This window comes from Desertibaculum subflavum (assembly GCA_003576705.1).
GTDB classification, from domain to species: domain Bacteria; phylum Pseudomonadota; class Alphaproteobacteria; order Ferrovibrionales; family Ferrovibrionaceae; genus Desertibaculum; species Desertibaculum subflavum.
In genome coordinates this window covers 55,336-110,670 of sequence record QOZS01000012.1, presented here as the reverse complement: position 1 = coordinate 110,670, position 55,335 = coordinate 55,336, and the positions used below count along the sequence as shown (strand labels likewise).

General features: G+C 68.8%; 56 protein-coding genes and 1 pseudogene (2 of these 57 cut by a window edge). 24 read left to right on the top strand and 33 right to left on the bottom strand.

Annotated features, from left to right (window positions below; genetic code table 11):
* Both DT074_RS08520 and DT074_RS08515 read left to right on the top strand, forming a co-directional pair.
* Window positions 1-607, top strand: partial view of an ABC transporter ATP-binding protein gene (locus tag DT074_RS08520; protein WP_119419420.1) — the 3' portion only. It extends 368 nt beyond the left edge of the window; the window shows 607 of its 975 coding nt (coding positions 369-975); the start codon falls outside the window, past its left edge; it ends in the stop codon at window positions 605-607.
* A 3-nt stretch (window positions 608-610) separates the two neighbouring features.
* A complete protein-coding gene (locus tag DT074_RS08515; RefSeq protein ID WP_119419406.1) occupies window positions 611-1,621 on the top strand; it encodes an ABC transporter ATP-binding protein in 1,011 nt (336 codons plus the stop codon).
* A 49-nt stretch (window positions 1,622-1,670) separates the two neighbouring features.
* Here the strand turns inward: DT074_RS08515 and DT074_RS28465 are convergent, their stop codons facing one another.
* From DT074_RS28465 to DT074_RS08495, 5 genes are all read right to left on the bottom strand, one after another.
* Window positions 1,671-1,793, bottom strand: a complete 123-nt coding sequence (locus tag DT074_RS28465; protein ID WP_368744542.1) for a hypothetical protein — start codon at window positions 1,791-1,793, stop codon at window positions 1,671-1,673.
* A 95-nt stretch (window positions 1,794-1,888) separates the two neighbouring features.
* The gene (locus DT074_RS08510) at window positions 1,889-2,746 is read right to left on the bottom strand and encodes a hypothetical protein (RefSeq protein WP_162914733.1); all 858 of its coding nucleotides are present in this window, start codon (window positions 2,744-2,746) and stop codon (window positions 1,889-1,891) included.
* Between the two features lie 149 nt (window positions 2,747-2,895).
* Entirely contained in the window at window positions 2,896-3,855 is a 960-nt protein-coding gene (locus tag DT074_RS08505) for an ABC transporter permease (RefSeq protein ID WP_119419404.1), read from the bottom strand.
* A 12-nt stretch (window positions 3,856-3,867) separates the two neighbouring features.
* The gene (locus tag DT074_RS08500; RefSeq protein WP_119419403.1) at window positions 3,868-4,818 is read right to left on the bottom strand and encodes an ABC transporter permease; all 951 of its coding nucleotides are present in this window, start codon (window positions 4,816-4,818) and stop codon (window positions 3,868-3,870) included.
* Window positions 4,819-4,910: 92 nt separating this feature from the next.
* Window positions 4,911-6,533, bottom strand: coding sequence for an ABC transporter substrate-binding protein (locus tag DT074_RS08495; protein ID WP_119419402.1), 1,623 nt, complete (start codon window positions 6,531-6,533; stop codon window positions 4,911-4,913).
* Window positions 6,534-6,860: 327 nt separating this feature from the next.
* On the opposite strand from DT074_RS08495, the gene DT074_RS08490 reads away from it, so the two are divergent.
* Window positions 6,861-7,745: a DMT family transporter gene (locus tag DT074_RS08490; protein ID WP_162914732.1), complete on the top strand. Its 885-nt coding sequence runs from the start codon at window positions 6,861-6,863 to the stop codon at window positions 7,743-7,745.
* On the opposite strand, the gene DT074_RS08485 is transcribed toward DT074_RS08490, so the two are convergent.
* The 3 genes from DT074_RS08485 to DT074_RS08475 form a co-directional block, all read right to left on the bottom strand.
* A complete protein-coding gene (locus DT074_RS08485) occupies window positions 7,746-8,048 on the bottom strand; it encodes a HigA family addiction module antitoxin (RefSeq protein WP_119419400.1) in 303 nt (100 codons plus the stop codon).
* A gap of 11 nt (window positions 8,049-8,059) precedes the next feature.
* Window positions 8,060-8,338 (bottom strand): type II toxin-antitoxin system RelE/ParE family toxin, encoded by a 279-nt coding sequence (locus DT074_RS08480; protein WP_119419399.1) that lies wholly within the window; start codon window positions 8,336-8,338, stop codon window positions 8,060-8,062.
* A gap of 82 nt (window positions 8,339-8,420) precedes the next feature.
* Window positions 8,421-9,320, bottom strand: coding sequence for an SDR family oxidoreductase (locus DT074_RS08475; RefSeq protein ID WP_119419398.1), 900 nt, complete (start codon window positions 9,318-9,320; stop codon window positions 8,421-8,423).
* Window positions 9,321-9,481: 161 nt separating this feature from the next.
* On the opposite strand from DT074_RS08475, the gene DT074_RS08470 reads away from it, so the two are divergent.
* On the top strand, window positions 9,482-9,970 hold the full coding sequence (locus DT074_RS08470) for a PAS domain-containing protein (RefSeq protein ID WP_119419397.1): 489 nt from the start codon (window positions 9,482-9,484) through the stop codon (window positions 9,968-9,970).
* Here the strand turns inward: DT074_RS08470 and DT074_RS08465 are convergent.
* Window positions 9,948-10,439 carry a GNAT family N-acetyltransferase gene (locus DT074_RS08465; protein WP_119419396.1) on the bottom strand — a complete coding sequence of 164 codons (492 nt, stop codon included), beginning with the start codon at window positions 10,437-10,439 and terminating at the stop codon, window positions 9,948-9,950. The two genes, DT074_RS08470 and DT074_RS08465, sit on opposite strands and share 23 nt — an antisense overlap.
* Before the next feature lie 114 nt (window positions 10,440-10,553).
* Between DT074_RS08465 and DT074_RS08460 the strand changes: the two genes are divergently transcribed.
* Both DT074_RS08460 and DT074_RS08455 read left to right on the top strand, forming a co-directional pair.
* On the top strand, window positions 10,554-12,053 hold the full coding sequence (locus DT074_RS08460) for an AMP nucleosidase (protein WP_119419395.1): 1,500 nt from the start codon (window positions 10,554-10,556) through the stop codon (window positions 12,051-12,053).
* Between the two features lie 81 nt (window positions 12,054-12,134).
* The gene (locus DT074_RS08455; RefSeq protein WP_368744541.1) at window positions 12,135-13,883 is read left to right on the top strand and encodes an adenylate/guanylate cyclase domain-containing protein; all 1,749 of its coding nucleotides are present in this window, start codon (window positions 12,135-12,137) and stop codon (window positions 13,881-13,883) included.
* 64 nt (window positions 13,884-13,947) lie between these two features.
* Here DT074_RS08455 and DT074_RS28460 read toward each other — a convergent pair whose 3' ends face one another.
* Entirely contained in the window at window positions 13,948-14,781 is an 834-nt protein-coding gene (locus DT074_RS28460) for an MEDS domain-containing protein (protein ID WP_119419394.1), read from the bottom strand.
* A gap of 306 nt (window positions 14,782-15,087) precedes the next feature.
* Here DT074_RS28460 and DT074_RS08445 point away from each other — a divergent pair, with 306 nt between their 5' ends.
* The 4 genes and pseudogenes from DT074_RS08445 to DT074_RS08430 all read left to right on the top strand — a co-directional run bounded on the left by DT074_RS08445 (window position 15,088) and on the right by DT074_RS08430 (window position 21,068).
* Window positions 15,088-17,718, top strand: a complete 2,631-nt coding sequence (locus DT074_RS08445) for a CHASE domain-containing protein (RefSeq protein ID WP_119419393.1) — start codon at window positions 15,088-15,090, stop codon at window positions 17,716-17,718.
* A gap of 61 nt (window positions 17,719-17,779) precedes the next feature.
* Window positions 17,780-17,963 (top strand): annotated as a pseudogene (locus tag DT074_RS28675) (IS5/IS1182 family transposase); the annotation flags it as partial.
* Between the two features lie 192 nt (window positions 17,964-18,155).
* Window positions 18,156-19,442, top strand: a complete 1,287-nt coding sequence (locus DT074_RS08435) for a hypothetical protein (RefSeq protein ID WP_162914731.1) — start codon at window positions 18,156-18,158, stop codon at window positions 19,440-19,442.
* Window positions 19,443-19,451: 9 nt separating this feature from the next.
* Entirely contained in the window at window positions 19,452-21,068 is a 1,617-nt protein-coding gene (locus DT074_RS08430; protein ID WP_162914730.1) for a sensor histidine kinase, read from the top strand.
* Window positions 21,069-21,094: 26 nt separating this feature from the next.
* Here the strand turns inward: DT074_RS08430 and DT074_RS08425 are convergent, their stop codons facing one another.
* A complete protein-coding gene (locus DT074_RS08425) occupies window positions 21,095-21,580 on the bottom strand; it encodes a phosphate-starvation-inducible PsiE family protein (RefSeq protein WP_119419390.1) in 486 nt (161 codons plus the stop codon).
* Between the two features lie 145 nt (window positions 21,581-21,725).
* Between DT074_RS08425 and DT074_RS08420 the strand changes: the two genes are divergently transcribed.
* The 6 genes from DT074_RS08420 to DT074_RS08395 are packed head-to-tail and all read left to right on the top strand — an operon-like array spanning window position 21,726 to window position 26,072.
* A complete protein-coding gene (locus tag DT074_RS08420) occupies window positions 21,726-22,136 on the top strand; it encodes an ArsR/SmtB family transcription factor (RefSeq protein WP_119419389.1) in 411 nt (136 codons plus the stop codon).
* Window positions 22,120-22,602, top strand: coding sequence for an SRPBCC family protein (locus DT074_RS08415; RefSeq protein WP_119419388.1), 483 nt, complete (start codon window positions 22,120-22,122; stop codon window positions 22,600-22,602). The genes DT074_RS08420 and DT074_RS08415 overlap by 17 nt, the downstream gene beginning before the upstream one ends.
* 20 nt (window positions 22,603-22,622) lie before the next feature.
* On the top strand, window positions 22,623-22,892 hold the full coding sequence (locus DT074_RS08410; protein ID WP_119419387.1) for a MoaD/ThiS family protein: 270 nt from the start codon (window positions 22,623-22,625) through the stop codon (window positions 22,890-22,892).
* 14 nt (window positions 22,893-22,906) lie between these two features.
* The gene (locus tag DT074_RS08405) at window positions 22,907-23,992 is read left to right on the top strand and encodes a sialidase family protein (RefSeq protein ID WP_119419386.1); all 1,086 of its coding nucleotides are present in this window, start codon (window positions 22,907-22,909) and stop codon (window positions 23,990-23,992) included.
* 9 nt (window positions 23,993-24,001) lie between these two features.
* Entirely contained in the window at window positions 24,002-24,463 is a 462-nt protein-coding gene (locus DT074_RS08400; RefSeq protein ID WP_119419385.1) for an SRPBCC domain-containing protein, read from the top strand.
* 55 nt (window positions 24,464-24,518) lie between these two features.
* Window positions 24,519-26,072 carry an MFS transporter gene (locus tag DT074_RS08395; protein WP_119419384.1) on the top strand — a complete coding sequence of 518 codons (1,554 nt, stop codon included), beginning with the start codon at window positions 24,519-24,521 and terminating at the stop codon, window positions 26,070-26,072.
* Here the strand turns inward: DT074_RS08395 and DT074_RS08390 are convergent.
* Genes DT074_RS08390 through DT074_RS08380 form a run of 3 tightly spaced genes read right to left on the bottom strand, consistent with a single transcriptional unit; the run spans window position 26,069 to window position 27,419 of the window.
* On the bottom strand, window positions 26,069-26,662 hold the full coding sequence (locus tag DT074_RS08390; protein ID WP_119419383.1) for an ATP-dependent Clp protease proteolytic subunit: 594 nt from the start codon (window positions 26,660-26,662) through the stop codon (window positions 26,069-26,071). The genes DT074_RS08395 and DT074_RS08390 overlap by 4 nt on opposite strands.
* Window positions 26,659-27,108 (bottom strand): SRPBCC family protein, encoded by a 450-nt coding sequence (locus tag DT074_RS08385; protein WP_119419382.1) that lies wholly within the window; start codon window positions 27,106-27,108, stop codon window positions 26,659-26,661. Before DT074_RS08385 ends, DT074_RS08390 begins: the two co-directional genes overlap by 4 nt.
* Window positions 27,105-27,419: an ArsR/SmtB family transcription factor gene (locus DT074_RS08380; RefSeq protein WP_119419381.1), complete on the bottom strand. Its 315-nt coding sequence runs from the start codon at window positions 27,417-27,419 to the stop codon at window positions 27,105-27,107. Before DT074_RS08380 ends, DT074_RS08385 begins: the two co-directional genes overlap by 4 nt.
* Window positions 27,420-27,801: 382 nt before the next feature.
* On the opposite strand from DT074_RS08380, the gene DT074_RS08375 reads away from it, so the two are divergent.
* The gene (locus tag DT074_RS08375) at window positions 27,802-30,666 is read left to right on the top strand and encodes a PAS domain S-box protein (protein WP_162914729.1); all 2,865 of its coding nucleotides are present in this window, start codon (window positions 27,802-27,804) and stop codon (window positions 30,664-30,666) included.
* 98 nt (window positions 30,667-30,764) lie between these two features.
* Window positions 30,765-31,145 carry a response regulator transcription factor gene (locus tag DT074_RS08370; RefSeq protein WP_119419379.1) on the top strand — a complete coding sequence of 127 codons (381 nt, stop codon included), beginning with the start codon at window positions 30,765-30,767 and terminating at the stop codon, window positions 31,143-31,145.
* Between the two features lie 19 nt (window positions 31,146-31,164).
* On the opposite strand, the gene DT074_RS08365 is transcribed toward DT074_RS08370, so the two are convergent.
* Entirely contained in the window at window positions 31,165-31,395 is a 231-nt protein-coding gene (locus DT074_RS08365) for a hypothetical protein (RefSeq protein WP_162914728.1), read from the bottom strand.
* Window positions 31,396-31,560: 165 nt separating this feature from the next.
* Between DT074_RS08365 and DT074_RS08360 the strand changes: the two genes are divergently transcribed.
* Window positions 31,561-32,004 carry a hypothetical protein gene (locus tag DT074_RS08360; protein ID WP_119419377.1) on the top strand — a complete coding sequence of 148 codons (444 nt, stop codon included), beginning with the start codon at window positions 31,561-31,563 and terminating at the stop codon, window positions 32,002-32,004.
* On the opposite strand, the gene DT074_RS08355 is transcribed toward DT074_RS08360, so the two are convergent.
* From DT074_RS08355 to DT074_RS08275, 17 genes are all read right to left on the bottom strand, one after another.
* Window positions 31,979-35,230: an AAA family ATPase gene (locus DT074_RS08355; RefSeq protein WP_119419376.1), complete on the bottom strand. Its 3,252-nt coding sequence runs from the start codon at window positions 35,228-35,230 to the stop codon at window positions 31,979-31,981. The two genes, DT074_RS08360 and DT074_RS08355, sit on opposite strands and share 26 nt — an antisense overlap.
* Before the next feature lie 84 nt (window positions 35,231-35,314).
* On the bottom strand, window positions 35,315-36,109 hold the full coding sequence (locus DT074_RS08350) for a phosphodiesterase (protein ID WP_119419418.1): 795 nt from the start codon (window positions 36,107-36,109) through the stop codon (window positions 35,315-35,317).
* Between the two features lie 651 nt (window positions 36,110-36,760).
* Window positions 36,761-37,486: a tRNA (guanosine(46)-N7)-methyltransferase TrmB gene (trmB, locus tag DT074_RS08345; protein ID WP_368744539.1), complete on the bottom strand. Its 726-nt coding sequence runs from the start codon at window positions 37,484-37,486 to the stop codon at window positions 36,761-36,763.
* A 13-nt stretch (window positions 37,487-37,499) separates the two neighbouring features.
* Window positions 37,500-38,669: a methionine adenosyltransferase gene (gene metK, locus DT074_RS08340; protein ID WP_119419375.1), complete on the bottom strand. Its 1,170-nt coding sequence runs from the start codon at window positions 38,667-38,669 to the stop codon at window positions 37,500-37,502.
* 219 nt (window positions 38,670-38,888) lie between these two features.
* Window positions 38,889-39,377 (bottom strand): helix-turn-helix domain-containing protein, encoded by a 489-nt coding sequence (locus DT074_RS08335; protein WP_368744545.1) that lies wholly within the window; start codon window positions 39,375-39,377, stop codon window positions 38,889-38,891.
* Between the two features lie 216 nt (window positions 39,378-39,593).
* Entirely contained in the window at window positions 39,594-41,114 is a 1,521-nt protein-coding gene (gene lnt, locus DT074_RS08330) for an apolipoprotein N-acyltransferase (protein WP_119419373.1), read from the bottom strand.
* A gap of 20 nt (window positions 41,115-41,134) precedes the next feature.
* The gene (locus DT074_RS08325) at window positions 41,135-41,935 is read right to left on the bottom strand and encodes a hemolysin family protein (protein ID WP_162914727.1); all 801 of its coding nucleotides are present in this window, start codon (window positions 41,933-41,935) and stop codon (window positions 41,135-41,137) included.
* Between the two features lie 57 nt (window positions 41,936-41,992).
* A complete protein-coding gene (gene ybeY, locus DT074_RS08320) occupies window positions 41,993-42,523 on the bottom strand; it encodes an rRNA maturation RNase YbeY (RefSeq protein ID WP_368744538.1) in 531 nt (176 codons plus the stop codon).
* Window positions 42,524-42,530: 7 nt separating this feature from the next.
* Window positions 42,531-43,526 carry a PhoH family protein gene (locus DT074_RS08315; protein ID WP_438503674.1) on the bottom strand — a complete coding sequence of 332 codons (996 nt, stop codon included), beginning with the start codon at window positions 43,524-43,526 and terminating at the stop codon, window positions 42,531-42,533.
* Window positions 43,516-44,913: a tRNA (N6-isopentenyl adenosine(37)-C2)-methylthiotransferase MiaB gene (gene miaB / locus DT074_RS08310; RefSeq protein WP_119419371.1), complete on the bottom strand. Its 1,398-nt coding sequence runs from the start codon at window positions 44,911-44,913 to the stop codon at window positions 43,516-43,518. Before miaB ends, DT074_RS08315 begins: the two co-directional genes overlap by 11 nt.
* A gap of 37 nt (window positions 44,914-44,950) precedes the next feature.
* The gene (locus DT074_RS08305) at window positions 44,951-45,787 is read right to left on the bottom strand and encodes a lysophospholipid acyltransferase family protein (RefSeq protein ID WP_119419370.1); all 837 of its coding nucleotides are present in this window, start codon (window positions 45,785-45,787) and stop codon (window positions 44,951-44,953) included.
* A gap of 9 nt (window positions 45,788-45,796) precedes the next feature.
* Window positions 45,797-46,240, bottom strand: coding sequence for a Fur family transcriptional regulator (locus tag DT074_RS08300; RefSeq protein WP_368744544.1), 444 nt, complete (start codon window positions 46,238-46,240; stop codon window positions 45,797-45,799).
* Between the two features lie 58 nt (window positions 46,241-46,298).
* Window positions 46,299-46,712, bottom strand: coding sequence for a Ros/MucR family transcriptional regulator (locus DT074_RS08295; protein ID WP_119419369.1), 414 nt, complete (start codon window positions 46,710-46,712; stop codon window positions 46,299-46,301).
* A 125-nt stretch (window positions 46,713-46,837) separates the two neighbouring features.
* Window positions 46,838-47,401: a cob(I)yrinic acid a,c-diamide adenosyltransferase gene (locus tag DT074_RS08290; RefSeq protein WP_119419368.1), complete on the bottom strand. Its 564-nt coding sequence runs from the start codon at window positions 47,399-47,401 to the stop codon at window positions 46,838-46,840.
* 7 nt (window positions 47,402-47,408) lie between these two features.
* Complete coding sequence (locus DT074_RS08285) at window positions 47,409-47,603, bottom strand: twin transmembrane helix small protein (protein ID WP_119419367.1); 195 nt, start codon at window positions 47,601-47,603, stop codon at window positions 47,409-47,411.
* 63 nt (window positions 47,604-47,666) lie between these two features.
* Window positions 47,667-49,841: a primosomal protein N' gene (locus DT074_RS08280; protein WP_119419366.1), complete on the bottom strand. Its 2,175-nt coding sequence runs from the start codon at window positions 49,839-49,841 to the stop codon at window positions 47,667-47,669.
* 33 nt (window positions 49,842-49,874) lie between these two features.
* The gene (locus tag DT074_RS08275; protein WP_162914726.1) at window positions 49,875-50,318 is read right to left on the bottom strand and encodes a DUF6455 family protein; all 444 of its coding nucleotides are present in this window, start codon (window positions 50,316-50,318) and stop codon (window positions 49,875-49,877) included.
* Between the two features lie 164 nt (window positions 50,319-50,482).
* Here DT074_RS08275 and DT074_RS08270 point away from each other — a divergent pair, with 164 nt between their 5' ends.
* The 5 genes from DT074_RS08270 to DT074_RS08250 all read left to right on the top strand — a co-directional run bounded on the left by DT074_RS08270 (window position 50,483) and on the right by DT074_RS08250 (window position 55,030).
* Window positions 50,483-51,046: a hypothetical protein gene (locus DT074_RS08270; protein WP_119419364.1), complete on the top strand. Its 564-nt coding sequence runs from the start codon at window positions 50,483-50,485 to the stop codon at window positions 51,044-51,046.
* Between the two features lie 154 nt (window positions 51,047-51,200).
* Entirely contained in the window at window positions 51,201-52,589 is a 1,389-nt protein-coding gene (gene cysG, locus DT074_RS08265) for a siroheme synthase CysG (RefSeq protein WP_368744537.1), read from the top strand.
* Complete coding sequence (locus DT074_RS08260) at window positions 52,586-52,864, top strand: DUF2849 domain-containing protein (RefSeq protein ID WP_119419362.1); 279 nt, start codon at window positions 52,586-52,588, stop codon at window positions 52,862-52,864. Before cysG ends, DT074_RS08260 begins: the two co-directional genes overlap by 4 nt.
* Window positions 52,865-52,875: 11 nt before the next feature.
* Complete coding sequence (locus DT074_RS08255; protein ID WP_119419361.1) at window positions 52,876-54,531, top strand: nitrite/sulfite reductase; 1,656 nt, start codon at window positions 52,876-52,878, stop codon at window positions 54,529-54,531.
* The gene (locus DT074_RS08250) at window positions 54,518-55,030 is read left to right on the top strand and encodes a DUF934 domain-containing protein (RefSeq protein WP_119419360.1); all 513 of its coding nucleotides are present in this window, start codon (window positions 54,518-54,520) and stop codon (window positions 55,028-55,030) included. Before DT074_RS08255 ends, DT074_RS08250 begins: the two co-directional genes overlap by 14 nt.
* 116 nt (window positions 55,031-55,146) lie before the next feature.
* On the opposite strand, the gene DT074_RS08245 is transcribed toward DT074_RS08250, so the two are convergent.
* Window positions 55,147-55,335, bottom strand: partial view of a TIGR03617 family F420-dependent LLM class oxidoreductase gene (locus DT074_RS08245; RefSeq protein WP_119419359.1) — the 3' end only. It continues 888 nt past the right edge of the window; 189 of the gene's 1,077 nt are visible here — the last part of the coding sequence; the start codon falls outside the window, past its right edge; it ends in the stop codon at window positions 55,147-55,149.

The following is a 55,335-nucleotide window of genomic DNA, read 5'->3' as shown; positions in this document are numbered from 1 at the left end:
CGGCCTCGGCAAGGCGGAGGCGCGCGAGCGCACGATCGAGCTGCTGTCGCTGGTCGGCATCCCGGCGCCGCGCGACCGCATCGACAACTATGTGCACGAATTTTCCGGCGGCATGCGCCAGCGCGTCATGCTGGCCATGGCGCTCTCCTGCAATCCGAGCTTCCTGATCGCCGACGAGCCGACCACCGCGCTCGACGTCACCATCCAGGCGACCATCCTCGAGCTGATCACCCGCATGATCGAGAAATTCGACATGTCGCTGATCTTCATCACCCACAATCTCGGCGTCGTGGCGCATGCCTGCGACACGATCGGGGTGATGTATGCCTCACATCTGGTGGAGCTCGGTCCGCGCAAGGAGCTGTTCCGCAACCCGCAGCACCCCTACACGATCGGCCTGCTCAACTCGATCCCCAGGCTCGACACCCGCTCCAAGCACCTGACGCCGATCCAGGGCTCGGTCTGCAGCATGATGTCGCCGCCGGCGGGCTGCAAATTCCATCCGCGCTGCGCCCAGGCCATGGAGATCTGCCGGCGCGAGATGCCCGAGTTCCGCGAAGTGGCGCCGGGCCACTACGCCGCCTGCCACCTGCACGGACGGAACTGACGCATGGATGCCGCGGTCGATACCGCCAAGGACGCCACCGGGCCACTGCTCGAAGTGAGCGGGCTCGCCAAGCATTACCGGCTGCACGGCGACATCTATTCCAAGCTGGCCGGGCAGAAGACGCAGTACCTCAAGGCGGTCGACGGCATCGATTTCGCGATCCGCCGCGGCGAGACGCTGGGGCTCGTCGGCGAATCGGGCTGCGGCAAGTCCACCACCGCGCGGCTGATCACGCGGCTGGTCGAGCCGACCGCCGGCGAGGTGCGGCTGAAGGGCGAGAAGGTGCTCGGCTTCTCGGAAGCGCGCATGAAGCGCATGCGGTCCGAGGTTCAGCTCGTGTTCCAGGATCCCTACAGCTCGCTCAACCCGCGCAAGACGATCATGCACATCCTCGGCCGGCCGATGCAGCTGCACGGCATCGCGAGCTCCTATGCGGAGCGACGCGAGCGCGTGCTGGAGCTGCTCGCCCGCGTCGGCCTCGGCCTCGAGCATATCGACCGCTATCCGCATGAATTCTCCGGCGGCCAGCGCCAGCGCATCGCCATCGCCCGTGCGCTCGCGGTGAATCCGGAGCTCGTCATCGGCGACGAGCCGGTCTCCGCGCTCGACGTCTCGATCCAGGCGCAGATCCTCAACCTGTTCCGCGACCTGCAGGAGGAGTTCGGCCTCACCTATCTCTTCATCGCGCACGACCTCAGCGTGATCCGCCATATCAGCGACCGCGTCGCCGTCATGTATGTCGGCAAGATCGTCGAGATCGGCCCGGCCGATACGGTGTTCGCCAATCCGCTGCATCCCTACACCCAGGCCCTGCTCAAGGCGGTGCCGGAGGCCGATCCGGACAAGCCGCCGCCGGAACTCACGCTCAAGGGCGAGGTGACCAGCCCGGTCGACCCGCCGCCCGGCTGCCGCCTGTGCGGCCGCTGTCCGCTCGAAAGCAAGGTCTGCAGCGAGAGCGCACCGCCGCTGCGCGACACCGGCGACGGAAGACAGGTCGCCTGCCACAACATCTGAAGCCATCTCCCCCGACCCCTCTCCCGCGGTGCGGAAGAGGGGAGCACGATCACCGCTCCGCCAGCCGCGGATCGAGGATGTCGCGCAAGTCGTCGCCGAACAGGTTGAAGGCCAGCACCGTGGAGAAGATGGCGAGCCCCGGGAAGGCGGCGATCAGCGGCGCCGTCTCCATGAAGTCGCGCGCGCCGGTTCAACTAAACGATGCCATTCTTGCCGCCCGCGACGATGAATGAATGTCAGAACGCCCGCTATGCGACAGCCGGGTTCTTAGTCTTCGAATTCATAGTCGGGATCAGGCATATCTTCTCTAGCAAATCGGTTCGTGCCCCGAACGTTCACTCGTTCGAACTCTGTTTGCCGCTCTACCCCGTGCGCATCTTTGTAGCGGACGGCGCCGCGAATTGTCATTCCTTTGCGGGCGAACCGGGGCTCGGCCAGATAGGAGAGGCTCGTCGTGAAGGCGACTAGCAAATGGCCGCCAGCGCGAATTGTGCGCGGCTCGGCATAAGACCCGGCGCCCATGTAGGGCGCCTCTGGCATGGTTGGATAGAGTCCATGGGATGGAGATTTTTCAACCACGATGCTGATTTCCGCCCTTAGGAACATCGCTTCGGTATCGCCGACGTTTGCGATCTCGCATTGAATCTTGATCGGCTCGTTGATGGCGAGCGGATGCAAAATGACTTTGCGAACGCGGAGTTTGGGACGATGGGTGGAGACAAACTCCCGTCTCATTTCGATGACGGTATCCCGAAGCCGACGAGCCTGAATCCATCCCGTAGCGATCAGGCCAGCCGTCGCGACAAAAAGAAGGAGTGTGAAGAGAACTAAGAGGCTGTCCGTTATTTTTATGCGCATGCCCCAGACGGCGGGCCAGTACTCACTGCCCTCCGGGTCGCTCCCTCGTGCGCTTTGCGCGCCTGGCGGCTCCGTTTCTGGGACAGGATTGGCTAAATCATCGGGCAAGATAGCCCTTGAATTCGCTCCCTCTTGAATGGGGCGGTCGCTTGCTCGGGCCGGTTCGGTGTTCTTCTGAGAGATGATCGATGTCTGCGGGACCGTCTGCGAAATTGCTGATCCTCCGGAAAGCACAAGCAGCATGCTGGCCAGTCGGATCAGACGCATTCTTCGCCCCCCCTCGAACACCCTCGCGAAGAGGTTGAAGCTTCGAGTCAGAGTAGCCAACTACATTTTCTCGATCCGAAGGAGGGGCCTCCCATGAGGAATCCCTCACCCCCAACCCCTCTCCCGCGGTGCGGCAGAGGGGAACACGATCATCGCTCCGCAATGCGCGGATCGAGGATGTCGCGCAGGCCGTCGCCGAACAGGTTGAAGGCCAGCACCGTGTAGCAGATGGCGAGGCCGGGGAAGACGGCGATCAGCGGCGCCGTCTCCATGAAGTCGCGCGCGGCGGAGAGATCGGAGCCCCAGTCGGGCGTCGGCGGCGGCGTGCCGAGGCCGAGGAAGGAGAGCGCTGCGATGATCAGGATGACATAGCCGAGCCGGACCGTCGCATTGACGATCAGCGGCGAGACGATGTTGGGCAGGATCTGCTTCAGCGCGATGCTGAAATGGCCGTCGCCGATGGCGCGCGACGCCTCGACATATTCCTTCTGCTTCTCCGCCAGCACCGAGCCGCGGGCGAGCCGGGCCACTTCCGGCATGAAGGCGAAGCCGAGCGCGAAGATCAGGATCAGGTCGTTGTAGATGCCCTCTAGCTTCCATTCCCGGGCCAGCGTCACCACCAGCAGGTAGAGCAGCAGGCCCGGAAACGCCAGCAGGCCGTCGACGAAGCGCATGGCGACGGCATCGGTCTTGCCGCCGAAATAGCCCGACAGCACGCCGTAGGGAATGCCGATCGCGAGCCCGAAGGTGACGGCCAGAACGGCGATGGTGACGAGCCGCCGGCCGCCCCACAGAAGGCGCGAATAGATGTCGCGCCCGAGCCTGTCGGTGCCGAGATAGTGCTTCTCGCTGGGTGGTGCGAGGCGCTCGCGATAGCTCTGCTTGATCGGGTCGTGGGTTGCGATCACCGGCGTCGCGATACAGGCGCCGAACAGCAGCGCCAGCATGACGAGGCCGGCCAACGCTGTCTTGCTCTTGCGCAGCTCGTACCAGGCGTTGGCGATCAGCGCGCGCATCCGGCCCATGCGCGGCGGACGCGGCACGGCGCGTCCCGCGGGGATGCCGATGGCGCCGCCGACCGTGCCCTTGCCGATGTCGAGATCGGTCATCGCGTCTCTCCTTCAGGCCAGCGCGACGCGCGGGTTGAGCAGGCGGTAGGCCAGGTCGACCAGCAGGTTGGTCACCACCACGATGACGCCGAGCACCAGCACGCCGGCCTGCACCAGCGGATAGTCGCGCTGCAGGATCGCCTCGTAGATGGCGCGGCCGATGCCGGGCCAGGCGAAGATGGTCTCCAGCACCACGGTGCCGCCGAGCAGGTTGGCAAGCTGCAGACCGCTGATCGTCAAAGTCGGGATCATCGCGTTGCGCAAGGTGTACTTGAAGATCACCTTGCGCTCGCGGAAGCCGAGCGAGCGTGCGGTGTCGACATATTCCTTGTTCATCTCATCCAGCATGCTGGAGCGGGTGAGACGCGTGGTGAAGGCGGCTTGGCGGAAGCCGATCGCCACCGCCGGCAGGATCAGATAGGTCAGGCTCGCCTTGAGATCGACGAAGGGACTGACATAGCCGGACGAGGGCAGCCAGCCGAGATAGAGCGAGAACAGCAGCACGCAGAGGATGGCGAACCAGAATTCCGGGATCGAGATGCCGGCGAGCGAGGTGACCTGCGCGGTGTAGTCGACCGGAGTGTTGCGGCGCACGGCGGCGATAGTGCCGAGCGGCACGGCGATCAGCATGGAGACGCCGATGCCGACCGCCGCGAGGTAGACGGTCGCCGGGATTCCCGTCATCAGCTCGAGCGTCACCGGGCGCCGTGTCACCAGCGAGATGCCGAAATCGCCCTGCACGACGCGGCCGAGCCATTTCGCGTAGCGGATATGGACCGGCTGGTCGAGACCGTATTCCTGCTCCAGCGCCTTGCGGATTTCCGGATCGTCGTTGCCCTCGGTGCCGATCAGCGTGTCGACGATGTTCCCCGGCAGCATCTCGACGAAGACGAAAACCGACACCGTGAGCACGAACAGCACCGGCACCAGATGCGCGATGCGGCGGATGATGTAAGCCAGCATGGACGGCGACCCTTCGAGGAAGGAGTTCGCCCGCCGCGCCCTCGCTCATCGGGCACGGCGGGCTTGTCAGCTTTGCCTTCGGCGCGCTGCCTCTAGCCTTCCATCCACGCCGTTCGGAGCCCGCCGCCGGCATACTGGAACGGGCCGGTGAAGGCGGGGTGATAGCCATGCACCTTCTTGGTGCCGGCCTGCCGCAGCGGCACGAAATGCGTGTAGATCAGCGGCAGGTCGTGGTTCACCAGCGAATCGACATCGGCATACATCTGTCGCCGCTTCTTCTTGTCGCGCTCGACCTTGGCGGCGAGGATCAGCTGGTCAACCTTCTCGTTGACATAGCCGTGCCGGCGCTTGGTCTCCGGCGCGGTCGACAGGATAGAGCGGCCGTACCAGCCATCCGGATCGATGCGATAGCTGTTGGCCGAGGAATCGATGTCGAATGCGCCCTTGTTGTACTTGTCCTGGATCACCGGCGTCGGGTGGATCTCGAACACGACGTTGAAGCCGGCTTCCTGCAGCATGGCGTGCACCAGCTCGCCGGTCTGCTGCATGTAGGGGAAGCTGTCGTTGGCGATGATCAGCAGCTTGGCGTCGCCGCCATTCGCCTTCTTCAGCATCGACCGGGCCTTGTCGGGGTCGTATTGCGGCCAGGACTTGATGCTCTCGCCGTGCCAGGGGCTCGACTTGCTGTAGAAGCCCTTGGCGATCTGGCCCTGGCCGTGGAACACGGCCTGGTGGATGCCCTCATGGTCGATCGCATGCGCCGCCGCGGTGCGGAGCATGTGGGCGTCCTTGTTGTCCTTGTGCGAGAACGGTCCGTTCTTCAGGTTGAAGGCGACGAAGGCGGTGCCGACCTGCGGCACTTCCCAGGTGTTGTAGTTGGCGCCGTTCTCCTTGATGAAGTTGTCCACATCGGCATAGGCGATGTTGTCGATCAGGTCGACCTCGCCGGTGCGCAGCGCGGTCAGCCGCACCCGGTCTTCCTTGCGCGGCTTGCCGATCAGCGCGTCGAGATAGGGCAGCGAATTGCCTTCCGCGTCGGTGCCCCAGAAGTTCTCGAACCGGACCAGCTCGGTCGTGTCGTTCCGCTTCCACGACTTGAACTTGAACGGCCCGCAGCCCATCGGATGTGTGTCCACCTTGTCCACCGCGCCCGGCGCCAGCAGGTTGACCGGGTAGTAGACGACATTGGTGTCGAAGGCGGCGCTCGGCGATTTCAGGTGGATGCGCACGGTGTGCTTGTCGTCCACCGTGATGCGTTCCACGTCGCTCAGCGCCGAGCGGGTGAAGGAATGGCCGATCTTCGGGTCGAGGATCCGCTCGTAATTCCATTTCACCGCGGCGGCGTCGATCGTCTCGCCGTTATGGAATTCCAGGCCTTTGCGCAGCTTGAAGGTCCAGGTCTTCATGTCCTGCGAGGCATCCCATTCGCTGGCGACCGCCGGCACCGGCTCCATCTCGCCGTCGAAGTCGAGCAGGCCGCCGGTCATGCCGGCGAGCGGATGCGAGACGAAGTAGATGAAGTTGCGATGGGTATCGAGGCCGACGGAATCGTCGCGGGTGCCGAACCGCAGGGTGCCACCGCGCTTCGGATGGCGCTTGGCCGCGCCGGCGGATGAGGGAATCCCAACGGCGCCCGACACGGCGAGCGCGGTACTGGCAGCCAGAATCTCACGTCGGGTGAGCCGGCGGCCGTTGTCTCCAGCATGATCGGACATCTGAGAAGCCTCCCGTTTTTTGGTTCGGTCCGAATGCGGCTATGTCGAATTGCCGTTACTCGATACTGCCCTCCATGGGTGGTTACGCGGGTGATGAAGACGGCCTGTCCAGGCGGAATGCACGCCGCCCTGGCCGCTGCGGGCGACTGTGCCATGACGCGGCGCGATTGTTCAACCGGGCTGGCGCGAAATCAGCGCGCGGATGGAATGTGTCAGCATTCTTGTCGCACTTGCGCGCCATTTGAATACCGGTTCTGCGTCGCGCGCCCTGCCGCGCCGTCGGCGCGGCGCTATGCTCGCCTCGGTTCGGGCAGGGGGCGCCGCGTCGTGCACAGGTTCAAGCTTCTCCGCGGCTGGCTCGCCCGCCAGCCCGGCAACCTGCGCGGCATCTTCTGGGTCGGATTCTCCGGCATCCTGTTCGCCGGGCTGAACGTCGCGACGCTCTACCCGGCGCAGCACCTCAATCCCTGGGTGATGGCCTTTCTGCGCTACGGATTCGGGCTGGTGCTGGTGATCGCGCTCCGGCCGATGGGGCGGAGCTATCCGGTGGCGACGCAGCAGCTCGGCCTGCACGCGCTGCGCGGCTTCCTGCATGCCGGCGGCATCGTGCTCTGGTTCGTCGCCCTGCCGCACGTGACCCTGGCCGACATCACCGCGCTCGGCTTCACCGGCCCGATCTTCGTGACGCTCGGCGCTGCCCTCTTCCTCGGCGAGCGGGTTGGCCTCACCCGCTGGCTCGGCGTGGCGGCGGGCTTCACCGGCGCCATGATCATCGTGCGGCCGGGCTTCCAGGAACTCTCGGTCCACACCTTGGCGATCCTGGCCTCCGTGCCGGTCTTCGCCACCTCGAACCTGATCGCCAAGCAGCTCGCCCGGCGCGACGGCGCCGGCACCATCGTGTTCTGGCAGAACGTGTGGATCACCCTGTTCTGCCTGCCGGCCGCGGCGCTGAACTGGATGCAGCCGAGCCTCCTGGACCTCGCCTGGTTCGTCGCCGCCGGCCTGCTCGGCACGCTCGGCCATCTCGCCATGCAGCGCGGCTACCAGATCGCCGACATCACCGCGCTGCAGCCGGTCGGTTTCCTGACCCTGATCTGGAACACCATCTTCGGCTATTTCCTGTTCGCCCAGCGCCCCGACATCTGGACCTTCATCGGCGCCACGGTGATATTTGTCAGCGTGGCGTGGTTCTCGCGGCGGGAGGCGCGGTGATCAGGCGGCCCGCTTCGCCGTGATACGGGCGATTTCGGCAGGCTTCAGCCCGCGTCGGGCGACTTTCAGATCGTAGTTGGTCTGCAAGTTCATCCAGAATTCAGGGCTGTTGCCGAAGAACAGGCTCAGGCGCAACGCCGTATCCGCGGTGATGCGCCGCCGGTTATGCACGATATCCGAGATGCGATTGGGCGAGGTTCCGATCGCATGCGCCAGTGCATTCTGGCTGATATCGAACCCAGCCAGGAACTCTTCCTTCAGCATCTCCCCCGGGGTCACGGGGGCAAACTCATTGCGGGCCATCACTGTGTCCCTCAGTGGTAGTCGACAATTCGGACGCCATGGGCGTCGCCATCCTGCCAGCGAAAGATCACGCGCCATTGATCGTTGACGCGGATCGAATGGTACTCCTTCAAGTCGCCGCGCAGCTTCTCCAAACGGTTCGCGGGCGGCACGCGCAGGTCCTCCAGGCGATGAGCGGCGTGGACAGCCTCGAGCTTGCGCTTCGCCGCTCGGGCTATTCCCTGAAAGTCGCGCACGATCTCGTCGCGAAACAAAGCTTCAGTTCGCCTATCGCCGAAAGATCTTATCATCCGGACGGCTATTATACCGGATCCCGGTACTCGGGAAAGTCGTATTCGTGCCGCCCGGACGGGCTGGAGCGAGCGGCTCCCATCAATCCAGATCCAGTCCGTTCATCCCCGCATTCTTCCGCGCCTTGGCGACCATGTCGGTGACGATGGGGCCGAGCTTGGTCGGGTCGGCGATCTGGTCGACGGTCGGGCCTTTGTGCCAGCCCTCGGCGACCGCGATGATGCCGCTGCCGGCCTGGAACACGCGGCCGGTGATGTCCTTCGATTCCTCGCTCGCCAGCCACACGCCGATCGGCGCCACCCATTTGGGATCGCGCCGCGCGATCTCCTCCTCGGTATAGCTGCGCAGGTCGGCGGTCATCCGCGTATAGGCCGAGGGCGAGATGGCGTTGACGGTGATGCCGTAGCGGCGTAGCTCGCGCGCCGCGATCACCGTAAACGAGGCGATGCCGGCCTTGGCCGCGCCGTAATTGGACTGCCCGACATTGCCGTAGATGCCGGAGACCGAGGTGGTGTTAATCAGCCGCGCGTCGACCCGGCCGCCATTCTGCTTCGCCTGGTCGCGCCAATAGGCGGCGGCGTGGCGGGCCGGCGCGAAGGTGCCCTTCAGATGCACCTTGATCACCGCGTCCCATTCCTCTTCCGACATGTTGACCAGCATGCGGTCGCGCAGGATGCCGGCATTGTTGATCAGCACGTCGAGCCGGCCGAAGGCCGAGATGGCGCGGTCGATCATCGCCTTGGCGCCGTTCCAGTCGCTGACATCGTTGCCGTCGACCACCGCTTCGCCGCCGGCGGCCTTGATCTCGGCCACCACCTGCTCGGCGGCGGAGGGGTCCTTGCCGGTGCCGTCGGTATTGCCGCCGAGATCGTTCACCACCACCTTGGCGCCGTGCTCGGCGAGCAGCTTGGCATGTTCGCGGCCCACGCCGCGGCCGGCGCCGGTGACGATGCAGACCCGGCCTTCGCACAATCTCAGCATACGACTTCTCCCCAGGATTCGGACTTTCTGACCGCCGCATCAGAGCGGCGCCGGCGCCGACTCGTCAACTCGTCCGCGCATGCGCGATTGACGCCGATCAAGGTTCTGTCGGCCAAGGGGTCGAGGATGGCCCGGACCCGAAGCCTGCGGAACCTACCCTCATGGACGAGAGCGAGCCGAGGCCCCGCCACGCGGCCCTGCACCGGCTCTATGCCTATTGGCAGGCGAAGCGCGGCGGCGCCTTCGCGCCGTCGCGCACCGCCATCGACCCGGCGGAGATCCGCGACCTGCTGCCCTTTGTCGTGCTGGCCGATGTGGTCGGCACGCCGCCGCGCTTCCGCATCCGGCTGGCCGGCACGCATGTGGTCGAGGCCTATGGCGAGGAGGTCACCGGCCGCTATGCCGACGAGCTCGATTTCAACGGCATCGGCCCCGAGGTGCTGGCGGCGCTGCAGGCCGTGGTGCGGAGCGGCCGCCCCGGCCTGGTGCGGCGCGACTTCGTCAAGCAGGACGGCCGGCCGCTGCGCTACGAGCGTCTGGTCCTGCCGCTCTCGAGCGATGGCGTCACGGTCGACAAGCTATTCGGCGGCGCCGTGCTGGAACAGCTGACCGAACCGCCCGCCGGCGTCACGCCAGCCATTTCTCCATGAACAGGCTGAGCGGGTCCGGCCGATAGGGCGGGAAGGCGGGGCGGCGGCGGAAGCCGGCGCTCTCGTAGAGCGCGATCGCCGCCGGCTGGCGGATGCCGGTCTCGAGGCGAAGCACGCGTACGCCGATGCCGCGGGCATGCGCCTCCATGGCCTGCAGCAGCTCGCGCCCGACCTTCAGGCCGCGCGCCAAGGGGTCGACGAACATGCGCTTCAGCTCGCCCTCGCGGCCGCTTTCGTCGAGCAGCAGCGCGCCGCAGCCGACCACCTGCCCATCGCGCCGGGCGACGAAGAAGCGGACATGCGGCTGCACCAGGGCGGCGAAGTCGACCAGGTGGTTGCTCTCGGCCGGATAGAGGCTCTGCGCATAGGCGTCCGACATCGAGATCAGCCGCTCGACCGGCGCCTGCAGCGGCGTCTCGACCGTAACATTGGCGGCGGCCCGCCGCGGTGCTTCGCGTACTTCGCTCATCGGCAGCCTGATCCGGGCACGATTCGGGTCTCGCCGCCATCATGCCGCGATCGCCCGGCGGCGCGAACCCCGGCGGCCGCTTGACTATCCCGGCCGCGGGTGAAAGCTGGAGCGATGCCCGCAGGCCCCGACGCCCAGACCCCGCCGCCGGTCGCGTCCGAAAGCTTCCGCGACGCCGCGGCGGCGGTCGACCGCATCGCCGAGCTCTACGAGCGCAACACCGCCTTCCTCCGCACCCATTTCGAGGCCTGGCGCCGCGGCGCGCCGCTCGCCGCCCGGGTGCGCGCCTTCTATCCGGAGATCCGCATCGCCACCGCGACCCACGCGCCGCTCGATTCCCGGCTTTCGTACGGCTTCGTCTCCGGCCCGGGCCTGCATGCCACCACGGTGACGCGGCCCGATCTCTACCGCCGCTACCTGCTGGAGCAGATCGGCCTCCTGATCCAGAACCACGGCGTGCCGGTGGAGATCGGCGAATCGCGGGAGCCGATCCCGGTGCATTTCGCCTACAAGCGCGACATCAACCTGGAGACCGAGCAGCTCGGCCAGGACTGGCCGTCCGACCGGCCGCTGCGCGACCTGTTCGACGTGCCGGACCTCGCGGCGATGGACGATGCCATCGCCAACGGCACGCACCGCTCAGCCCCGGGCGAGCCGGCGCCGCTCGCGCTGTTTCGTGCCGCCCGCACCGACTACTCGCTGCATCGGCTGGCGCATTACACCGGCACGCGGCCGGAGCGGTTCCAGAATTTCATCGTCTTCACCAACTACCAGTTCTATGTCGACGCCTTCGCCCGCATGGCGCGCGAGCGCATGGCGGCCGGCGATCCGGATTACGAAGCCTTCGTCGAGCCGAACGAGGTGGTGACGCAGAACGCCCGGCTCGGCCCGCTCGGGCCGGTCGGCACCGCCCCGCTGCGCCAGCCGCCGATGCCGGCCTTCCATCTCGTCGGCGGCGACCATGGCGGCATCACCATGATCAATATCGGCACCGGCCCGTCCAATGCGCGCAACATGACCGACCATGTCGCGGTGCTCCGCCCGCATGCCTGGATGATGCTCGGCCATTGCGCCGGGCTCGGCGCCGCGCAGCGGCTCGGCGACTACGTGCTGGCGCATGGCTATGTTCGCGAGGACCATGTGCTGGACGCCGAGCTGCCGCTCTGGGTGCCGATCCCGGCGCTGGCCGAGATGCAGGTGGCGCTGGAGCAATCGGTGGCGGAGGTGACGGGTCTTGCGGGCTACGAGCTGAAGCGCGTCATGCGCACCGGCACCGTGGTCAGCGTCGACAACCGCAACTGGGAGCTGGCCGGCGAGGGCGACGTGTTCCGCCGCCTGTCGCAGTCGCGCGCCATCGCGCTCGACATGGAGAGCGCGACCATCGCCGCCAACGGCTTCCGCTTCCGCGTGCCCTACGGCACCTTGCTCTGCGTCTCCGACAAGCCGCTGCACGGCGAGATCAAGCTCGCCGGCATGGCCGGCGAGTTCTACCGCCAGCGCGTCGGCCAGCACCTCGAGATCGGCCTCAAGGCGGTGGAGAAGCTGCGCGCCCACGACCGCGAGCGCCTGCATTCCCGCAAGCTGCGCAGCTTCGCCGAGGTGGCGTTCCAGTAGCGGCGGTCACGCCGACGCCAGTTTCGCCTACAGCCGTCCCTGCCGGCGTCTAATATGGTCCCGTCGACTGAGGAACCATCCTTGACCGAAGAGCGCCTGGAACGACGGCTCTCCGCCATTCTGGCGGCCGATGTGGCCGGCTACAGCCGGCTCATGGGCGTCGACGAGGAAGGCACGCATCGCCGCCTGACCGAGCACCGGCGCGCGCTGGTCGACCCGGCGATCGCCGCGCATCACGGCCGCATCGTGAAGAATATCGGCGACGGCCTGCTCGCCGAGTTCGCCAGCGTGGTGGATGCGCTCCGCTGCGCGGTGGAGATCCAGCGCGGCATGGCGGGACGCAATGCCGACCTGCCGGCGGAGCGGCGGATCGAGTTCCGCATCGGCCTCAATGTCGGCGACGTCATCATCGAGCAGGACGACATCCTCGGCGAGGGCGTGAACATCGCGGCCAGGCTGCAGGCGCTGGCGCAGCCCGGCGGCATCTGCGTCGCCGCCCGCGTGCAGGAGGATGCGCGCGGCAAGCTCGATATCGGCTTCGACGATGCGGGCGAGGTGCGGCTGAAGAACATCGCCTGGCCGGTGCGCGTCTATCACGTCGCGCTCGACGGCTCCCCGGCCGAAGCCCCGCCGGCCCCGGCGCTGCCCGACCAGCCCGCCATCGTGGTGCTGCCCTTCGCCAATCTCAGCGACCATCCGAACTACGCCTTCGTCGCCGACGGCGTGACCGAGGATCTGACCACCGCGCTCTCGCGCCTGCGCTGGCTGTTCGTCATCGCGCCCAACTCCGCCTCGGTCTACAAGCAGAAGGCGGTCGATACGGGCAAGGTCGCCCGCGAGCTCGGCGTCGGGTACATCCTGGAAGGCAGCGTGCGCACCGCCGGCCAGCGCATCCGCATCACGGCTCAGCTGATCGATGCCGAGGGCAAGCACGTCTGGGCCGAGAAATACGACCGCGACCTCAACGACATCTTCGCGGTGCAGGACGAGATCGTCGAATGCATCGTCGCCGCGATCGAGCCGCAGATTTACGCGCGCGAGGGCTTCCGCGCGGCGACGCGGCCGCCGGAAAGCATCGGCGCCTGGGGCCGCGTGGTGCGCGCCATCGACCTGATCAACCGGTTCGGCCGCAAGGAGAACGAGAAGGCGCAGCGCCTGCTCCGGCGCGCCATCGAGGCCGATCCCGATTATGCCCGGGCGCACGCGACCTTGAGCTGGGCGATCTGGTGGGCCACGCTCTATCACTATGCGGAGGACCGGCCGGCCGGCTTCGCCGAAAGCGCCCGGCATGCCGAAGCGGCCTTGCGGCTCGACCAGAACGAGCCCTGGGCCCATATGATGGTCGGCCTCAATCTCAGCACCGCCGGCCAGCACCAGCGCGCCCTCGCGGAGATGGAAGCCGCGCTGCAGCTCAATCCCAGCTTCGCCCTCGGGCATACGACCTATGGCTGGACGCTGCTCCGCGCCGGCCGCTTCGAGGCGGCGGTGGCCGAGACGGCGAAGGCGATGCGCATGAGCCCGATGGATTCCTTCGCCGGCCTCTACACGACGACGCATGGCCTCGCGCTGCTCGGCATGCGGCGCTTCGCCGAGGCGCTGCCGCATCTGCGCGCCTCGGTCGCCGCAGGCGCCGAATTCGCCGGCCACTACAACGTGCTGATCAGCTGTTGCGGGCATCTCGGCCTCGCGGACGAGGCGGCCGAGTTCATCGCCCGGCGCAACCAGGTCGGCCCGCCGCTCCATGCCGGCATCGTCCGCTACAACCTGCGCGCCTTCGCCCATTGCGACGTGTTCGTCGAGGGCCTGCTCAAGGCCGGCGTGCCGGAATAGGCGGCTGCGGGCCGGCAAGAACGCCGCGATGCCGGCGGCATTTTTCGACGGCCGATAGCTCGCCTCAGCCGTCGAGCGCCCGGCGCACCAGGTCGGCGGTGTTCCTGCTGCCCAGCTTGCGCATCACGTTGGCCCTGTGAAACTCGACGGTGCGCGGGCTGATGCCGAGCATGCGCGCCGCCTCCTTGCTGGTGGCGCCGCGCACGATCTGCGCCAGGGCGACGCGCTCGCGCTCCGTCAGTAGCGCATGGCCCGGGAACGGCTTGGACAATACGCCGAGAGCGCCGTGCAGCCGTTTGATCTCCTGTCTGGCCTGCCGCAACTCCGGCGTCGCCAGGAACTCCCAATCACCGTTGCGTCGGGCGGTGCAGCACTGATGCGCACGCGCGACATCCAGCAGGTCGACCGCCCGGCTCGCCTGCAGCGAGTAGGTGCAGAGCACCACCATCCGCTGTCCCGCAAGCGAGCGGTCGAGCTCGCGCTCGTACTCGCAGAATGCCTGCCAATGATTGGACTCGATCCAGAACGCGTTGCCGCTCACCCGCATGCCGTCGAAGCCTTTGGCCAGCGCAGCACTCAGCTTCTGGCTCCAGCCGCCGGTGATCCGTTGCAGATCGAACTGGCTGCCGCGCAAATACCAGTCGGTGCCCGAGATGATCTCGATCCGTCCGGCCGCGAGCTGCGCCTCGAGGTCGGGGACGGCACGGCGCAACGCGGCCTTGGCATCAACCTCGGTAGCCGGCTCCGAAATCGCCCAGACGCAGAATTCGTTGCTCGCCAGCCCGGCCTTGAAATACGCCGCCGCCGTATCGAGCAGGTCGTCCTTGGTCTCGTAGAAGACGCAGATATGGGTTCCCCACGGCATCTCGCCCACCACGCGGATGCCGCTCTGCCGCAAGGGCTGATCCTCTGCGGAAGCGCCGCGCCTGGGCCTGCCCGGCCGGCGCCCGGTGGTTCCGCCGTCGCGAACCGCGGTCGTGTTGGTTGGGGACACCTTGCCCCTCCGGTGTCAGAAATCTGCCGCTTCCGCGGCGGCGAATACCAACATGTCTGGACGCGTGTTCCGACCCCAAGGCCCTAGCTCGACAAGAGCAAGCCGGGTGACCTCGAATGAATACGAGTATCGGCGCTTCCTCGTAGTCTTACAAGGTTTCCCGACGGCGCCCGCCCCCCAGGTTTGCGGACCTTAGTGGAGGCTATCTTGATGCCGAGGGTTCTCTCCAATTGGCGGTCGCGCCTTGGTCCGGGCGCGGCCTCGGCGGCGCTGGTTCTCGCCATCTGCCTCGGCCTCACCGCGGTGGCCTGGCGGGTGAGCCAGCATGCCGTCGAGGCGGAGGCAAAGGCCCAGTTCCGCCTCGCCGTCACCGAAGCCGCGATCGCCGTCACCGACCGGATCGAGAACAACGAGAACGTGCTGCGGGGCGGCGTCGGACTGCTCGCCGCCGCGCCCGATGCCAGCCGCGCGCAATGGCATGCCTTTGTCGACACGGTGAAGGCGACCGAGCAGCTTCGCGGCGTGCTGGGCATCGGGTTCGCGCGCCGGATCCGCGTCGCGGAGAAGGACGCGCATGTCGCCGCGGTGCGCGCCGAAGGCTTCCCCGAATACGACATCCGGCCCTCGACCCCGCGCGCGGAATACACCTCGATCGTCTACCTGGAGCCGTTCGACTGGCGCAACCAGCGTGCCTTCGGCTACGACATGATGACCGAGCCGGTGCGCCGCCGGGCGATGGAGCTGGCGCGCGACAGCGGCCAGGCGGCGCTCTCGGCCAAGGTGACGCTGGTCCAGGAGACCGACCAGGAAGTTCAGCCCGGCTTCCTGATCTACCTTCCCGTCTACGCCCAGGGGGCCCCGACCGGTTCGGTGGAGGCGCGGCGCGCCGCCCTGGTCGGGTTCGTGTACTCGCCGTTCCGCGCGCATGACCTGATGACCGCCGCCCTGGCGCGGCAGCGCTTCGACCTCGCGATCGAGATCTTCGACGGGTCCGAGCCCGCCGAAGAGAACCTGCTCTACCGCAACCGCGCCATGTCCGCGCTCCGGCGCAGCGGCGACACCGCCGAGTTGGTGGAGCAGGTTTCGCAATCGATCGGCCAGCACGCCTGGACGCTCCACTTCGCCGCCGCCACGTCCTTCGTCTCGCCCGACACGCGGCGCCGGCCCTGGCTGATCCTCGGCGGCGGCGCCATCATCAGCCTGCTGGCCGGGTCCGCGGTCGGCGCCATCGCGCGCAACCGCCTGCGCGCGCAGGTCGCGGCGGAGCAACTGGCAACCGGCACCGCGCAGCGGCGCCAGGTCGAGGCCGAGCTGCAGCAGAGCGAGCAGATGGCCCGCCGCATCATCGACGCGGCGCTGGATGCCTTCGTGCAGATCGACCAGACCGGTCGGATCATCGAGTGGAATCCGCAGGCCGAGCGCCTGTTCGGCTGGTCGCGCGCCGAAGTGCTAGGCCAGCCGCTGGCCGAACTGGTCATCCCGCCCGACCTCCGCGAGCGGCATCGCGCCGGTCTCGCGCGCTATGCCGCGACCGGCGAGGCCCACATCCTCGGACAGCATATCGAGATGCGGGCGCTGCGCCGCGACGGCGACGAGTTCACGGTCGAGCTCACCATCACCGCGCTCACGCGCGGCCAGGGCCTTGTCTTCAACGCCCTCATTCGCGACCTGACCGACAAGCTTGCCGCCGAACAGCAGCTGCGCCAGGCCCAGAAGCTCGACGCCATCGGCCAGCTCACCGGCGGCGTCGCGCACGACTTCAACAACCTGCTCACCGCCATCATCGGCAGTGCCGAGATGCTGATCTCATCCTCGGGCACGAACAGCAGGCTGCGCGAGCTCGCCGAGGGCATCCTCACCGCCGGCCTGCGCGGCGCCGACCTGACGCATCGGCTGCTCGCTTTCGCGCGCAAGCAGTCGCTGCAACCGCAACTGATCGACCTGAACCAGCGCCTGCCCGGCGTCGTCACCATGCTTCAGCGCATGCTGGGCGAGGCGGTCACGCTGTCCTTCACGCCGGGCGATGGCCTCTGGGCGACCCGGGTCGACCCCTCGCAGGTGGATGACGCCGTGGTCAATCTCGCCATCAATGCCCGCGATGCCATGCCGTCGGGCGGCGACCTGATCATCGCCACCGCCAATGCCGAGATCGACGAGGGCTATGCCTCGATCGAGCGCGACGTGCGCCCGGGCGCCTATGTGATGCTGTCGGTCACCGACAGCGGCACCGGCATGTCGCCCGAGGTGGTGGCGCGCGCCATCGAGCCCTTTTTCACCACCAAGGAGCCCGGTAGCGGCACCGGCCTCGGCCTCAGCATGGTGTACGGCTTCGTCAAGCAGTCGGGCGGCCATCTCAAGATCTACAGCGAGCCCGGCCTCGGCACCACGGTGCAGATCTACCTGCCCCGGGCCCAAACGCTATCGGATGCCGTGCCGGCCCAGCCGCGCGCCCTCGCGACGGCAATTCCGCGCGGGCGCGAATCGATCCTGCTGGTCGAGGACAATGCCGATGTGCGGGCCATGGCCATGTCGCAGCTCACCGATCTCGGCTATCGCGTCCTGCCGGCGGAACATGGGCCGGCCGCGATCGAGATCCTGAAGAGCGGCGAGCCGGTCGACCTGCTGTTCACCGATTCCGTCATGCCGCTCGGCATGACCGGCCGCGAGCTGGCCGAGGCGGCGCGCGGCATGCGGCCCGGCCTTCGCGTCCTGTTCACCACCGGCTATCGCGGCATTCGCCGCGAGGACGAGACGGCGGCGGAGAAGCCGGACGTCCTGCACAAGCCATATCGCAAGCACGAACTGGCCGAGCGCGTCCGCAACGCGCTCGACCGGCCCTAGTCCGCGCCTCAGTCCGAGCCGGTCGCCCAGGCGCCGACGGCCCGCATCATCCGGTCCGCCCGTGCGGGCGCATCAGCACAACGCGGCGCACAAAAAAAGCCGGCGAAGACCAGGCGATCGGCCGCGGCACAGGCGGGTTGAGCAGCAAGATCCACGCCCTGGTCGACGCCCTCGGCAACCCGATCCGCTTCCTGCGCACGGCGGGACGGGCGCACGACCTGCACGATGCCGACCCCAAGGCCCCAGCTCGACAAGAGCAAGTCGGGTGCCCTCGTACTAATACGGGTATCGGCGTTTCCCCGTAGTCTTACAAGGTTTCCTGACGGCGTCGGCCCCCCAAGATCTACGGACCATGACGGAGGCTATCCCACCGCGCCTCTCTCGCATTCCCTGAAGGCCTCCTTCAGCGGGATGATTTTCAACAGGGAACGACTGAAATGGTCCGCTCTGCGTTGCGTTCACTGGGTCGATTCTTCCTGGGCCTTTCCAGTCCGCCGCCCGCGAAGCACAGCCCGCCGGCGGCGCAGGCGACGGCCGCCGCGTCGTTCGAAGGCCGCACGCGCCAGATCGCCCGGGTGGCGAAGGATGGCTCGAGCAAGGTTCTGGCGGCCAGCGTCCAGCTGATTGGGATGCAGGACATTCGCCGCTCGCTCGGTCCGCGCTGGCCGGCCGTGTCCAGCATCGCTTACGCGGTGGCCGAAAGCGCGATCCGGAGCCACCTTTCCGCGCAGGACATCTTCCAGCGCCAGGACGACGAAACCTTCATCCTCTGCTTCGCCCATTCCAGTCCGGCCGAAGCGGACCGGCAGACCCGCGCCATCGTCAACGAGATCCGCACCGAACTGGTGAAGCAGGCACCGGACATACCGCTGCGCGTCGACCATACGGTGGCCGAGCTCGATTGGGCGCCGGTGGTGGCGAGCGGCGGGTCCCTGGCCGACAGCATCGCCGCCAGCCTGCGCAAGATCCGGCAGGAAGCCGACGAGGCGGCGCGCACCTGGCGCCGCGAGTTGCTGGCCAGCGCGACCGTTCACTACAACCCCGTCTGGAAACCCGACAAGCGCATCGTCGCGATCTATCGCTGTCTCCTCGACCCGGAGACGGGTCGCCAAACCCTGCGGCGCTTCGGCGCCTTGTCCGGGCTGGACGAGGCGCGCTCGCTGATCTGCGATCTCGATTGCCTGCTGATCGGCCGCGCCATCGAAACCTTGCACAGGCTGATCAGTTCCGGTGGCACGGCCCAACTCATCATTCCGGTCAACCTGAACGCGCTTGCCGATCGCGCCGGCCGCGAAGCCTATCTCGGCTTGTGCCGGACGATCCCCGAAGCCTATCGGCCCTATGTGCTGTTCGAGCTGCACGGGGTCACGGCCGCGACGCCGACCTCGCGACTGATCGAGATCGGCCTCGCGCTCAAGCCCCACGCGCATGGCTTGCTGATCGAGGTGCCGCCCGTCGTCAGCCGCCTGCATGAGGCGGCAGCAATCAGCGTCTACGGCGTCACAGTAAGCGCCAAGGCGCTGAATGGCCCCGATATCGGCAATCGCCTGCAGCGCTTCGCCGCCGCCGCCCGGGCAATGAGAATCAAGATCTTCGCACATGACGTCGACACGCTCGGCACCTGCGAGGCGGCGATCGGTGCGCAGCTCGACTACATGGGAGGCGCCGCGATCGCGCCCTCGCTGCTGGTGCCGAAGAGCGCCCATTTCTGGAATCCCGTCTGAGCCATGACGATGCCACAGTTCGAACCGGCGGACTGGGCCGCCTTTTCCGCCATTGCCGTGCTCGGTACCTGGTGGCTGTTCGGCTTCAGATGCCGCGACCTTGGGCAACAATTGCGCCGCCATATCGAGCGCGACCGCTTGGTGGCGCGCGCCGTGAGCGCCGTGCTGTGGGATTGGGAGGTCGCCCCCGACCGTCTCGAATGGAGCGAGGCCCTGGAACCGACCTTCGGCTATCCCCCGGGAGCGGCAGGCGGGACATTGTCCTGGTGGCTCGAACGCGTCCACCCGGAGGATCGGGGGCGAGTCGAAGCCGGACTTGTCCATGTGGTGGCCGAATCCGCGTCCTGGTCATGTGAGTACCGCTTCCGTCGTGCCGACGGCGGCTATGCCGATGTGCTCGATCGCGGCTATGTCGTCCGAGACAAATCCGGCCGCGCGGTCCGGATGATCGGCGCGATGCTCGATGTTTCGGAGCTTCGTCGCAAGGATCTGGCGCTCCGCGAGAGCGAGGCGCGCTATCGGCAAGTCGTCGAGGGGATCGGCGAGGTGATCTTCAAGATGGATCGCGACGGCCGATGGACCTTCCTCAACGCCGCGTGGACCCGGGTCACCGGATGGGAAGTGGCGGCGAGCCTAGGTCGGGCTGCCATCGGCTATGTGCGCGATGCCGACCATCCCAGGCTCCGGTCGAGCTTCCGCCGCCTGATCGCCGGCGAAGCCGAGGCAATGGAGGAAGAGTTCCAGGCATTGAGCCGCAATGGCCAGATGAAGTGGTTCGGCATGGTTGCCCGTGCCATGCGTGACCAAGCGGGCAGCATCGTCGGCGTTGCCGGTACTCTGACCGACATCACCGAGCGGAAGCAGGCCGAGCTTGCGCTGCGCTACGCCAAGGAGGCGGCCGAAGCGGCGGACCGGGCGAAGTCGCAGTTCCTCGGCAATATGAGCCACGAGCTACGCACGCCGCTCAACGCGATCCTCGGCTTTGCGGAGCTGATCCGGGACGCGATCGCGGGGCCGCTGGAAGAGCGCTACCGCCAGTACGCTGGCAATATCCACGTTGCCGGCACGCGTTTGCTCGGCATCATCGACGACATCCTCGACCTCTCGCATCTCGATCGCGGTCAGCTGCAGCTCAACGAAGCGACCGTGGATATCGGCGGCGTCATCGATATCCTCGTGGGGCGCTGGGACTTGGCGGCCTCCTCCGCGGGGCTTCTGCTGCAGCAGGACGTGGCCGAGGGATTGCCGACGATTCGGGCGGATGGCCTGCGGTTGCGCCAGGCCCTGTCGAACCTCGTCCGCAATGCGATCGAGTTCACGCCGGAAGGCGGCAAGATCTCCGTATCGGCGATGGCGGAAGCGACGGGCCTCGTCATCCGCGTCGCCGATTCCGGGATCGGCATCGACCCCGCGCATCTGCCGTATGTCACCTCGCCTTTCCACGTCGAGGAGCCGGTGCAATCGCGGTGCCATCAAGGCGCCGGCCTCGGATTGCCGTTGGCACGCCGTCTGATCGAGCTGCATGGCGGCACGCTGGAGATCGACAGCGAGCCCGGACGAGGGACCACCGTGACGCTGCGCCTGCCCAGGCAGCGCGAGCTGGCATCGGGCAAGAATGCTACCTGACGGCAGCGCCGGCGCCCGGTTGTCCGTCAGTCGGGCTTGTCCTCGCCGGCGGCGAAGCGCTGGTCTTGCTCGCGGACCAGCCAGTAGACCGCACCCAGCGCCAGCATGGCGGCGCTCAGGCCGAGCAGCTTGCCGGCATCCGTGGCCGTGAGATCGAGGATGATCAGCTTGCGCAGGATGGCGAGCATGGCGAGGAGCACGACGGTCCTGACTTGCACGATGCTCTCGCGCCGCTCCGCCACCACGACCAGCGAGCGTTTGAACTCCAGCGCGATGATGACGGTGAAGATCATGCCGAACACGGCCTGGAACACCGCGTGGTCGGTAGGATCGAACGCCTCCGCAAGGAACACGACGTAGAAGATCTTCAGCGCCAGGTTCCACACCGCCGAGGCGATCACCAGCGCGATCAGCGTGGTGAGGATCACCACCACGGCCTGCTCGAATTTTCCGTAGAAGGTCAGGAGCCGCCATCGGTCCCGCGCCGCTGCGATCTCGCCCCTCACCGTCATGGCAGCCTCCCGGCACGGCTTCCGCTCGACAATAGCGTCCGCGGTCACGACATGCGACCGGTCGCGCGCGGCGCGGCTTGACAGCCCGCTCTCCGCGTCTATTATTTAACCGAGAAGTTATCTACCAGGGCGGTTACAACAACAAATGCCTGCACCCGTCACCAGCGATCAGCTTTCGGCCACGTTTCAGGCGCTGGCCGATCCGACCCGGCGCGCCATCCTGGCCCGCCTGTCGCAGGGCGAGACCACGGTCACCGACCTGGCCGAGCCCTTCGATATGAGCCTGCCGGCGATCTCCAAGCATCTCAAGGTGCTGGAACGCGCCGGGCTGATCGCGCGCGGGCGCGAGGCGCAGTGGCGGCCCTGCCGCCTGGAAGCGGCGCGGCTGAAGGACGTGGCCGACTGGGTCGAGCGCTACCGCCGGTTCTGGGAGCAGAGCCTGGACCGGCTGGACCACTACCTGCGCGAGCTGCAGGCGCCGCCGAAGGGGCAGGGGAGAACAGGGGGTAGGGGGCGCGCGAAAGGCAAGAGGAAGGAAAATGGCCGCAAGCACTGAGCTTCTCCCCGAGACGACGGCGCACGAGCTCGTCCTCACCCGCCTGTTCGACGCGCCACGGCCGCTGGTCTTCAAATGCTGGACCGACCCGCTGCATGCCGCGATGTGGTGGGGCCCGCAGGGCTTCACGCTGGAGGCCTGCCAGATGGATGTCCGCGTCGGCGGCGCCTGGCGCATGGGCATGCGCTCGCCCGAAGGGACGCGGCACGTGAAGAGCGGCATCTACAAGGAAGTCGCACCACCGTCGCGGCTCGTCTTCACCTTCGCCTGGGAGGATGAGGCGGGGCAACCGAAGCATCCCATGCTGGTCGAGGTGACCTTCGCGGAGGAGGGCAGCAAGACCCGCCTGACGATGCATCACACCAACCTCGAATCCGAGACCGCGCGGGAGCTGCACGGCAAGGGCTGGACCAGCACGATGGAGCGCCTCGCCGCCTATCTGGCATCGGGGCAAATGCGGGATTGATGCAGGCCGCCTGATCCGCCATGCCGAAGGTCTCGTTCACCCGCGCGCTGGAGCGCTTCCTCGCCGCGCCGATGGTGGAAGTCGAAGGCGCCACGGTGAGCGAGGCGCTGGCCCAGGTCTTCGCCCGCGCGCCGGCGCTCCGCGGCTATGTGCTGGACGACCAGGGCGCGGTGCGCCGGCATGTCTCGATCTACATCAACGACCAGCCGCTCGCCGATCGGCAGCGGCTCACCGATCCGGTCGAGCCCCGGGACGAGATCTTCGTCCTGCAGGCCCTGTCCGGCGGCTAGCGAACGGAGGAAACATGGCCGATCGGCTGCACGTCGGAACGCGCAAGGGCCTGTTCGAACTGGTACGGACCAGGAAGGGCTGGGACGTGGCAGAGACGCGTTTCCTCGGCGACCCGATCTCGGCCGTGCTGGTCGACGCCGACGGCGCGGCCTACGCCGCCCTCGATCTCGGGCATTTCGGCGCCAAGCTGTGGCGCCGGGACAAGGGCGGCGACTGGGCCGAGCTGCCGGCGCCGAGCTTCCCCGAGAAGCCGGCCGAGGCGAAGGACGATCCGCATCCCTGGAGCCTGGTGAAGATCTGGGGGCTGGAGCCCGGCGGCGTGCCGGGCCGGCTCTGGGCCGGCACCATTCCGGGCGGCCTGTTCCGCTCCGACGATCGCGGGGCAAGCTGGACCCTGATCGAAAGCCTGTGGCGTTCGCCGGAGCGCGCGAAGTGGGGCGGCGCCGGCGGCGACCAGCCCGGCATCAGCGTGGTGCTGGTCGATCCGAAGAACCCGGCCGATCTCCGCCTCGGCGTCTCCACCGGCGGCGTCTGGGCCAGCGGCGATACCGGCCGGACCTGGTCGCTGATCAACCAGGGCATGTATGCCGAGTACATGCCGCCGGAGCTGGCGGGCGATCCGATCAGCCAGGACGTGCACTGCCTGTCGCGCTGCGCCGCGCAGCCGAACGTGATCTGGTGCCAGCACCACAACGGCGTGTTCCGCTCCGAGGATGCCGGCGCCACCTGGAGCGAGGTCAAGGCGATCCGCCCGGCCAAGTTCGGCTTCGTCGTCGCCGCGCATCCGAATGACCCGCAGACGGCGTGGTTCGTGCCGGCGACCAAGGACGAGAAGCGCTATCCCGTCGACGGCAAGGTGGTGGTGGCGCGCACCCGCGACGGCGGCAAGAGCTTCGATGTGCTCACCAAGGGCCTGCCGCAGAAGCACGCCTACGACCTGACGCTCCGCCACGCGCTGTCGGTCGACGCCTCCGGCGAGCGGCTCGCCTTCGGCACGACGTCGGGCGGCCTCTGGATTTCCGAGGATGGCGGCGATACTTGGATGGCACCGGAGATGCGGCTGCCGCCGGTCGCCGTGGTGCGCTTCGCCGAATATTGAGGTCGCCGGATGGATGCCGAGAAGCAGAGCGCGCTGAGCCTGACGCGCGTCTTCGACGCGCCGCGCGCGCTCGTCTTCAGGCTGTGGAGCGAGCCCGCGCATCTGGCGCGCTGGTGGGGCCCGCAGGGCTTCGCCGTGAAATCGGTCGAGATGGATTTCCGCGTCGGCGGGGCCTGGAAGGTTTGCCTGCACGCGGATGCCGGCTTCGATTTCTGGATGGGCGGCGAATACCGCGAGATCCGCGCGCCCGAGCGGCTCGTCTTCACCTTCAAATGGGAGGCCGCGCATGGCAAGCCGAAGCTCGACACCGTCGCCACCATCACCCTGACCGAGCAGGGCGGCAAGACGCGGCTCGACCTGCACCAGGCGCCGTTCCAGGCGCTCGATGCCCGCGCGGCGCATCAGGGCGGCTGGGGCGACACGCTCGACCGCCTGGCCGCCTATCTCGCCGAGGTCGAGCTGTCGCGATAGGCAAGCTGTCATCAAGCCGCCGTAGCAGAGCGGCGAGTGGATTATCCGAGGTCACATGACGGTCATCGATGAAGCGGCCGGCGCCGTCCCGGCGTCTGTTCTGGCCGGACGGCGCGAATGGATCGGGCTCGGCGTCATCGCGCTGCCCTGCCTGCTCTATTCCATGGATCTCACGGTGCTGAACCTGGCGGTGCCGCATCTCAGCGCCGACCTGAAGCCCACCAGCGCCGAGCTGCTGTGGATCGTCGACATCTACGGCTTCCTGATCGCCGGCCTGCTGATCACCATGGGGACGCTCGGCGACCGTATTGGCCGCCGCAAGCTCCTGATGATCGGGGCGGCGGCCTTCGGCGTCGCCTCGGTGCTGGCCGCCTTCGCCACCACGCCGGCCATGCTGATCGCCGCCCGCGCCATCCTCGGTGTCGCCGGCGCGACCCTGGCGCCGTCGACTCTCTCGCTGATCCGCAACATGTTCCACGATCCGGGCGAGCGCACCTTCGCCATCGGCGTCTGGATCACCAGCTATTCGGTCGGCGGCGCCATCGGCCCGCTGGTCGGCGGCGTGCTGCTGGCGCATTTCTGGTGGGGCTCGGTGTTCCTGGTCGCGGTGCCGATCATGCTGCTGCTGCTCGCCGTCGCGCCGCTCCTGCTGCCGGAATACCGCGACCCGCAGGCCGGCCGCATGGATCTCGCCAGCGCCGCGCTGTCGCTCGCGGCCGTGCTCGCCGTGATCTGGGGCGTGAAGCAGGTCGCCGTGCACGGCTTCACCGGCGAGGCCCTGCTCGCCACCGCCGCCGGCATCGCGCTGGCCGCCATCTTCGCGCGGCGCCAGCGCCGCCTGGCCGATCCCTTGATCGATCTCCGCCTGTTCCGCACGCCCGCCTTCGGCGCGGCGCTGGTCACCAACCTGCTCGCGCTGTTCGTCGCTTTCGGCTGCTTTCTGCTCGTCGCGCAGTACCTGCAGCTGGTGCTCGGCCTGACGCCGCTGGTCGCGGGCCTGTGGACGGTGCCGTCCTCGCTCGGCTTCGTCGTCGGGTCGATGTTCGCGCCGATGATCCTCCGCCGCTTCCGCGTCGCGACCGTGCTGGTCGGCGGGCTCTGCTTCGCCGCCGCGGGCTTCGCGGTTCTGGCCGCGCTCGGGCCGCAAGGCGATCTCGTGGTGCTGGTCGGCGGCACCGTCGTCTTCGCCCTCGGCCTCGCGCCGGTCGTCACCCTCACCACCGATCTCGTCGTCGGCGCGGCGCCGCCGGAGCGCGCCGGCGCCGCCTCGGCAATGTCGGAGACCGCGGCGGAGCTCGGCGGCGCGCTCGGCATCGCCGTGCTCGGCAGCATCGCCGCCGCAATCTACCGCGCCCAAATGGCCGAGGCGGCGGGCGAGGGCCTGCCGCCGGCGGCGCTCGCGACCGCGCGCGACACGCTCGGGGGTGCCTACACGATCGCGGCCGGGCTGCCCGGCCATCTCGGCGCCGGCCTGCTGACCCTCGCGCGCGAAGCCTTCGTCGCCGCGCTGCAATCCGCCGTGATGATCAGCGCCGCGGTGGTGCTGGCGGCGGCGCTGCTGGTGATGCTGCTGCTGCGCAATCCCCGCCCGGCGCCGGCCGGCCCCTAGGCCGCCTCTGGCTTCGCGTAGATCCGGTCGATCAGGCCCCAGGCCTTCGCTTCCTCCGGCGTCATGAAGCGGTCGCGCTCCAGTGCCTGCTCCACCTCGACCAGATCGCGGCCGCAATGCTTGGCATAGAGCCCGACCAGACGCTGCTTGGTGCGCAGCATCTCCTTGGCGTGCAGCTCGATATCGGTGGCTTGCCCCTGGAAGCCGCCGGAGGGCTGGTGGATCATGATCGAGGCATGCGGCAGCGCGGCGCGCTTGCCGGCGGCGCCGGCCATCAGGATGAACGAGCCGAGCGAATAGGCGGTACCCATGCAGAGCGTCGCCACCGGGCTGCGGATGTACTGCATCGTGTCGTAGATGGCGAAGCCCGACGTCACCACGCCGCCCGGCGAATTGACGTAGAGCGAGATGTCCTTGCCGGCATGCTCCGATTCGAGGAACAGCAGCTGGGCGCAGACCACCGATGCCACGCCGTCGTCGATCGGACCGTTGATGAAGACGATGCGCTCGCGCAGCAGGCGCGAATAGATGTCGAACGAGCGCTCGCCGCGGAACGTCTGCTCGACCACCATGGGGATCAGGTTGCTCATGCGGCCCTCCGGCGCGGCAGCTGAACGTCGCGGCAGGCCAGCGCGAGCGCCAGCGAAACCACGCGGCCGCCGGCCTGCGCCATCCGAGTCAGCGGCGTGGCGAGATCGAGCGGGAAGCCCGCATGCACCAGACGCAGATGGGTGCGGCCGGCCACCGCCTCGGTCAGCTCGAAGCTGACGATGCTGTCGATGCCGTCATCCTCGCGGTGCCGCCAGCGATAGCTGAGCTTGCGCGGCGGCTCGGCCTCCAGCACCTCGCAGTCGATCGTCGCGCCCTCCAGCCCGCGGAAGCGGAAGCGCGCGCCCGGTTCGGCGCTGAAATCGTTCGGGGCGAGCCAGCGGGCCAGCAGTTCCGGCTCGGTCAGCGCCCGCCAGACCTTCTCGGGGGCGGCATCCAGCTCGCATTCCACGACGATGCGGGTGCCGGGCAAGTCGCTGGCGCTCATCGATCCATCTCCCTCAGCACGTCCTTCAGCCGGTCGATCCGCGGCGGCCAGAAGGCCCGGTAGCGCTCGAGCCAGGCCAGCATCGGCGCGAGACCCTGCGGATCCACCCGGTAGTAAGCGAACCGGCCCGCGCGGCGTTCCTTGACGAGATGCGCGTCCTTCAGCGCGGCGAGATGCTGCGAAATCGCCGGCTGCGTCACGTCGAACCCGGCCTTCAGCTGGCCGACGCTCATCTCGCGCTCGGTCAGCCGCTCGAAAATCGCCCGCCGGGTCGGATCGGCCAGAGCCCGGAACACGCTTGTCTCGACCATGCTGATATATAAGAGAGCGCTTATATGTCAGTCAATGCCCTTGTCCATCGCGACCCGTAACCCCGTCATGAGAATGGAAGGAGCAAGGTCGGGGCCGATTTACCGGCCCGGCAGCCGTGGCTGCGGCCGGCTTCCTGCAATGGCGGCGCAGTCAAAGCCTGGTCATCCGCTCCCCACGACTTCGGCGCCGTCGGGCCGGATCGGCGGGCGCAATCGTTTGAATCCGGTTGTCTGGAAGCGCGCCGTGTTTGATCTTGATTAACGGATCGCGATTTTCCCATCAAGATCATTTTAACATTGTAATTCTACGCTCCGCCGAGAGAAAATAGCCTCGGCCTGCAACCGGATGGTGGCCGGCGGCGGGGTGTTCGACGGGTCGGCCATGCCACTGCCATTCCGCAGTATCGAGCGACAGCCGGCGGTCCGCCTGCCGGCCAATCTTCGGATTCTGGTGATGGGCGGCGGCGCCGGGCTGATCATCCTCGCCACGGCCGTCGCCGTGCTGATCCATCTGCGCCTGCTCGCGGTCGATCGCACCGACCGGCATCTGAATGCCATCGCCACCTTGCTCGGGGAGCAGACCGCGCGCGCCGTGCAGACGGCCGACCTCGTGCTCGATGCCGTCGAGCGCCGCGTCGCCACGGCGCGCGACGTCGCAGAGGCGGGCGAGCACGCGACGCACGTGTTCCTGCGCGACCGCATCGCCGGCATTCCGCAGATCAAATATGCGGTCGTGATCGGGCCGGACGGCAAGCTGCTGGCATCCAGCCTCAGCCATCCGGCCGCGGATGTCTGGTTCGGCGACCGCTACCATTTCACCGCGCATCGGGAATCAAACGATGCCGGCCTGCGTGTCTTCGACATCGTCCAGAGCCGGACGACGGGCGAATGGCTGGTCATTTTCGGGCGCCGATGGAAGGCGCCCGACGGCTCCTTCGCCGGCGTTCTGAACGTGGCGCTCGACCCGGAATACTTCACCACCCTGTACCGCGGCCTGACCGATGGCGACGGATCGGCCATCGGTCTGCTGCGCGCCGACGGCACCATCCTGTCGCGCTATCCGGATGCCGCGACCTATATCGGCAGGCGGGCCGATCCCGCCCATCTGCGCCGCCTGCTCGCCGTCCCGCCGGGCGAGGCGGTAGAGTTCACCAGCACGATCACCGGCACAGCGCGCCATTTCGCCGCGCGCGCGGTGCCGGGCTACCCGCTGCTCATCGTCGCCTCGATGGCCGAGGAGGTGGTGCTCGCCGACTGGTATGCGCAGCTCGCGCTGATCGGGGCCGGCGCGCTGGCGGCGATCGCCGCCATCGTCCTCCTGCTGTTCAAGCTGCAGACCAGCCTCAGCGAGGCGGGGCGCATCCTGGATGCGGCGGCCGACGCCCTGGTGCTGGTCGACATGTCCGGCGCGATCGTGCGCGTCAACGCCCGGCTGGAAGGCATGTTCGGCTATCGTGGCGGCGATCTGCGGGGCAAGCCGATCGAGGTCCTGATGCCGCAGGACCGCCACGCCGCCCATCGCGGCTACATCAGGGCCTTCGCCGAGAGGCCGCGCGCGCGGGCAATGGGTGCGCAGGGCCGGGAGATCCGGGCCGTGCGCAAGAACGGCGAGGTCTTCCCGGTCGAGATCAGCCTCAATCCCGTCGCCCTGGCCGGCAACGCCTATGTCGTCGCCACGATCAGCGACATCACCACGCGCCAACGGACCGAGAACCAGCTGCGCGAGGCGCGCGAGATGTTTGCCGCCATCATCGACGCCTCGCCCATGGCGATCGTGGCGCTCGACACCAGCCGCAAGGTGCTGGTCTGGAACCGCGCCGCGGAAGCCATGTCCGGGTACACCACCGAGGAGACGGTCGGTCGCCCGTATCCGCTGGTGCCGGCCGACGGACAGGCGGAGTTCGACGAGCACTTCGCCCGCATCTGCGCCGGCGAGAGTCAGCGCGACATCGAAGTCATGCGCAAGCGCAAGGACGGCACGCTGCGCCGGCTGAAATTCTCCGGTGAGCCGCTCTACGACGGCGACCGCAGCGTCCGCGCCATCATCTACGTGCTGGACGACATCACCGACCGCAAGGCGATCGAGGACCAGCTGCACCAGGCGCAGAAGATGGAGGCCGTGGGCCAGCTGACCGGCGGCATCGCGCACGATTTCAACAACATGCTGACGGTGATCATCGGCAATGCCGAGGTGCTGCTGGCACGCCCGAACATGGATCCCAAGCTGCGGCCGATCTGCGACATGATCCTGCGCGCGGCGGAGGGCTCGGCCGATCTGACCAACCGGCTGCTCGCCTTCGCCCGCCGCCAGTCGCTGCAGCCCAAGCGCACGCCGGTCAAGCCGTTCATCGAGCGCATGGGCGGCCTGATGCACCGCACGCTCGGCGAGAATGTCGAGATCCGCCTGTCGCTCGCCGCCGATGCCTGGCAGGTCATGGTCGATGCGCCGCAGCTGGAGACCGCGATCCTCAACCTCGCCATCAACGCGCGTGATGCCATGCCGCGCGGCGGCCAGCTGGTGATCGAGACCCGCAATGTCAGCTTCGACGAGAAGTCGGCGCCGCTGCACCAGGACGCGCAGGCCGGCGACTTCGTGATGATCGCGGTGTCCGACAACGGCACCGGCATGACGCCCGAGACGCTGCAGCGGGTGTTCGAGCCGTTCTTCACCACCAAGGAAGTCGGCAAGGGGACCGGGCTCGGCCTCAGCATGGTCTATGGCTTCGTCCGCCAGTCGGGCGGCCACGTCGCGATCTACAGCGAGCTGGGTCACGGCACCAGCGTCAAGATCTACCTGCCGCGGGCGATCGGCGCGGAAGGCGGCACCGAGTCGGCCGGCGAGGCGGACGGTCCGGCGCCGTCCAGGGGCGAATCGATCCTGCTGGTCGAGGACGAGAGGCTGCTGCGCGACTTCGTCGAGAGCCAGCTTCGCGACCTCGGCTATTCGGTCGTCACGGCGGCGGACGGCAAGCGGGCGCTGGAGATACTCGCCGGCGAGACGAAGTTCGATCTTCTGTTCACCGACGTCGTGATGCCGGGCGGCATCTCCGGCCGCGAAGTGGCCGAGCGGGCGCAGGCGATGCGGCCCGATATCCGCGTGCTGTTCAGTTCCGCCTATACCCGCGAATCCATCGCGCAGCACGGACGGCTCGGCAGCGACGTGCACCTGCTGAGCAAGCCCTATCGCGTGCAGGAGATGGCCGCGAAGCTGCGCGAGGTGCTGGATCGCGAAGCGGTGCCGGCATGACGGTCGGCCCGGTTTCGATCGGCCCGGTTTCGATCGGCCCGGCTTCGATCAGGCCGGCTTCGATCGCCCGGTCGTTCGATCGGCGTAGGGGGTGACGCATGGCACGCATCCTGATCATCGACGACGACGGTGACGTGCGGGAGACCGTCGTGCGCCTGCTCGAGCTCGATGGCCACGAAATCGCGGCGCCGCCGTCCAGCCGCGATGTTTCCGCGGCAATCGAGGCCGGCGACTACGATCTTGTCGTCACCGACGTCATCATGCCGGAGATGGACGGCATCGAGGTCGTGCGCAAGGTCCGCAAGGCGCGGCCGAACTGTCCGATCCTCGCCATCTCCGGCGGTTCCAGCAGCATGTCGTCGCGCACCTTGCTGCACATGGTGGGCGCGCTCGGCGCCGATGCCACGATGAAGAAGCCGTTCTCCCGCGCCGAGCTGCAGGCGGCGATTGGCGCGCTGCTCGTCGGCGGCGGGTTCTGACGCGGCGGGGCCGCTGCCGCTATTTCAGCTTCGCGGCGATCTTGATCAGGCGCTTGCTCAGGATGCGGTTCGCCACCTCTTCCGGCACCACCATCAGCAGCCGGTAATAGGCCGCCAGGTTCTCGTGCATATAGGCGTGCAGCGCGGCGATTTGCTCGGGCGTCAGCTCGTCGGTGTCGCGGTGATCGCAGAGCGGCTCGACCTTGAGCGAGTGAATGAGCGCGGCAACGAACGTCGTCTCCTTGACCATGCCGGCCTCCAGCAAACCTGTCGGGCGTGCGGATCGCCGCCCGACCATCCTCGGGGTTGCGCGCGGATACTAGGCATTTTTGCTTTGCACCGGCAATTCGCCCTGGGCTAGCGTCGCGCCGGCGCCGGCACCCCCTCTGACCGGCGCTGGATTGGGGGGCGTCGCATGGAACTGCACGGCGACTACGTCTTCCGTTTCGGCGGCTTCGACCGCCAGGACCGCCTGGCCCGTCACCTGGTCGGTCTCGGCCGCATCACCCTCGGGGCGGATGGCGGCCTGCGCGGCGAGCATCGCGCCACCAACAGCCCCATGTGGGGTCAGGCGGCGCCGGGCCTGCGCCTCAGGCATTCGATCTATTCCCTGTCGGGGCGTTACGAGGTGATCGACCGCGGCCCGCCGCTGCTGGTCGCCGCCGAGATCCGCTTCGAGCGCCAGTCGCGCGGGCCCGGGGGCCACGAGGCGGCGATGCAGGACACCTTCCTGCTGCAGCAGAGCGGGCCCGACCGCTTCTGGCTGATTTCCTCCAACCCGCGCGACGAGACCGGCGAGGAGGTCATCGACGAGCTGGTCATGGGCGAGGCGGTCAAGATCGACGCGAGCTGCTGGTAGCCGCGCCGGTGCGCTGCAACGCGGCGCGCGCCTCCTTGAGGTCGTCGAGATCGCTGCCGTCGTCGATGGCGGCGCGGATCGTGGCGAGGGGCGCGCGAACATCGCCGCGGCCGAGGCGCGCGAGCGACAGCAGCGCGCGGAGCTCGAGCGTCGCCGCCCGCATCGCCCGCGCCTCGCCGAGCGCCGCCGCCATGTCGGCATCCGCCTCCGCCATCCGGCCGGCGCGCGCATGCAGCTCGCCCCTGAGGCGCAGCAGCTCCGGCCAGAAGAAGCGCTCGCGCAGGTTGATCTCCAGCGCCCGCTCGATGCTGCGCTCGGCCTCGGCCGCCGCGCCGGTCGCCGCCTGCGCCTCGGCGAGCCAGGCGAGGTACAGCGTCAGCGCCACGCGCGAGCGCGTGCCCATCATGCCGGCGAGGCCGTCCTGGATCAGCGCCGGCGCCGGGCGTCCGTCCGGGCGGTCCACCAGGGCGCGGCCGAGCGCGATGCGCGAGATCGCGGCGAATTGCGGAAAGCCGTTCTTCTCGGCCAGTGCCAGCGCAGCCTCGGCCTGCTCGACCGCCGCCGCCGGCCGGCGCAGCAGCACATGCATGATTGCCGCCATATAGGCGGCGAACGATCTGTCGTAAGGATTGTCCAGCTGCTCGGCGACGGCCAGCGCCCGCGCCATGCGGGCATCGGCGGCGCGGAAGTCGCCGAGCAGCCAGGCGATGCGTGCGGCGTTGCCGTAGGTCTGCGCCACCGCGCCGGGCCGGCGGGCGAAGCGCGGCTCGGCGAAATGCCGCTCGCCCGAGCGGAACGCCTGCTCGGCCGGGGCGAGCTCGCCCTGCCGGTACAGCGAGGTCATGCGGATCATCTGCGCATTGCCTAGGTGATCGGCCTCGCCGGTCGCTTCCGCCAGCGCCCCGAACTGGCGCGACATCGCCGCCGCCGCCTCGTAGTCGCCGGCGCTCGACAGCGCGACCCAGCGGCCGGCGAGCTGCGTCAGCAGTTGCGACACGTCGCCCGCCTGCTGGGCCAGGGCCTGCGCCCGCTCGGTCGCCGCCACCGTCTCGGCGGCGGAATAGCCGCGCGTGATGTGCAGCACGGCGACCAGCCCGTGCAGCAGCTTCAGCTCGCGCGCGTCGCGCGCCGTCGCCGGCGGCAGCTTGGCGAGCAGGGCCAGGGCCGCCTGATACGCCGCCTCGCTCTCCTTGAAGGCGTGCCGCGCCGCGGCGGCGGCCGCCGTCTCCTGCCAGACTAGGATCGCCTGCTCCACCTCGCCGGCCCGCGCCCAGTGATGCGCGAGCAGTGCCGGCGCGGCGCGGCCGAGATCGGGAAAGCGCTCGCCGATGAGTGCGGCGGTGCGCCGGTGCAGCCGCTTGCGCTGGCTGCGCAGCAGGCTCTCATAGGCGGCGTCGCGCACCAGCGCGTGGCGGAAGGCATAGGCGGTGCCGGTCGGCGTCGCCTGCTGCAGCAGGATGTCGCTCGCCACCAGTTGCCGCATCAGAGGCTGCAGCTCGGCCTCGGCCAGGTCCGCGACCGCGCGCAACAGCGCATAGGGCTGGCTGCCGCCGATCACCGCGGCGACCTGGGCGACCGCCTTGGCCGGGCCGAGCCGGTCGAGCCTGGCGGCGAGCGAGGCGGCGAGCGTCGCCGGGATCTCGGGCGCCGGTGTCGCCGCATCCTCCTGCAGCACGGCGCGGGTCAGCTCCTCGGCATAGAGCGGCACGCCGTCGGCGCGCTCGATCAGCGTCTCCAGCACCTCGGCCGGCGGCATCCGCTCGGCGCAGAGCCGCAGCACGATCTGCCGCACCTCGCCAGCGCCAAGGCGCGGCAGGGTCAGCGTCGTGCCCGGCAGGCCGGCGGGCGGCGCGCTGTCCGCCCGCCGCGTCATCAGCAGCAGCAGTGCGGTCGCCTCCAGCCGCCCGGCCAGAAGCTCGACCAGTTCGGCGGTGGAAGGATCGATCCACTGCATGTCCTCCAGCACGATCACCGTCGGCCGGCGCCGCGCCACCCGGCGGATCCAGGTGGCGAGCGTGGCGAGCAGCCGGCGGCGCTGCTGGTCCGGTGCGTAGAGCTGCGGCGGGAAGCGGCCGGCCGGCACGGCGAGGCCGAGCATCTCCGCCACCAGCGGTACCGCTTCCGCGTCGATGCCGGCCGCCTTCAGCGCGCGCTGTAGCCGCTCGATCTGCACCTCCACGGGATCGGCGGGATGCAGGCCGAGCGCCTTGCCGGCGAGCTGCACCAGGGCGTGGAACGGCGTCTGCGCGGCATGCTGGGTGCCGCCGCCTTCGAACCAGATCGGCGCCTCGGGCGCGATGCGGGCGTGGAACTCGTGCACCAGGCGCGACTTGCCGATCCCGGGCTCGCCCAGAACGGTGATGCATTGCCCATGGCCGGCCCGCACCGCACGCCACCGTGCCAGCAACAGGTCGAGCTCGGCCGTGCGTCCGACGAAGGGGTTCAGATGGCCGATGCCGTGGGCGCCGAGCCGGCGCCGCTCCAGCGCCGGCGCCATGACGCGATGCAGCCGGATCGGCTGGCTCACGCCCTTCAGCGCCGGGCTGCCGCGATCCTCCAGCAGCAGCGTGCCCTGGCAGGCTTCGCGCACCCGCTCGGTGATGAACAGCGTGCCTGGCTCGGCCGCCGCCTGCACCCGCGCTGCGACATTGGTCGCCTCGCCATAGACCTCGCCGTTGCCGCCGATCACCACGGTGCCGGCATGGATGCCGACGCGTGCCACCAGCGCCGGGCGCCCGCTTTCGGCCGCCGACTGGTTCACGCGCTCGATCGCGGCGAGCAGCGCCATGCCGGCGTCGATGGCGCGGTCGGAATCGTCGTCATGTGCCTGCGGCCAGCCGAAATAGGCCACCACGCCGTCGCCGACATACTGGCCGACATGGCCGCCGAAGCGCTCCACCGCGGCACGGATCGCCGCCTGGTAGGTCAGCAGCAGGTCGCGCCATTCCTCCGGGTCGAGCCGGCTTGCGATCGCGGTGGAATCGACGATATCGGCGAACAGCAGGGTCAGCGGCCTTCGCTCGCCGGCGGCGGCTTCCGGCGCCGGTGCCGCCGCGCGCGCGGCTGCGGCCAGCACGCGCTTGCGAGGCCCGATCGGCAGGCCGAGCTCGCGCAGATCCGCCTCGGTCAGCGTCGCGACCTGCTCGAAGGCGATCTCATTGGCAAGGAAGGCCCCGGCATATTTGCCGAGGCCGATTTCCTGCAGCCATGTGACAAGGTCCGGCACCGCGGCGCACCCATCTGGCCTGCCGGCATTTGACTATATCGGAAGCCGCCATGTCATTGCCCGAGCGTCCGTCAATGCCGGCCGTCACGCAAACGGCAAAGGTCCCTCGAAACGCCCGATATAGCTCGTATGCGTCACCATGCCGGCATCCGGCCGCCAGAGATGCAGCAGGCAGGCGGGCGGCTCCAGGAAGCTCGCCGGCGGCGCGTCCGCGCGCAGACGTAGCGCGATCTGCGTCGTGGTCGACGGGCAGGTGACGGCCAGCGTGCCGGCGAAGCGCACCTGCATCGGCCGGTGCACATGGCCGCACAGGATGCGCTCCACATGGGGATGCCGCGCCACCACGGCGGCAAGCCGCTCCGGCGCCTCAAGGCCGTATTTGTCGAGATAGGGGATGCCGCAGAGGAAGGGCGGGTGGTGCAGCATCAGCAGCACCGGGCGGCCGGTATCGGCGGCCAGCGTCGCATCCAGCCAGGCGAGGCTCGGCGCCCCGATCGCGCCGTGATGCTTGCCCGGCACCGTGGTGTCGAGAGCGACGATGCGCGCCGGATGGTCCTCGATCGCATAGTCGAGCGGCCCCTGCGCCGGCAGATAGCCATGTGCCGGCAGTTCGGCGCGCAGCACGTCGCGGGCATCGTGGTTGCCCGGGATCAGGAGATGCGGGATGCGCAGGCCGGCCAGGATCTCGGCCAGTGCGGCGTATTCCGCCGGCTGGCCCTCATCCACCAGGTCGCCGGTCAGCAGCACCAGATCCGGCCGCGGGTCGAGCGCGTTCAGGTGGTCCACCGCCTGGGCCAGCATGCGGTTCGACGGCACCAGCCCCTGATAGAGCTTCCCCTTCGGCCGCACATGCGTGTCGGAGATCTGGGCGATCAGCATGCGAATTCGGCAGCAGGTTTCGTGCCAGCGGGCGGCGTCGCCGGCCACCATAGTTCTTGCATAGATTTTGCTTTTTATGTAATATTCTGTTGCGTTTCGATCATCGGGGCGCCCGCCCGTCCAGAGGCCGGGCCCTGGCCAAGGCCCTTCCCCCGGCCGCCTCCCGCGGTGGGGAGAAAGGAAGGGTGTGTTTTGTCAAAGGGGTATGCGAGATTGCCCCCGAAACCGGTCTGTCCGATGCGTCGGTTCGGCGAGCCGCTGCGCTTGACAGAATGTACCGTCACACGCAAGCAGCCCTGAAGGCGGAACAGACGCGCCGCGGAACAGACGCGCCGCGGAACAGACGCGCCGCGGAACAGACGCGCCGCGGAACAGACGCGCCGCGGAACAGACGCGCCGCGGAACAGACGCGCCGCGGAACAGACGCTCCGTACCCTCCCGTCGTGGCCGGGCTTGACCCGGCCACCCACGCGGCAGCCGCAGTTCGGCGGAAAGCCGTGGATGCCCGGATCTTCGTCAGGGCATGACGAAGTGGGGGAACAGATGCGCCGCCTTTGCCGAGCGCCTCTCCACCTGCGCAACCGGTACCCTGGTCAAGCCCGGCTACGACGGCGGCGGGGAACAGATGCGCCGCTGTTCGGTCGGCGGTGGTCAGCCGGCCCGGGGCCGGCGGCGAAACCGCAGGTAGATCGGCTTCAGGCCCTGGTCGAGCGCCTTCTGCTCGTAGCGGGTCGGCGTCTCGTCCTCGGCGCGGGCCTGCCAGTCGGCTGGGCGCTCGGCCAGCCACTCGAAGGCGGGATGGCGCATCAGATGCGCCAGCATCCAGCGCGCATAATCCATGTGGTCGGTGGCGAGCCTGAGCTCCGCCTCGTCGGTCAGCGCCGCGGCCAGCAGGTCGAGCACCGGCATCGAGACGATGCGGCGGCGATGATGCCTGACCTTCGGCCAGGGATCGGGAAACAGGATATGCGCGCGGCCGAGGGTCGCTCGGGGCAGCCGCTCCAGGATCAGCCGCGCGTCGTCGCCGAACAGGCGCACATTGTCGAGCCCGCTCTCGGCCACCTGGGCGACGCAGGCCGCCATGCCGTTCAGATACGGCTCGCAGCCGATGAAGCCGAGCTCGGGATGCGCGCGCGCCTGCGCCACCAGGTGCTCGCCGGCGCCGAAGCCGATTTCCAGCCACAGGCCGAGAATCGGCCGCGGGAACAGGGCGGCCGGATCGAGCGGACCGCTCGGCGGCAGATCGAGCTGCAGGCGCGGCAGCAGCTCGTCGACCAGTGCCTGCCGGCCCGCGCGGAGCTTCTTGCCCTTGCGCCGGCCGTAGACGCGGCGCCGTTCTTCCGATGCTGCTGCGGCCGTGAGCAGCCCTCCGCTCAAGCGAAGGCCCGGTTCAGGCGAAGGCCCGCTTCAGCTCCTCCGCCAGGTCGGTGCGCTCCCAGGAGAAGCCGCCATCGGCCTCGGGCTTGCGGCCGAAATGGCCATAGGCCGCGGTGCGCGCATAGATCGGCTTGTTCAGTCCGAGCTGCTCGCGGATGCGGCGCGGCTTCAGCGAGAACAGCTCCGGCAGGATCTTCTCCAGCCTGGCCGGGTCGACGCCGTTGTTCTGGCCGAGATCGACATAGAAGGAGAGCGGGTCGGAGACGCCGATCGCGTAGGAAACCTGGATGGTGCAGCGCTCGGCGAGGCCGGCGGCGACCACGTTCTTGGCGAGGTAGCGGCAGGCATAGGCGGCGGAGCGGTCGACCTTGGTCGGGTCTTTGCCGGAGAAGGCGCCGCCGCCATGCGGCGCCGCGCCGCCATAGGTGTCGACGATGATCTTGCGTCCGGTCAGGCCGGCATCGCCGTCGGGTCCGCCGATCTCGAACCGGCCGGTCGGGTTGACGTAGAGCTCGGCGCCGTCCATCCAGCCGGCCGGCAGCGACTTCTTGAAGTAGGGGACGACGATCGCCTCGACCTCCTTCATCTCCTTCACGTCGGCGGTGTGCTGGGTGGAGAGGACGAGCTTGGTGGCGCGCACCGGCTTGCCGTCCTTGTATTCCAGCGTCACCTGGCTCTTCGCGTCGGGGCCGAGCTTCGGCAGCTTGCCGGCATGGCGGTCCTGCGCCAGCAGATGCAGCACCTTGTGCGCGTAGTAGATCGGCGCCGGCATCAGGTCTTCGGTCTCGCGGCAGGCATAGCCGAACATGATGCCCTGGTCGCCGGCGCCCTCGTCCTTGTTGCCGGCGGCATCGACACCCATGGCGATGTCGGCCGACTGCGCGTGCAGATGCACCGCGACATCGGCGGTCTTCCAGTGGAAGCCTTCCTGCTCGTAGCCGATATCCTTGATGCAGTCGCGCACGACCTGGATCAGCAGCTCGGGCGTCACGCTGGCGGGGCCGCGGGTCTCGCCGGCCAGCACCACGCGGTTGGTCGTGGCGAGCGTCTCGCAGGCCACGCGCGAATAGGGATCGGCCTTCAGGTAGGTGTCGACCACCGCATCCGAGATGCGGTCGCAGACCTTGTCCGGATGGCCTTCGGAGACGGACTCGCTGGTGAACAGATAGTCGCGGCGCGGCACTTAGCTCTCCCTCGTCGCACGTGGTCAGGGAATAGGCGGATGGCAGCGCCGGCCAGCGGCGCGAAGGGCGGAGTTATGGCCGGCCCGGGGTCGCGGGGTCAAGCTGCGTGCGGCACGATGCGGATTTGTCACGCTTCCGCCTGGTCGCTTGCGGGGCGATCACAGAACCGTCGCATTCCGGGCCGAAGCGGCATTTCTGGCGCCGCGGCCGGCGCGGCGTCAGGCGGAATCGGGCGCGGCGCGGCGGCGGCGGGTGCGCACGGTGCCGCCGGCGGCCTTGACCAGCTCGAACAGGCGGCGGCGCACCAGCGCATCATCGATCTTGTAATAGGCGCGGACCAGTTCCAGCGTCTCGCGCTTGGTCATCGGATCGGCGGTCTCGTAGGGCTCGGGATCGGGCTCGTTCAAGCCGCCGAGCGGGCCGCCGGAGACATCTTCCGGCATGTCGTCGAAGAAGAACGACGGCGGGACTTCCAGGACCTTGGCGAATTGGTACAAGCGGCTCGCGCCGACACGATTGGCGCCCTTCTCGTACTTCTGGATCTGCTGGAAGGTCAGCCCGACCAGCTCACCGAGCTTCTCCTGGCTCAATCCCATAAGGGTGCGCCGAAGTCGGATCCGGGTGCCGACATGAACGTCGACGGGATTGCGTTTTCCTGCCACTTGCAACCTTTCCCAAATGGAAGAAAGACCGGGTCGACGCGATATGATCTTTCATGCAACTGTGCGGCCAGAGCCTATAATCCCCACTCCATGTCATGTCAATCTGCCCAACAGCTTATATTTACTTTGTTGGTTTTTCTCGAAGAAATTACAGTCAATAGTTCACAAGGATGATTTTGCGAGTTCGCCATTCGTTAACTATAATATTTGGAGAGAAAGGCAACTCAGGTTCGCGCGTGGCGAGCATGCAAAGCCTGACGCTTACCGTCGCGTGACAAAAGCGGCAATGGCGCAGAGAAGCCATAGCGCCCCGAACACGCTATCGCCGAAGCGATGATACACGGTCCGACCGTTGATCGCAGCGGGCAGCGGGCTGTCGGCGGTGCCGGCGGTGCCGAGTTCCAGTCTTGCGGCAAACCGGCCGAGCGGGTCGATCACCGCGCTCACCCCGGTGCCCGCCACGCGCACCAGCGGCAGGCCAAGCTCGACCGCCCGGGCGCGGGCCGCGGCGAGGTGCTGGTAAGGCCCGGCGCTGACGCCGAACCAGGCGTCGTTGGTGACATTGACCAGCCAGCCCGCGCCCTCGGCGCCGTCGCGCACCTCGGCCGGGAAGATCGCCTCGTAGCAGATCAGGGTGCGGGCGAGCGGGGCGCCCGGCACCGGCAGGCGGCCGTCGCCGCTCTCGCCCGCGCTGAAATCGACGGCGCTGAGCGCCACGCGGTCGAGTCCGACCAGGCTCATCAACGGGCGGTAGGGCAGGAACTCGCCGAACGGCACCAGGTGCCGCTTGTCATAGGTCGCCAGCACCTGGCCGCCCTGCACCACATGCAGGCTGTTCCACACCTGGACCGGCTGGCCGGGCGGGCTGCGCCGCAGCGCGCCGGCCAGCAGCACGGTCTCGGGGCCGAGCTGCTCGGCCAGGTATTGCAGCAGCCGCGGCTCGGCATCGAGCAGGAAGGGCACCGCCGTCTCCGGCCAGACGATATGGGTCGGCGTCGCCGCGCCGCCGGCCGACAGCTCGATCTGCCGCTCGAGATTGCGGAAGCGCTCTTCCGGCAGCCATTTCTGCTGCTGCGCGATATTAGCCTGCACCAGGCGCAGCTGCACGCCGGGCACCGTCGCGATCTCGGTGACGGCCAGCCGCCAGCTGCCGAGGCCCCACCAGGCGGCCAACGTCACCATCCCGGCGCCGACCGCGAGCCGGCCGTGACGCGTGCCGAGCGTCGCCGGCAGCGCGGCGATCAGCACGGTCAGGAGCGAAGCGCCGAAGATGCCGAGCAGGGCATAGGCCTGCAGCATCGCGGTCGAGGCGTCCCAGGCCTGGCCGGCCAGGTTCCAGGGAAAGCCGAGCAGGCCGTAGGCCTTGAGCCAGTCGACCGCCAGCCAGATGGCGGCGAGCGCGAAGGGGCGGGCGAGCGCGGCCCGCGGCCAGGGCGCGGCGGCGAAGCCGGCGGCCGGCAGCAGCGCCATGACGGCCGGCAGCACCAGCAGCGGCACCGGCACCAGCCAGGCATAGCGCTCGGCATCGACGTAGAAGGACTCGCTGATCCAGTAGACGCCGGTCAGGTAGTGGCCGAAGGCGAAGCACCAGACCGTGACGAACCGGCCGCGCCGTCCGCGCGCGCCGTCGAGCAGCCAGCAGAGCCCGGTGAAGCCCGGCACCAGCATGATTACGAGATCGACCGGCGGCTGCGCCGCCGTCAGGCCGGCGCCGAGGATGAGGGCGAGCAGGCCGCGGCGCCAGCCCGTGAGCGCCGCGACGCGCGCGGCGAACGCCGCCATGCCGATACGTCCCGGGCGGATCAGGCGGCGGCGCGGGAGCGGCGCACGCGCACCCGGTCGACGCGGCGCGATTTGGCGTCCAGCACCTCGAACTCGATGCCGGCGGGATGGCGGATCAGCTCGCCGCGCCGCGGCACCCGGCCGGCCAGCGCGACCACCAGCCCGCCTACGGTGTCGACCTCGTCCTCGAACTCGTCGGTCCGCAGGTTGAGCCCGAGCTTGCTTTCGAGTTCGTCAACGGTGGCGCGGCCGATGGTGTCGATCGAGCCGTCGGGCCGGTCGACCAGGGCCGGCGGCTCCGCCTCGTCGTACTCGTCCTCGATATCGCCGACGATCTGCTCGACCAGGTCCTCGATGGTGACCAGGCCATCGATGCCGCCGTACTCGTCGATCACCAGCGCCATGTGCAGGCGCGAGCCCTGCATTTCGCCGAGCAGGTCGAGCACCCGCATGGAAGGCGGGACGAACAACACCGGGCGGGCGATGAGCGGGATGGCGAATTCGCCGTTGCCGCCCCAATGCGGCAGCAGGTCCTTCACGTGCAGCATCCCGATCACTTCGTCGAGCGTGCCGCGATATACCGGCAGGCGCGAATGGCCGGCCTCGCGGAAGGCCTTGACCGTGAGGTCCAGGCCGCTCGACGCCTCGACGCCCATGATGTCGGCCCGCGGCACCATCACGTCGCCGACCCTGAGCTCGCCGATCCGCATCAGGTTGCGGATCATCACCTTGGCGAGCGGCGGCGCCTCGCGCCCGTCCTCGCCCGCCGCGCCGCCCTCCCCGGGCGGTATCAGCCCGATCGATCGCAGCAGGTCGTGCAACCACCCGCTGCGCTGATGGGGTTCGTCGCGTCCGCTACTTCGGTCCTCGTTCATGGTTCAGCGGTCATCCCTGGTCAGGCGATACGGATCGGCGATGCCGAGGCCGGCCAGGATGCGCGTCTCCAGCGCCTCCATCGCCTCCGCCTCCGCGTCGTTCTGGTGGTCATGGCCGATCAGGTGCAGGACGCCGTGCACGGCGAGATGGCTCACATGGCTGCGCACGGTCTTGCCCTGCTCCTTCGCCTCGCGCCGCACCGTCTCCAGCGCCAGCGCCACGTCGCCGAGATGGCGCGCCGTTCCGGGAATCGTTCCCCCGGCCGCGACCCGCTCATCCGGCATCGCCGGGAATGATAGCACGTTCGTCGGCTTGTTCTTGCCACGATACCGCCGGTTGAGGCGGCGCATCTCGGCATCGTCGGTCAGCAGGAAGGCGATGCTGTGCCGTCCACGCCCGGCCCGGCCGCGCGCCAATGCCGCCGCGGCGGCCTCGCGGCACAGCGCGGCCGGCGCACGCAAGGCGCGCCGCCAGTCGGAATGGGTGATCCGGACCTCGACTTCCAGCCCGGCCATCTTCGGCGGTGGCGGCATCGGCATCTCAGCGGCGGCGCCGCTCCCGCGCCTCGTAGGCGCGCACGATGCGGGCCACCATCGGATGGCGCACCACATCGGCCTCGCCGAACCGGATGACCGGCACTTCCTCGACATCCTCCATCACTTCCAGCGCGTCGGCCAGGCCCGACACCATGCCGGGCGGCAGGTCGGTCTGGCTCGGATCGCCGGTGACGGCCATGCGGGAATGCTCGCCGAGGCGGGTCAGGAACATCTTCATCTGCATGGGCGTCGCGTTCTGCGCCTCGTCCAGGATGATGAAGGAATGGGCGAGCGTGCGGCCGCGCATGAAGGCGAGCGGGGCGACCTCGATCTTGCCCGTCTCCATCCACTGCGTCATCTGCTCGCCCGGCAGCATGTCTTCCAGAGCATCGAACAGCGGGCGCAGATAGGGATCGACCTTCTCGCGCATGTCGCCGGGCAGGAAGCCGAGCCGCTCGCCCGCCTCCACCGCCGGCCGGGTCAGCACGATGCGGTCGACCTTGCCGGCCAGCAGCAAGGTCACCGCGGCGGCGACCGCCAGATAGGTCTTGCCGGTGCCGGCCGGGCCGAGGCCGAACACCAGCTCGTGCTTGGCCAGCGCCGCCATGTAGCGCGCCTGGGTCGGCGAGCGCGGGCCGATCAGCTTGCGTCGGGTGCGGAAACGCAGCGCGTCGCTCGACGGGTCGACGCCCTCGGCGACCAGGCGGATGGCCCCGTCGACATCGCCGAGCGTCACCGGCTCGCCGCGCTCCAGCCGCTGGTACAGGGCGCGCAGCACCTCGCCGGCGGCCATGCGGTCGCCGTCGCCGGCGATCGCCACCCGGTTGCCGCGCGGCGCGATGGTCACCGCCAGCTTCTGCTCGATGCGGGCGAGGTGGCGGTCGTGGTCGCCGTACAGCTCCGGCAGCAGGTCGTTGTTCTCGAAATGCAGGATCAGCGCGGTGCGATCGGCTGCCGGCGCCGCCTTGCCCTTCGGCCCGCGCGTCGGGTCAGGCCGCACGGGACGGTGCCTCCGACAGACGGCCGGTGACCGAGAGGGTGGCGGCGCTCTCGATCGTCACCGCCGCGATCCGGCCTTGCAGGGTAAGGGGCGCTTCGACATGCACCGCCTGCATATAGGGCGACCGTCCGGCGAGCTGGCCCGGCCGGCGGCCCGGCCGCTCCAGCAGCACGGGCATGGTGCGCCCGATCGTCGCGCGGTTGAACCCGGCCTGCTGCTCGCCGACCAGCGCCTGCAGCCGGGCGAGCCGCTCGGCCTTCACCGGCTCGGGAACGGTGATGTCGGTCATCTCGGCGGCCGGGGTGCCGGGCCTGGGGCTGAACTTGAACGAATAGGCCTGGGCGAAGCCGACCTGGCGCACCAGGTCGAGCGTTGCGGCGAAATCCGCCTCCGTCTCGCCGGGAAAGCCGACGATGAAATCGGAGGAAAGCGCGAGATCCGGCACCGCCCGGCGCAGGCGCGCGACGATGTCGCGATAATGCGCGGCGGTGTGACGACGGTTCATCGCGGCGAGGATGGTGTCGGAGCCGGACTGCACCGGGAGATGCAGGAACGGCATCAGCGCCGGCACGTCCCGATGCGCTGCGATCAGCTCGTCGTCGAGCTCGAGCGGATGCGAGGTGGTGTAGCGCAGCCGTTGCACGCCGTCGATTTCGGCCAGCGCCCGGATCAGCCGGCCGAGCGACCAGCTGCGGCCGTCCGGCCCGTCGCCGTGAAAGGCGTTGACGTTCTGGCCCAGCAGCGTGAGCTCGACAGTGCCGCCGGCGGCGAGGCGGCGCGCCTCGGCCAGCACGTCGGCGGCGGGGCGGGAATACTCGGCGCCGCGCGTATACGGCACGACGCAGAACGAGCAGAACTTGTCGCAGCCTTCCTGCACCGAGAGGAAGGCGGCCGGCCCGCGCGGCGTCGCTTCCTCCGGCAGAAGGTCGAACTTGCTCTCGACCGGGAAGTCGGTGTCGACCAGCCGGGCGGGACGGCCCGGCGGGCTCGCGGCGGCGCGGGCGATCAGGTCGGGCAGGCGGTGATAGGATTGCGGACCGACCACGACGTCGACATTGGACGCGCGGCGGGCCAGCTCCATGCCCTCGGCCTGGGCGACGCAGCCGGCGACAACGATCATCAGCCGGCGGCCTTCGGCGGCGCGCTCGCGCTGCAGGACGTTCAGGCGGCCCAGTTCGGAATAGATCTTCTCCGCCGCCTTCTCACGGATGTGGCAGGTATTGAGGATGACGAGATCGGCCTCCTCCGCCGTCTCGGCGCCGCCGAATCCCGCCGGGGCCAGCGCGTCGATCATGCGACCGCTGTCATAGACGTTCATCTGGCAGCCATAGGTCTTGACGTGGACCTTGCGGCTGGCGCCGGCCGGCGGGGATGGTGAGACGGTCATCCGAGGGGGCGCGGTGATAGCACGCACAAGCCCATCGTCAAGCTGCCTCCGCGATCGGCGGCAGCATCGGCGCCGGCGGCTGCGGTACCGGCCGGTCGATCGGTCGTCCGGTCAGCACGGAATCGACGCCCCGCATGGTCTCCAGCCGGCAATGCGCGCAGAGGTCCTTGCGGGTACGAAACTCGGCGATCGTCACCGGCGGATGAAACTCCACCACCACGCGGGTCGGTCCCGATTTCAGGAAGCGCCAGAGATGCGGCAGCAGATCCTGGTCGCCGACCCAGGCATAGACCGACATCGAGCGGCGGCCGGCCGGCATTTGGTCGAGATGGCTCAGCGCGATGGAGACCGGCTGCACCACCAGCGGCCGGCCGTCGATCCGACGCTCCGCCAGAGCGAAGAAGGCGCTCTTGTAGGCCAGCACGTGGATGCCGTCGCCCGACGTGCCCTCCGGGAACAGCACGAGATTGTCGCCCTTCTCCAGCCGGACCATCATCTCGTCGCGGTGATCGGCGGTGCGGCGCGCCTTGCGCTCGATGAAGACGGAGCGCTGCAGCCTGGCGAGCCAGCCGAAGAACGGCCAGCCGGCGATCTCGTACTTGGCGATGAACGAAAGCGGCGCGACCGTCGACAGCACCGGGATATCGAGCCATGAGACGTGGTTGGAGGCGAACAGCGTCGGGCCGTCGCCGTTGGGCGTGCCGCGCACCTCCACCTGCACGCCGAGCAGGTAGCAGACCACGCGGTGGTAGTAGACCGGCAGCCAGGCCGCGCCGCGCAGGCCCAGCGCCGCCATGACCAGCTGCACCGGCATCAGCGGCAGCGTCCAGACGAGGAACAGGAAAGCGATGCTCCAGGCGCGGATGGTCGCCATCGGACGCCGTCAGTTGCCGCCGCGCTTGCCCCGCGACGAGGCTGGGCCATCGGCCGGCACGGCATAGAGCTCCAGCCGGTGGTCGACCAGCTTGAAGCCGAGCTGCTGTGCCACCCGGCGCTGCAGCTCCTCGATCTCCTCGTTGCGGAACTCGACCACGTTGCCGGTCGACAGGTCGATCAGGTGGTCATGGTGCGCCCTGGGCGCCTGCTCGTAGCGGGCTCGCCCGTCGCCGAAATCGTGCCGGGTCAGGATGCCCGCCTCCTCGAAGGTGCGGACCGTGCGGTAGACCGTGGCGAGGCTGATGCGCGAATCCACCGCCACCGCGCGCCGGTGCAGGGCATCCACATCGGGGTGGTCATGCGCCTTGGCCAGGACATCGGCGATGACCCGGCGCTGCTCCGTCATGCGGAAGCCGCGCTCGGCGCAGACTTTCTCGATGCGTGCAAGCAGGTCGGCCTCGTCCTCGCGCTCCTCGCCGGCCCGCCGCTTCAGGTGGAGCCTTTTACGGTTACCGTCTTCCGCGGCTTCGCGCTGTGCCAAGTCCGATCTTTTTCGCAAGTTCCCGCCGTTGGTTAGCGTAATTGGGCGCCACCATGGGATAATCCGGCGGCAAGGCCCATCTCTCCCGGTACTGCTCCGGGGTCATATTGTACGCGGTCTTCAGGTGCCGCTTCAACATCTTCAGCTTTTTGCCGTCCTCGAGGCAGATGATGTAGTCGGGGTGGATCGACCGCTTCACCGGCACCGCCGGTTGCAGTTTCTCCGTGGGAATCTCCTGTTCGCCGAGGCCCGAGAGCGCGCCATAGACCTGCCGTATCAGCTGCGGCAGGTCGGTAGAATCCACGCGGTTGTTGGCCACATGGGAGGCCACGATGTTGGCCGTAAGGCCGAGGATCTCTCCCTTTTCCGCCTTTTCGTTCATCGTTTGCCTCCGCTGAGCAATTTTGTGAAATGGATAATATATTTGCCGATTAGAGAAATCAAATCGCGCGTATCGAGTATTGGCCGGTTAGAACTTGATTACTGCTGCCAAGATAGCGGGCGGTGTCAACGGTTCGCCCCGGGAATCCACAGGACGTCTCTGGCGCCGTCTTCATTGGCTTTGCGGCCAAGAACGAATAAGTGATCGGACAATCGATTGATATAGCGGATCGCTGCATCGTTCACGCTCTCGTGAGCCGCAAGCAGGGTGATCGCCCGCTCGGCCCGCCGCGCCACGGTGCGGCCGAGATGCAGATGGGCGGCGAGCGCCGTGCCGCCCGGCAGGATGAAGGAATTGAGCGGCGCGAGGCCGGCATTCATCGCGTCGATCTCGCGCTCCAGGCGTTCGACCTGGGCCTCGACGATGCGAAGCGGCGGATATTTCGGTTTGTCCTCGAACGGGGTGCAGAGATCGGCCCCGAGGTCGAACAGGTCGTTCTGGATGCGGGAAAGCATGACGTCGATCTCGCCCGCCGCGTGCAGGCGGGCGAGGCCGAGCACGGCATTGGCCTCGTCGACCTCGCCATAGGCGGCGACGCGCAAGGCGTGCTTCGGCACCCGGGTGCCGTCGCCGAGCGAGGTTTCGCCCTTGTCGCCGCCACGGGTGTAGATGCGGGTCAGCTTCACCATGGCCGGGTCACCGTCCGGAGAACAGGAAGGCGAGCACGATCAGCACGATGGCGACGAGCTGCAGCAGCACGCGCCAGCGCATCAGCACATTGCCCCAGCGGCGGTTGAACTCGCCGCCGCGCGCCATCACCACGACGCCGGCCAGCAGCACCGTCAGCACCGCCAGCATGGTGATCGCGGCCAGGATCCCGAACAGGTTCATGGCCGCATGATAAGCCGCCGCGGCGCGGCCGTCACAGTGACGCGCGTGGTCGGCACGCGTTTCTCACAGGAAGGAGTGGGGATCGACATCGACCTCGATGCGAAGGTCGGCGCGCGGCTTGATCGGCGCCAGCCAGCGCCGCAGCGCGGCCTGCAGCCGGACGCCGCGATCGGCCTTGACCAGGAAGCGCTGGCGATGCCGCCCGCGCAGCAGCGTGAGCGGTGCCGGCGCCGGGCCCCAGACTTCGAGGCCCTGATCGTTTGGCGCGGTGCGGGCGAGCTCACGCGTCAGGGCGCCGACCAGCTCCGGCGTCTTGCCGGAGACGATCAGCGCGGCGAGCCGGCCATAGGGCGGCATGCCGGCCTCGCGCCGCGCCGCCATCTCGCCGGCGATGAAGCCGTCGACATCGCCGGTGACGAGGGCCTGCAGCACCGGCGCCTCCGGCATGTAGCTTTGCAGCAGCACCCGCCCCGGATGCTCGGCCCGGCCGGCCCGGCCGGCCACCTGGCTCAGCAGCTGATAGGTGCGCTCGGCCGCGCGCAGGTCGCCGCCGGCGAGGCCGAGATCGGCGTCCACCACGCCGACCAGGGTCAGCATCGGGAAGTGATGGCCCTTGGCCAGCACCTGGGTGCCGACCAGCAGGTCGATCTCGCGGTCGAGGACCTTGCGCACCAGCTCCTCTGCCGCACGCGGGCCGACCAGCAGATCGGAAGCGGCGGTGGCGATACGCGCCTCCGGAAACAGCGCCGCCGCTTCCTCGGCCAGCCGCTCGATGCCCGGGCCACAGGGCTTGAAGCGCCCTTCCGCGCCGCAGGCCGGGCAGGCCGGCGGCGGCCGCGTCTCGTGGCCGCAATGATGGCAGCGCAGCTGGCCGGCGAAACGGTGCTCGACCAGCCAGGTCGAGCAGTTCGGGCATTGCAGGCGGTGGCCGCAGGCGCCGCAGAGCGTGAGCGGCGCATAGCCGCGGCGGTTGAGGAAGAGCAGCGCCTGCTCGCCGGCGGCCAATGTCTCCTGAACAGCAGCCGTGAGCGGCGGCGACAGCCAGCGCCCGCGCGCCGGCGGCTCGCGGCGCAAGTCGATCATGCGGATCTGCGGCAGCTCCGCCGCGCCGTGCCGGTTCGGCAGGTGCACGGCCCTGTAGCGCCCGCGCTCGACATTGAAGCGCGTTTCCAGCGAGGGCGTCGCCGAGGCGAGCACGGCGGGGAAGCCGCCGATCTGCGCCCGCAACACCGCCATGTCGCGCGCGTGATAGCGCACGCCGTCCTCCTGCTTGAACGAGGCGTCGTGCTCCTCGTCGACCACGATCAGGCCGAGCCGGGGATAAGGCAGGAACAGCGCCGAACGCGCGCCGACCACCACATGCGCCGCGCCGGTCGCGACATGGCGCCAGTTGCGCCGCCGTTCGGTCGATCTCAGGTCGGAATGCCACTCGGTCGGCGCCACGCCGAAGCGTGCCTCGAAGCGCGTCAGCCACTGCGCCGACAGCGCAATCTCGGGCAGCAGCACCAGCACCTGCCGCCCTTTGGCCACGGCGGCGGCGATCGCCTCGAAATAGACCTCGGTCTTGCCGGAGCCGGTGACGCCGTCGATCAGGGTGACCGAGAAGGCGCCCTCGTCGACGCGCGCCTGCAGCGCCGCCGCCGCCTCGCGCTGCGCCTTGCTGAGATCGGGCCCCGGCCGCGCCAGATCGGGCAGCGGGGGCGGCGCATGCGCCGGCAGCTCGATCGCGGTCAGCGCGCCGGCGTCAATCAGGCCGCGCACCACGCCGGTGCCGACCCCGGCGGCCTCCGCGATGTCGGCCACGCTGCGCGGCGGGCCGTCTTGCAGCACGTCGATCACGCGCCGGCGCGCCGCGGTCAGCCGCTCCGGCACCGCCGGGCCGAGGGCATAGGCGATCTTCGGCGGCGGCGGCTCCAGTGCGGCGCTGGTGCTGAGGCACATGCGCAGGACCGCGCCCGGCGGCGTCAGCGTGTAGTCGGCGATGCGATCGACGAAGGTGCGGGTCTCCGGCGGCAGCGGGGGACAGTCGATGCCGGCTTCGACGGCCTTCAGCTTGGCGGCGTCAACCTCGCCGGTCGCCGCGCCCCAGACCACGCCCAGGCTGATGCTGCGCCCTAGCGGCGCCAGCACCAACTCGCCCGGCCGCACGCCCGCCGGCACCAGATAGTCGTAGGCGCCCGCCAGCGGCAGCGGCAGCAGGACGGCAGCGGGACGGGCGGGCGACTCGGTATCCGGCATCGCCCCAACTTAAGGGGGGCGGTAGGCCGCGATCTATCCGCGTGCGCTTGCCTGAACCTTCTCGTGCTTCAGCGCGTCGAAGGTCGGTGTGTTGAGGCAGAAGTCGCGCGGGTCGTCCTTGATCTCGCCGGCCTGCCAGTAGCGGCAGCGCCGCCATTCCCGGCATTCGGCGCAGGTCCGCTGCAGGTCGCGCAGCACCAGACCCTGCGCCTCGGCGTCACGCGGATCGACGCCGACGAACTTCATCATGCCGGCCATCAGCGTGGCCGCGCAGGGCTGGGCGCGGCTGACGAAGCTGATGTCGCCCGGCGGCTCGCCCAGATCGTGCAGGATCCGGTCGCGGTCGCCCGCAGGGAGGTGACTGAGCTCGGCGCGCTCAGCCCGGCGCCGGCGCGCCGCGGCAAACGCAGCCTTGGCGTCGGCGAGCCAGCCGGCGATCATGGATTCGCGGTGAGGGGCGTTGGTGGATCGGGCCATGTCGATGCCTCCACAAGGCGTTGGAAAAACTCTGCGCGCGTGACTGCCCGGGAGCTTTGACCGTGATCAAACGAGTCAGGGGCGTGACAATTCGCGCAGGCCTGTGGCGCGCGGCGCGTGGCGCCTTAGATTCGGTTCCGTGAGGCGATCGGGCGGGGAGTTCGATGCGCCAAGCGATATTCGCTGTTCTTGGTTGGCTCGCGGCGCTTGCCGGGCCGGCCCTGGCTGAAACCTACCGCAATCCCGAATACGGCTTCGCCGTCGAGTTGCCGCCAGGCCTGCCTACCTGCCGCCGGCCGATCGGCGAGCCCGACCAGGGCATCGCCGTGTTCCTGGATGCCGGTCCCGGCGGCTGCATCAGCGCCGGCGCCCGGCCGTTGGTGACGCTGTTCGGCCGCTACAACGCCGATCACCGGCCGAGCCCGGAGGCGGAGCTGCGCCGCGTCTGCGCCCTGCTGCCCGGCAGACAGATGCCGGCGCCGCCGGATCTCACCATTGGCGATCTCGACTCGGCGGCCTGCCGGGTGAACCGCACCGGCGGCTGGGTCGACATCCTGGTGGTCGCCCAGGCGGGGGCGCGGCCGGAAACAATGGGTGCGACGGGCACGATCGCCCAGGCCACGCCCTTCATCAACTACACGGCCCTATTGCACACGCATATCCGGCGGCTGGATCGGGATATCGACACCCTGAGGCTGCTGCTGGATCGGATATCTATCGATAAGTGATTGATAAAATTGGAATATTTTGGAAGAATCAAATAATACTCTTCGAATATGTATGATACTGACTATGCGAGATCATGCGCCGATGTCATTTGACCGAGGCCGTATTGTGCCCAATGATATGTAGAACGTATTATTTACGCACTTGGGGTGTGTTTTGCGCCATCTTCCCGTGATGCTGGATCTGCACGGCCGCAAGGTCGTGGTGATCGGGACGACCGCGGCGGCCGAACGGCGGGCCGAGCAGCTCCACCGCGCCGGCGCGGTCGTGCTGCGCCTGGCCGGTCAGGCGGCCCCGAGCCTGGCCGAGCTGATGGCCGACGTGCCGCGCAGCGGCTGCATCGAGCGTGGCGATCTGGCTGGCGCGGCGCTGGTCTTTGTCGCCGTGGCCGAGCCGGAGGAGGCCGCCTGCCTCGCCGCCACCGCCCGCGAGGCGCGGATGCCGGTGCATGTCGCCGATCGCGCGGATCTCTCCGATTTCGTCATGCCGGCGATCGTCGAGCGCGGCGAGATCGTAGTGGCGGTCGGCACCGGCGGCGCCGCGCCGGTGCTGGCGCGGCGTATCCGCGAGCGTATCGAGCGTGCGCTGCCGGCGCGGATCGAGACTCTGGCGAAGCTGTTCGCCGGCTTCCGCGACAGCGCGAAGCGCCTGCTGCCCGATCTCGCCGAGCGCCGCCGCTTCTGGGAGCATGCCGCCGACGGCGCCGTCGCCGATGCCGCGCTGGCGGGCAACGAGACGCGGGCGCGGGCGCTGCTGGTCGAGCAGCTGAACGGCTCCGCCGGGCCGGCGGCCGGCCATGTCCATCTGGTCGGCGCCGGGCCTGGAGATCCCGACCTGCTGACCGTGAAGGCGCTGCGCGCGCTGCAGGACGCCGATGTCATCCTGCATGACGAGCTGATCGGCGAGGGCATTCTCGACCGCGCCCGGCACGATGCGGCGCGCATCCATGTCGGCAAGCGGAAGGACCGGCATTCGAAGTCGCAAGCCGAGATCAACGCCTTGCTGGTCGCGCTGGCACGCGAGGGCAAGCGCGTGGTGCGGCTGAAAGGCGGCGACCCATTCGTGTTCGGCCGCGGCGGCGAGGAGCTCGAATATCTGCGCGCCCACGGCATCGACGTGACCGTGGTGCCCGGCGTGACCGCGGCGCTCGGCTGCACCGCCGCTGCCGGCTTCCCGGTCACCCATCGCGGCCTCGCCTCGAACGTCACCTTCGTCACCGGGCATGACAGCGCCGGCCATCCGGGGCCGGACTGGCAGGCGCTGGCGCGCACCGGCGGCACGCTGGCGATTTATATGGGCGCGTCGCAGGCGGGTTCGATCGCCCGTGCGCTCAAGGCCGGCGGCCTTGCGCCGTCGACGCCGGTGGCGGTGATCGCCGACGGCACGCGCACAAACGAGAAGGTGGCGACGGGCTGCCTTGCCGAACTGGCGATCCTGGTGGCGCAGATGCCGGCGGGTGCCGCGATCCTGCTGGTGGTCGGCGAAGTGGTGCGGCTCGCGCCCGCCTTCGCCAGCGGCTGCGAGGAACTGGAGGCCGCGTCATGAGCCGGAAGCCCAAAGGTCCGCAGGCCGTGACGGCGAACCGCCTGGGCGACGGCGCCGTGGTCTATCTCGCCGAAACTGGCCGCTGGTCGACGCGGCTGGAGGAGGCGCGCCTCCTGCTCGACGCGGCGCAGGCCGACGCGATGCTCGACGAGGCCGGGCGCGATGCCGCGACCCGCGTGGTCGGCCCCTATCTGATCGAAGTCGAAACCGGCGATGCGGGCCCCCGTGTCGCGTCCTTGCGCGAGCGCATCCGCGCTACCGGCCCCACCATCTAAGGGCGACGAAGATGTACGCCTATGACCGCCACGACCGCATGTTCGTCCACGCCCGGGTGGAGCAGTTCCGCGACCAGGCGGCGCGCCGCCTGAAGGGCGAGCTCTCGGAGGACGAGTTCAAGCCGCTCCGCCTGCAGAACGGGCTCTATCTGCAGCTGCACGCCTACATGCTGCGGGTCGCCATTCCCTACGGCACTTTGGACGCGCGGCAGATGCGCCAGCTGGCGCTGATCGCCCGCCGGCACGACCGCGGCTTCGGCCACTTCACCACGCGGCAGAACATCCAGTTCAACTGGATCAAGCTGGAGGAGGCGGCCGACGCGCTGCACCTGCTCGCCGAAGTCGACATGCACGCGATCCAGACCAGCGGCAACTGCATCCGCAACGTCACCGCCGATGCCTGGGCCGGCGTCGCGCCGGACGAGATCGAGGATCCGCGCATCTGGTCCGAGATCATCCGCCAGTGGTCGACCAACCACCCGGAATTCTCCTTCCTGCCGCGCAAGTTCAAGATCGCCGTCACCGGCTCGCCGGCCGACCGCGCCGCGGTGAAGGTGCACGATATCGGCCTGCGCATGCACCGGAACGCGGCCGGCGAGACCGGCTTCGAGGTGATCGTCGGCGGCGGCCTCGGCCGCACGCCGATCATCGGCACGACCTTGAAGGATTGGCTGCCGAAGCGCGACCTCTTGAGCTATCTCGAAGCGACCTTGCGCGTCTACAACCGCTACGGCCGGCGCGACAACATCTACAAGGCCCGCATCAAGATCCTGGTGCACGAGCTTGGGCCGGAAAAGATGCGGGACGAGGTCGAGGTCGAGTTCCAGACGATCAGGGACGGCGCGCTGGCGCTGCCGGCGGAGACGATCGCCGAGATCGCGGCGCATTTCGCGCCGCCGCGCTATGCGAAGCAGCCCGGCTTTGCGCCCGCGCACGAAACCCTGCGCCGCACTTCGCCCGGCTATCGCCGCTGGGTCGAAACCAATGTCGTGCCGCATCGCGAGCCGGGCTACGCCATCGTGCACTTCTCGCTGAAGCCGGAAGGCGGCGTGCCGGGCGATGCCACGGCCGAGCAGATGGAAGCGGTCGCCGATCTCGCCGAGAAGCATTCGCTCGGCGAGATCCGCGTCACGCATACGCAGAACCTGGTGCTGCCGCATGTGGCGGTGGAAGACCTGCCGGCGGTGTGGCGCGCCGCCGAGGCGGTCGGCTTCGCCACGCCGAACCTGGACCTGGTCACCGACATCATCGCCTGCCCCGGCCTCGACTATTGCAGCCTCGCCAATGCGCGCTCGATCCCGGTCGCGCAGCGCATCACGCGTCGCTTCGCGGATCTCGGCCGCGTGCACGAGATCGGGCCGCTCTCGATCAAGATCTCCGGCTGCATCAATGCCTGCGGCCATCATCACATCGGCGCCATCGGCATCCTCGGCGTCGACAAGCAGGGCGAAGAGTTCTACCAGATCACCCTCGGCGGCAATGCCGGGCCGGAGGCCCGGCTCGGCGATCTGCTCGGCCCGGCGGTCTCGGCCGATCGCGTGGTCGACACGGTGGAGGCAGTGGTCGAGGCCTATCTCGCCATCCGTGCGCCTGGCGAGGACTTCCTCGCAACTTACGCCCGCCTCGGCCTCGCCCCGTTCAAGGAGCGCGCCTATGCCCCTCGTTAGGGACGGCAAGGCCGTCGCCGACGGCTGGACCACGGTCGCCGACGACGCGGCGCTGCCCGCTGACGCGCCGGTCATCGTCTCCTTCGCGCGCTGGAGGGCGGAGCGCGCCGTGCTGGAACAGCGCAACGCGCCGCTCGGCCTCGGCCTGAAGAACACCGACGCGGTGGAGGAAGTCGGGCCGGAGATCCATCGCTTCGGCTTGGTCGCGCTGAATTTCCCGAAATTCAGCGACGGCCGCGCCTACAGCCAGGCACGCCTCCTGCGCGAGCGCTACGGCTTCAAGGGCGACCTGCGCGCCACCGGCCAGGTGCTGCCGGACCAGCTGATCCACATGTTGCGCGCCGGCTTCGACAGCTTCGACACGGCCGACGCACGCGTGCTGCAGCAATGGTCGAAATCGGTCGCCGCCTACCACGCCTTCTATCAGCCGATCGGCCGCCTGCGCCCGACGCTCGACAATCTGCGGCGCGAGGAAGCGCGACCGGCCGCGGCGGATTAGTCTTGCCAGCTCCGTCATGGCCGGGCTTGTCCCGGCCATCCACGCCTTAGGGCAGTGCTGCGGAGAGCCGTGGATGCCCGGGACAAGCCCGGGCACGACGCTGTTGCGGCTCGGGGTCAGCCGAGGTTCGGCAGCGGCTCGGCGTGCAGGTCGCGCACGAGGCCGGCCAGGGTCTCGCGGTCGGCGTCGTCCTTCAGCGGGATCGAGAACTCCGCGTTAGTCACCACGCGGCCATAGCGGTCGTGCAGCTTGCGGCCGATCTCCTCGAAGGTGCCGATCGTCGCGTAGGTGTGCAGCACCTCGTC

Excerpts from the sequence above, each read along its gene's own strand:
- DT074_RS08515 (WP_119419406.1), top strand. The coding sequence starts at position 611 with ATGGATGCCGCGGTCGATACCGCCAAGGACGCCACCGGGCCACTGCTC.
- DT074_RS28465 (WP_368744542.1), bottom strand. The coding sequence starts at position 1,793 with ATGGAGACGGCGCCGCTGATCGCCGCCTTCCCGGGGCTCGCCATCTTC.
- DT074_RS08510 (WP_162914733.1), bottom strand. The coding sequence starts at position 2,746 with ATGCGTCTGATCCGACTGGCCAGCATGCTGCTTGTGCTTTCCGGAGGA.
- DT074_RS08505 (WP_119419404.1), bottom strand. The coding sequence starts at position 3,855 with ATGACCGATCTCGACATCGGCAAGGGCACGGTCGGCGGCGCCATCGGC.
- DT074_RS08500 (WP_119419403.1), bottom strand. The coding sequence starts at position 4,818 with ATGCTGGCTTACATCATCCGCCGCATCGCGCATCTGGTGCCGGTGCTG.
- DT074_RS08495 (WP_119419402.1), bottom strand. The coding sequence starts at position 6,533 with ATGTCCGATCATGCTGGAGACAACGGCCGCCGGCTCACCCGACGTGAG.
- DT074_RS08485 (WP_119419400.1), bottom strand. The coding sequence starts at position 8,048 with ATGGCCCGCAATGAGTTTGCCCCCGTGACCCCGGGGGAGATGCTGAAG.
- DT074_RS08480 (WP_119419399.1), bottom strand. The coding sequence starts at position 8,338 with ATGATAAGATCTTTCGGCGATAGGCGAACTGAAGCTTTGTTTCGCGAC.
- DT074_RS08475 (WP_119419398.1), bottom strand. The coding sequence starts at position 9,320 with ATGCTGAGATTGTGCGAAGGCCGGGTCTGCATCGTCACCGGCGCCGGC.
- DT074_RS08470 (WP_119419397.1), top strand. The coding sequence starts at position 9,482 with ATGGACGAGAGCGAGCCGAGGCCCCGCCACGCGGCCCTGCACCGGCTC.
- DT074_RS08465 (WP_119419396.1), bottom strand. The coding sequence starts at position 10,439 with ATGAGCGAAGTACGCGAAGCACCGCGGCGGGCCGCCGCCAATGTTACG.
- DT074_RS08460 (WP_119419395.1), top strand. The coding sequence starts at position 10,554 with ATGCCCGCAGGCCCCGACGCCCAGACCCCGCCGCCGGTCGCGTCCGAA.
- DT074_RS08445 (WP_119419393.1), top strand. The coding sequence starts at position 15,088 with ATGCCGAGGGTTCTCTCCAATTGGCGGTCGCGCCTTGGTCCGGGCGCG.
- DT074_RS08435 (WP_162914731.1), top strand. The coding sequence starts at position 18,156 with ATGGTCCGCTCTGCGTTGCGTTCACTGGGTCGATTCTTCCTGGGCCTT.
- DT074_RS08430 (WP_162914730.1), top strand. The coding sequence starts at position 19,452 with ATGCCACAGTTCGAACCGGCGGACTGGGCCGCCTTTTCCGCCATTGCC.
- DT074_RS08425 (WP_119419390.1), bottom strand. The coding sequence starts at position 21,580 with ATGACGGTGAGGGGCGAGATCGCAGCGGCGCGGGACCGATGGCGGCTC.
- DT074_RS08420 (WP_119419389.1), top strand. The coding sequence starts at position 21,726 with ATGCCTGCACCCGTCACCAGCGATCAGCTTTCGGCCACGTTTCAGGCG.
- DT074_RS08415 (WP_119419388.1), top strand. The coding sequence starts at position 22,120 with ATGGCCGCAAGCACTGAGCTTCTCCCCGAGACGACGGCGCACGAGCTC.
- DT074_RS08410 (WP_119419387.1), top strand. The coding sequence starts at position 22,623 with ATGCCGAAGGTCTCGTTCACCCGCGCGCTGGAGCGCTTCCTCGCCGCG.
- DT074_RS08405 (WP_119419386.1), top strand. The coding sequence starts at position 22,907 with ATGGCCGATCGGCTGCACGTCGGAACGCGCAAGGGCCTGTTCGAACTG.
- DT074_RS08400 (WP_119419385.1), top strand. The coding sequence starts at position 24,002 with ATGGATGCCGAGAAGCAGAGCGCGCTGAGCCTGACGCGCGTCTTCGAC.
- DT074_RS08395 (WP_119419384.1), top strand. The coding sequence starts at position 24,519 with ATGACGGTCATCGATGAAGCGGCCGGCGCCGTCCCGGCGTCTGTTCTG.
- DT074_RS08390 (WP_119419383.1), bottom strand. The coding sequence starts at position 26,662 with ATGAGCAACCTGATCCCCATGGTGGTCGAGCAGACGTTCCGCGGCGAG.
- DT074_RS08385 (WP_119419382.1), bottom strand. The coding sequence starts at position 27,108 with ATGAGCGCCAGCGACTTGCCCGGCACCCGCATCGTCGTGGAATGCGAG.
- DT074_RS08380 (WP_119419381.1), bottom strand. The coding sequence starts at position 27,419 with ATGGTCGAGACAAGCGTGTTCCGGGCTCTGGCCGATCCGACCCGGCGG.
- DT074_RS08375 (WP_162914729.1), top strand. The coding sequence starts at position 27,802 with ATGCCACTGCCATTCCGCAGTATCGAGCGACAGCCGGCGGTCCGCCTG.
- DT074_RS08370 (WP_119419379.1), top strand. The coding sequence starts at position 30,765 with ATGGCACGCATCCTGATCATCGACGACGACGGTGACGTGCGGGAGACC.
- DT074_RS08365 (WP_162914728.1), bottom strand. The coding sequence starts at position 31,395 with ATGGTCAAGGAGACGACGTTCGTTGCCGCGCTCATTCACTCGCTCAAG.
- DT074_RS08360 (WP_119419377.1), top strand. The coding sequence starts at position 31,561 with ATGGAACTGCACGGCGACTACGTCTTCCGTTTCGGCGGCTTCGACCGC.
- DT074_RS08350 (WP_119419418.1), bottom strand. The coding sequence starts at position 36,109 with ATGCTGATCGCCCAGATCTCCGACACGCATGTGCGGCCGAAGGGGAAG.
- lnt (WP_119419373.1), bottom strand. The coding sequence starts at position 41,114 with ATGGCGGCGTTCGCCGCGCGCGTCGCGGCGCTCACGGGCTGGCGCCGC.
- ybeY (WP_368744538.1), bottom strand. The coding sequence starts at position 42,523 with ATGCCGCCACCGCCGAAGATGGCCGGGCTGGAAGTCGAGGTCCGGATC.
- miaB (WP_119419371.1), bottom strand. The coding sequence starts at position 44,913 with ATGACCGTCTCACCATCCCCGCCGGCCGGCGCCAGCCGCAAGGTCCAC.
- DT074_RS08305 (WP_119419370.1), bottom strand. The coding sequence starts at position 45,787 with ATGGCGACCATCCGCGCCTGGAGCATCGCTTTCCTGTTCCTCGTCTGG.
- DT074_RS08295 (WP_119419369.1), bottom strand. The coding sequence starts at position 46,712 with ATGAACGAAAAGGCGGAAAAGGGAGAGATCCTCGGCCTTACGGCCAAC.
- DT074_RS08290 (WP_119419368.1), bottom strand. The coding sequence starts at position 47,401 with ATGGTGAAGCTGACCCGCATCTACACCCGTGGCGGCGACAAGGGCGAA.
- DT074_RS08285 (WP_119419367.1), bottom strand. The coding sequence starts at position 47,603 with ATGAACCTGTTCGGGATCCTGGCCGCGATCACCATGCTGGCGGTGCTG.
- DT074_RS08280 (WP_119419366.1), bottom strand. The coding sequence starts at position 49,841 with ATGCCGGATACCGAGTCGCCCGCCCGTCCCGCTGCCGTCCTGCTGCCG.
- DT074_RS08275 (WP_162914726.1), bottom strand. The coding sequence starts at position 50,318 with ATGGCCCGATCCACCAACGCCCCTCACCGCGAATCCATGATCGCCGGC.
- DT074_RS08270 (WP_119419364.1), top strand. The coding sequence starts at position 50,483 with ATGCGCCAAGCGATATTCGCTGTTCTTGGTTGGCTCGCGGCGCTTGCC.
- DT074_RS08260 (WP_119419362.1), top strand. The coding sequence starts at position 52,586 with ATGAGCCGGAAGCCCAAAGGTCCGCAGGCCGTGACGGCGAACCGCCTG.
- DT074_RS08255 (WP_119419361.1), top strand. The coding sequence starts at position 52,876 with ATGTACGCCTATGACCGCCACGACCGCATGTTCGTCCACGCCCGGGTG.
- DT074_RS08250 (WP_119419360.1), top strand. The coding sequence starts at position 54,518 with ATGCCCCTCGTTAGGGACGGCAAGGCCGTCGCCGACGGCTGGACCACG.